This window comes from Mesorhizobium sp. ESP6-5, assembly GCF_020164695.1.
Classification (GTDB): domain Bacteria; phylum Pseudomonadota; class Alphaproteobacteria; order Rhizobiales; family Rhizobiaceae; genus Mesorhizobium; species Mesorhizobium australicum.
Genome location: NZ_JAIUGR010000022.1, coordinates 1 through 56,393 on the forward strand (window position 1 = coordinate 1; position 56,393 = coordinate 56,393).

General features: G+C 63.7%; 53 protein-coding genes (1 of these 53 running past the window's edge). 22 read left to right on the forward strand and 31 right to left on the reverse strand.

Going from position 1 to position 56,393, the window contains the following annotated elements; all coding sequences use genetic code 11:
- The 7 genes from LB524_RS29045 to LB524_RS27665 form a co-directional block, all read right to left on the reverse strand.
- Window positions 1-867: Ig-like domain-containing protein (locus LB524_RS29045; protein ID WP_318012241.1), on the reverse strand; the 867-nt coding region annotated here is incomplete at its 3' end.
- A 9-nt stretch (window positions 868-876) separates the two neighbouring features.
- Window positions 877-1,329: a hypothetical protein gene (locus tag LB524_RS27640; protein WP_224531497.1), complete on the reverse strand. Its 453-nt coding sequence runs from the start codon at window positions 1,327-1,329 to the stop codon at window positions 877-879.
- A gap of 755 nt (window positions 1,330-2,084) precedes the next feature.
- A complete protein-coding gene (guaA, locus tag LB524_RS27645; RefSeq protein WP_015316527.1) occupies window positions 2,085-3,647 on the reverse strand; it encodes a glutamine-hydrolyzing GMP synthase in 1,563 nt (520 codons plus the stop codon).
- Window positions 3,648-3,702: 55 nt separating this feature from the next.
- Complete coding sequence (locus LB524_RS27650; protein WP_224531499.1) at window positions 3,703-4,371, reverse strand: 5'-methylthioadenosine/S-adenosylhomocysteine nucleosidase; 669 nt, start codon at window positions 4,369-4,371, stop codon at window positions 3,703-3,705.
- Between the two features lie 105 nt (window positions 4,372-4,476).
- Window positions 4,477-4,935 carry a PaaI family thioesterase gene (locus LB524_RS27655; protein ID WP_015316525.1) on the reverse strand — a complete coding sequence of 153 codons (459 nt, stop codon included), beginning with the start codon at window positions 4,933-4,935 and terminating at the stop codon, window positions 4,477-4,479.
- A 93-nt stretch (window positions 4,936-5,028) separates the two neighbouring features.
- A complete protein-coding gene (locus tag LB524_RS27660) occupies window positions 5,029-5,481 on the reverse strand; it encodes a TspO/MBR family protein (protein WP_224531502.1) in 453 nt (150 codons plus the stop codon).
- Between the two features lie 72 nt (window positions 5,482-5,553).
- Complete coding sequence (locus LB524_RS27665) at window positions 5,554-6,843, reverse strand: RsmB/NOP family class I SAM-dependent RNA methyltransferase (protein WP_140660884.1); 1,290 nt, start codon at window positions 6,841-6,843, stop codon at window positions 5,554-5,556.
- Between the two features lie 316 nt (window positions 6,844-7,159).
- Here LB524_RS27665 and LB524_RS27670 point away from each other — a divergent pair, with 316 nt between their 5' ends.
- Entirely contained in the window at window positions 7,160-7,837 is a 678-nt protein-coding gene (locus LB524_RS27670; protein WP_140660883.1) for an MIP family channel protein, read from the forward strand.
- Between the two features lie 68 nt (window positions 7,838-7,905).
- On the opposite strand, the gene katG is transcribed toward LB524_RS27670, so the two are convergent.
- Window positions 7,906-10,116 carry a catalase/peroxidase HPI gene (gene katG, locus LB524_RS27675; protein WP_140660882.1) on the reverse strand — a complete coding sequence of 737 codons (2,211 nt, stop codon included), beginning with the start codon at window positions 10,114-10,116 and terminating at the stop codon, window positions 7,906-7,908.
- A gap of 178 nt (window positions 10,117-10,294) precedes the next feature.
- Between katG and LB524_RS27680 the strand changes: the two genes are divergently transcribed.
- Window positions 10,295-11,203: a hydrogen peroxide-inducible genes activator gene (locus LB524_RS27680; RefSeq protein ID WP_015316520.1), complete on the forward strand. Its 909-nt coding sequence runs from the start codon at window positions 10,295-10,297 to the stop codon at window positions 11,201-11,203.
- A 19-nt stretch (window positions 11,204-11,222) separates the two neighbouring features.
- Here LB524_RS27680 and LB524_RS27685 read toward each other — a convergent pair whose 3' ends face one another.
- The 4 genes from LB524_RS27685 to LB524_RS27700 all read right to left on the reverse strand — a co-directional run bounded on the left by LB524_RS27685 (window position 11,223) and on the right by LB524_RS27700 (window position 14,975).
- Window positions 11,223-11,975: an amino acid ABC transporter ATP-binding protein gene (locus LB524_RS27685; RefSeq protein ID WP_181171054.1), complete on the reverse strand. Its 753-nt coding sequence runs from the start codon at window positions 11,973-11,975 to the stop codon at window positions 11,223-11,225.
- A gap of 50 nt (window positions 11,976-12,025) precedes the next feature.
- Entirely contained in the window at window positions 12,026-12,967 is a 942-nt protein-coding gene (locus LB524_RS27690) for an amino acid ABC transporter permease (RefSeq protein ID WP_140614556.1), read from the reverse strand.
- Between the two features lie 56 nt (window positions 12,968-13,023).
- Entirely contained in the window at window positions 13,024-13,881 is an 858-nt protein-coding gene (locus LB524_RS27695; RefSeq protein WP_140614557.1) for an ABC transporter substrate-binding protein, read from the reverse strand.
- An 80-nt stretch (window positions 13,882-13,961) separates the two neighbouring features.
- The gene (locus tag LB524_RS27700) at window positions 13,962-14,975 is read right to left on the reverse strand and encodes an isopenicillin N synthase family dioxygenase (protein WP_140614558.1); all 1,014 of its coding nucleotides are present in this window, start codon (window positions 14,973-14,975) and stop codon (window positions 13,962-13,964) included.
- A 102-nt stretch (window positions 14,976-15,077) separates the two neighbouring features.
- Between LB524_RS27700 and LB524_RS27705 the strand changes: the two genes are divergently transcribed.
- Both LB524_RS27705 and LB524_RS27710 read left to right on the forward strand, forming a co-directional pair.
- On the forward strand, window positions 15,078-16,022 hold the full coding sequence (locus LB524_RS27705) for a nucleoside hydrolase (protein ID WP_224531506.1): 945 nt from the start codon (window positions 15,078-15,080) through the stop codon (window positions 16,020-16,022).
- A 103-nt stretch (window positions 16,023-16,125) separates the two neighbouring features.
- Window positions 16,126-16,800: a TetR/AcrR family transcriptional regulator gene (locus LB524_RS27710; protein ID WP_224531509.1), complete on the forward strand. Its 675-nt coding sequence runs from the start codon at window positions 16,126-16,128 to the stop codon at window positions 16,798-16,800.
- Between the two features lie 16 nt (window positions 16,801-16,816).
- Here LB524_RS27710 and LB524_RS27715 read toward each other — a convergent pair whose 3' ends face one another.
- Entirely contained in the window at window positions 16,817-17,458 is a 642-nt protein-coding gene (locus LB524_RS27715) for a class I SAM-dependent methyltransferase (protein WP_224531512.1), read from the reverse strand.
- A gap of 174 nt (window positions 17,459-17,632) precedes the next feature.
- Here LB524_RS27715 and LB524_RS27720 point away from each other — a divergent pair, with 174 nt between their 5' ends.
- Window positions 17,633-19,177 (forward strand): alpha/beta hydrolase, encoded by a 1,545-nt coding sequence (locus LB524_RS27720; RefSeq protein WP_224531514.1) that lies wholly within the window; start codon window positions 17,633-17,635, stop codon window positions 19,175-19,177.
- Between the two features lie 7 nt (window positions 19,178-19,184).
- On the opposite strand, the gene LB524_RS27725 is transcribed toward LB524_RS27720, so the two are convergent.
- The 4 genes from LB524_RS27725 to hisS form a co-directional block, all read right to left on the reverse strand.
- Window positions 19,185-20,957 carry an AMP-binding protein gene (locus LB524_RS27725; RefSeq protein ID WP_140876658.1) on the reverse strand — a complete coding sequence of 591 codons (1,773 nt, stop codon included), beginning with the start codon at window positions 20,955-20,957 and terminating at the stop codon, window positions 19,185-19,187.
- 92 nt (window positions 20,958-21,049) lie between these two features.
- Window positions 21,050-21,748, reverse strand: coding sequence for an ATP phosphoribosyltransferase (hisG, locus tag LB524_RS27730; protein WP_224531515.1), 699 nt, complete (start codon window positions 21,746-21,748; stop codon window positions 21,050-21,052).
- On the reverse strand, window positions 21,745-22,863 hold the full coding sequence (locus LB524_RS27735; protein ID WP_140614565.1) for an ATP phosphoribosyltransferase regulatory subunit: 1,119 nt from the start codon (window positions 22,861-22,863) through the stop codon (window positions 21,745-21,747). The genes hisG and LB524_RS27735 overlap by 4 nt, the downstream gene beginning before the upstream one ends.
- A gap of 178 nt (window positions 22,864-23,041) precedes the next feature.
- Window positions 23,042-24,547 (reverse strand): histidine--tRNA ligase, encoded by a 1,506-nt coding sequence (gene hisS, locus LB524_RS27740; protein ID WP_224531517.1) that lies wholly within the window; start codon window positions 24,545-24,547, stop codon window positions 23,042-23,044.
- A 248-nt stretch (window positions 24,548-24,795) separates the two neighbouring features.
- On the opposite strand from hisS, the gene LB524_RS27745 reads away from it, so the two are divergent.
- On the forward strand, window positions 24,796-25,047 hold the full coding sequence (locus LB524_RS27745; RefSeq protein ID WP_224531518.1) for a hypothetical protein: 252 nt from the start codon (window positions 24,796-24,798) through the stop codon (window positions 25,045-25,047).
- 11 nt (window positions 25,048-25,058) lie between these two features.
- Here LB524_RS27745 and LB524_RS27750 read toward each other — a convergent pair whose 3' ends face one another.
- A complete protein-coding gene (locus tag LB524_RS27750; protein WP_140614569.1) occupies window positions 25,059-25,697 on the reverse strand; it encodes a DNA-3-methyladenine glycosylase I in 639 nt (212 codons plus the stop codon).
- A gap of 212 nt (window positions 25,698-25,909) precedes the next feature.
- Here LB524_RS27750 and LB524_RS27755 point away from each other — a divergent pair, with 212 nt between their 5' ends.
- On the forward strand, window positions 25,910-26,656 hold the full coding sequence (locus LB524_RS27755) for a L,D-transpeptidase (RefSeq protein WP_224531520.1): 747 nt from the start codon (window positions 25,910-25,912) through the stop codon (window positions 26,654-26,656).
- A gap of 289 nt (window positions 26,657-26,945) precedes the next feature.
- Complete coding sequence (locus LB524_RS27760; protein WP_224531522.1) at window positions 26,946-27,866, forward strand: bifunctional 5,10-methylenetetrahydrofolate dehydrogenase/5,10-methenyltetrahydrofolate cyclohydrolase; 921 nt, start codon at window positions 26,946-26,948, stop codon at window positions 27,864-27,866.
- A gap of 8 nt (window positions 27,867-27,874) precedes the next feature.
- On the opposite strand, the gene glcF is transcribed toward LB524_RS27760, so the two are convergent.
- The 4 genes from glcF to LB524_RS27780 all read right to left on the reverse strand — a co-directional run bounded on the left by glcF (window position 27,875) and on the right by LB524_RS27780 (window position 33,629).
- Window positions 27,875-29,200 carry a glycolate oxidase subunit GlcF gene (gene glcF, locus LB524_RS27765; protein ID WP_224531524.1) on the reverse strand — a complete coding sequence of 442 codons (1,326 nt, stop codon included), beginning with the start codon at window positions 29,198-29,200 and terminating at the stop codon, window positions 27,875-27,877.
- Window positions 29,201-29,210: 10 nt separating this feature from the next.
- A complete protein-coding gene (locus LB524_RS27770) occupies window positions 29,211-30,416 on the reverse strand; it encodes an FAD-binding protein (RefSeq protein ID WP_224531526.1) in 1,206 nt (401 codons plus the stop codon).
- A 238-nt stretch (window positions 30,417-30,654) separates the two neighbouring features.
- Window positions 30,655-32,151, reverse strand: a complete 1,497-nt coding sequence (locus LB524_RS27775; RefSeq protein ID WP_224531528.1) for an FAD-linked oxidase C-terminal domain-containing protein — start codon at window positions 32,149-32,151, stop codon at window positions 30,655-30,657.
- Window positions 32,152-32,306: 155 nt separating this feature from the next.
- Window positions 32,307-33,629: a DUF3422 family protein gene (locus tag LB524_RS27780; protein WP_224531531.1), complete on the reverse strand. Its 1,323-nt coding sequence runs from the start codon at window positions 33,627-33,629 to the stop codon at window positions 32,307-32,309.
- A gap of 207 nt (window positions 33,630-33,836) precedes the next feature.
- Here LB524_RS27780 and LB524_RS27785 point away from each other — a divergent pair, with 207 nt between their 5' ends.
- Genes LB524_RS27785 through LB524_RS27795 form a run of 3 tightly spaced genes read left to right on the forward strand, consistent with a single transcriptional unit; the run spans window position 33,837 to window position 36,609 of the window.
- Entirely contained in the window at window positions 33,837-34,640 is an 804-nt protein-coding gene (locus tag LB524_RS27785) for an FCD domain-containing protein (protein WP_140821117.1), read from the forward strand.
- Window positions 34,641-34,665: 25 nt separating this feature from the next.
- The gene (locus tag LB524_RS27790; protein WP_224531534.1) at window positions 34,666-35,802 is read left to right on the forward strand and encodes an alpha-hydroxy acid oxidase; all 1,137 of its coding nucleotides are present in this window, start codon (window positions 34,666-34,668) and stop codon (window positions 35,800-35,802) included.
- Between the two features lie 33 nt (window positions 35,803-35,835).
- Complete coding sequence (locus tag LB524_RS27795; protein WP_140821705.1) at window positions 35,836-36,609, forward strand: metallophosphoesterase; 774 nt, start codon at window positions 35,836-35,838, stop codon at window positions 36,607-36,609.
- A gap of 66 nt (window positions 36,610-36,675) precedes the next feature.
- Here LB524_RS27795 and LB524_RS28960 read toward each other — a convergent pair whose 3' ends face one another.
- On the reverse strand, window positions 36,676-36,807 hold the full coding sequence (locus LB524_RS28960; protein ID WP_013893872.1) for a hypothetical protein: 132 nt from the start codon (window positions 36,805-36,807) through the stop codon (window positions 36,676-36,678).
- Window positions 36,808-37,096: 289 nt separating this feature from the next.
- Window positions 37,097-37,795 (reverse strand): type 1 glutamine amidotransferase, encoded by a 699-nt coding sequence (locus LB524_RS27800; RefSeq protein WP_224531564.1) that lies wholly within the window; start codon window positions 37,793-37,795, stop codon window positions 37,097-37,099.
- Window positions 37,796-37,882: 87 nt separating this feature from the next.
- On the opposite strand from LB524_RS27800, the gene LB524_RS27805 reads away from it, so the two are divergent.
- The 4 genes from LB524_RS27805 to LB524_RS27820 all read left to right on the forward strand — a co-directional run bounded on the left by LB524_RS27805 (window position 37,883) and on the right by LB524_RS27820 (window position 41,936).
- Window positions 37,883-38,530 (forward strand): hypothetical protein, encoded by a 648-nt coding sequence (locus LB524_RS27805; RefSeq protein ID WP_224531537.1) that lies wholly within the window; start codon window positions 37,883-37,885, stop codon window positions 38,528-38,530.
- 31 nt (window positions 38,531-38,561) lie between these two features.
- Window positions 38,562-39,296: a 16S rRNA (uracil(1498)-N(3))-methyltransferase gene (locus LB524_RS27810; protein ID WP_015316494.1), complete on the forward strand. Its 735-nt coding sequence runs from the start codon at window positions 38,562-38,564 to the stop codon at window positions 39,294-39,296.
- A 144-nt stretch (window positions 39,297-39,440) separates the two neighbouring features.
- Window positions 39,441-40,814, forward strand: a complete 1,374-nt coding sequence (locus tag LB524_RS27815; protein WP_140660864.1) for a glutamate--cysteine ligase — start codon at window positions 39,441-39,443, stop codon at window positions 40,812-40,814.
- 90 nt (window positions 40,815-40,904) lie between these two features.
- A complete protein-coding gene (locus LB524_RS27820; RefSeq protein ID WP_224531540.1) occupies window positions 40,905-41,936 on the forward strand; it encodes a DUF937 domain-containing protein in 1,032 nt (343 codons plus the stop codon).
- Between the two features lie 160 nt (window positions 41,937-42,096).
- Here the strand turns inward: LB524_RS27820 and LB524_RS27825 are convergent, their stop codons facing one another.
- Window positions 42,097-42,387 carry a DUF1127 domain-containing protein gene (locus LB524_RS27825; RefSeq protein WP_224531542.1) on the reverse strand — a complete coding sequence of 97 codons (291 nt, stop codon included), beginning with the start codon at window positions 42,385-42,387 and terminating at the stop codon, window positions 42,097-42,099.
- A gap of 234 nt (window positions 42,388-42,621) precedes the next feature.
- Here LB524_RS27825 and LB524_RS27830 point away from each other — a divergent pair, with 234 nt between their 5' ends.
- From LB524_RS27830 to LB524_RS27840, 3 genes are all read left to right on the forward strand, one after another.
- Window positions 42,622-43,578, forward strand: coding sequence for a LysR substrate-binding domain-containing protein (locus tag LB524_RS27830; RefSeq protein WP_140614583.1), 957 nt, complete (start codon window positions 42,622-42,624; stop codon window positions 43,576-43,578).
- Between the two features lie 72 nt (window positions 43,579-43,650).
- Window positions 43,651-45,282, forward strand: a complete 1,632-nt coding sequence (xseA, locus tag LB524_RS27835) for an exodeoxyribonuclease VII large subunit (RefSeq protein WP_224531545.1) — start codon at window positions 43,651-43,653, stop codon at window positions 45,280-45,282.
- A gap of 4 nt (window positions 45,283-45,286) precedes the next feature.
- The gene (locus tag LB524_RS27840) at window positions 45,287-46,405 is read left to right on the forward strand and encodes a P1 family peptidase (RefSeq protein ID WP_224531549.1); all 1,119 of its coding nucleotides are present in this window, start codon (window positions 45,287-45,289) and stop codon (window positions 46,403-46,405) included.
- Window positions 46,406-46,468: 63 nt separating this feature from the next.
- On the opposite strand, the gene LB524_RS27845 is transcribed toward LB524_RS27840, so the two are convergent.
- From LB524_RS27845 to LB524_RS27860, 4 genes are all read right to left on the reverse strand, one after another.
- A complete protein-coding gene (locus LB524_RS27845) occupies window positions 46,469-46,720 on the reverse strand; it encodes a DUF768 domain-containing protein (RefSeq protein WP_015316487.1) in 252 nt (83 codons plus the stop codon).
- Between the two features lie 400 nt (window positions 46,721-47,120).
- Entirely contained in the window at window positions 47,121-47,810 is a 690-nt protein-coding gene (locus LB524_RS27850) for an SDR family NAD(P)-dependent oxidoreductase (protein WP_224531552.1), read from the reverse strand.
- A gap of 284 nt (window positions 47,811-48,094) precedes the next feature.
- Window positions 48,095-49,114: an isopenicillin N synthase family dioxygenase gene (locus tag LB524_RS27855; RefSeq protein WP_140614587.1), complete on the reverse strand. Its 1,020-nt coding sequence runs from the start codon at window positions 49,112-49,114 to the stop codon at window positions 48,095-48,097.
- Window positions 49,115-49,366: 252 nt separating this feature from the next.
- A complete protein-coding gene (locus LB524_RS27860; protein WP_140821123.1) occupies window positions 49,367-50,407 on the reverse strand; it encodes an ornithine cyclodeaminase in 1,041 nt (346 codons plus the stop codon).
- 158 nt (window positions 50,408-50,565) lie between these two features.
- Between LB524_RS27860 and LB524_RS27865 the strand changes: the two genes are divergently transcribed.
- Genes LB524_RS27865 through LB524_RS27880 form a run of 4 tightly spaced genes read left to right on the forward strand, consistent with a single transcriptional unit; the run spans window position 50,566 to window position 54,264 of the window.
- On the forward strand, window positions 50,566-51,504 hold the full coding sequence (locus LB524_RS27865) for a MurR/RpiR family transcriptional regulator (protein ID WP_140715566.1): 939 nt from the start codon (window positions 50,566-50,568) through the stop codon (window positions 51,502-51,504).
- A complete protein-coding gene (locus LB524_RS27870) occupies window positions 51,501-52,148 on the forward strand; it encodes a cysteine hydrolase family protein (RefSeq protein ID WP_015316481.1) in 648 nt (215 codons plus the stop codon). The genes LB524_RS27865 and LB524_RS27870 overlap by 4 nt, the downstream gene beginning before the upstream one ends.
- Window positions 52,145-53,467 (forward strand): glutamine synthetase, encoded by a 1,323-nt coding sequence (locus LB524_RS27875; protein ID WP_015316480.1) that lies wholly within the window; start codon window positions 52,145-52,147, stop codon window positions 53,465-53,467. The genes LB524_RS27870 and LB524_RS27875 overlap by 4 nt, the downstream gene beginning before the upstream one ends.
- Window positions 53,467-54,264, forward strand: a complete 798-nt coding sequence (locus tag LB524_RS27880; protein ID WP_140614590.1) for an N-formylglutamate amidohydrolase — start codon at window positions 53,467-53,469, stop codon at window positions 54,262-54,264. Before LB524_RS27875 ends, LB524_RS27880 begins: the two co-directional genes overlap by 1 nt.
- A gap of 160 nt (window positions 54,265-54,424) precedes the next feature.
- On the opposite strand, the gene LB524_RS27885 is transcribed toward LB524_RS27880, so the two are convergent.
- Complete coding sequence (locus LB524_RS27885; RefSeq protein ID WP_224531555.1) at window positions 54,425-55,771, reverse strand: NAD(P)/FAD-dependent oxidoreductase; 1,347 nt, start codon at window positions 55,769-55,771, stop codon at window positions 54,425-54,427.
- Between the two features lie 318 nt (window positions 55,772-56,089).
- Window positions 56,090-56,393, reverse strand: part of the annotated coding region (locus LB524_RS27890) for a mannonate dehydratase (RefSeq protein WP_224531559.1) (this coding region is incomplete at its 5' end). 174 nt of the annotated region lie beyond the right edge of the window; 304 of its 478 annotated nt are in view.

Here is a 56,393-nt window from a genome sequence, read left to right on the forward strand (position 1 = left end):
GTCGTTGAGGGCGCCGTCGACGATGTCGACGGTCAGGGTCGGATTCTGGGTGTCGACGGTGACGGTGTCGGAGCCAGAACTACCGGCGTTGCCGGCGGTATCGGTGTAGCTGCCGGCCGTGACCGACACCGATCCGGTGCCGGCGAAGCCGTCTGTTGCTGTAAACTTCGCCGTATAATGCGAAGCATCAATCATCACAAAATCAGTCAGCGTGCCGTGGGTTGCCGTAACGTCGGCTAAAGTGAAGCCCGTCACCGGGCCAACGAAAGTGAATGTTACGACCGAGTTGTTGACATTATCATTTAAGGAAGAATCGACAATATTGACGAATATAGGAACACGTCCGTCGTTATCGAGAACAGTAACCTGCTCGATTGCAGAAACTTTTAGATTGATCGTGGTGAATGTAAACTCTGCCTGACCTGCTTGGCCGGTATTCGAGTTCGAGTTTGCGGCTATGAAGGCACGAAACTGGGCAATTTCAGCGTTAAACGCCGTCATGAATGACGTATTGGCCAGTTGATCATTGCTCAGATAGATAGCGAGCGTATCGATGTCGGCGGTGCCTTTCGCAGCATTGCCGTTACCACCATCATAGACGTCGTAGCCGGAAAAGGTTGTTTGTCCGACGGTTGTCCCGGTGCCGTAGACTTGGCCACCAAACTTGTATTGATTTTCCCACGCGCGATAGATGAGCGTGTCCGCTCCCGATCCGCCCAGGACAGTATCGAAGCCACTGCCTCCGTCGAGCGTATCGGCGCCTGACCCGCCATTCAGGCGATCGCTTCCCGCGCCGCCCAAAAGCACGTCATCTCCGCTACCGCCAACCAGATTGTCGTTGCCGCTTGTGCCAATGGTCGTCGCCATGCCCGTCCCCTATCTTGCCAATTGTTCTTGTCGATTAAGAAATGTCGACATTGACCTACCGCTTGCAGCGGCGTCGCTCAAAAACTGTGAACCTGTGAGGGCAAGTTCGCCTTCGCCGACAAACGGCTTGATCCCAGGCGAGAGCGCCAGACCAAATGAGTTCGCGTTCAGACCAATGACATGTGTGCCAATGCCAAACGCCCAAGCCCACGAGTCCGGCAAACACAGACTGGTGCGTGCTGAACTTTCGCAGGCAACAGCGGATTTCTTCCTATTGGTCGAGGTGGAAAACCCATCGTCGCTAGAGCAAAGTACGATTCCGACTAAATCCTTGCTCAACACATCGAGAGAAACGACGGCCAGCGGAGTGGAAACGGTCGCATCTTCGGAAAAACTGTAGGCATCATCGCCAGCTTGCGGCTTCGCAGTTCCGTCGCCGTCTGCAATTTGAGAAGACGCCATTTCAACCCCCTTTTACCCACGCACAGATGCCCCCCACATCCGTTTACCGACCGCACTGAAAGACAAACCGTTCCCCGTCAGAAACTCCTGGCCATCTATTGTCAGCGCATCATCCAAGCCACCCCAAGGTTACCGCCTTACGAACAGCCGCTCACAGACGGGTGGTGGTTCGATAAATGACGGCTGCGACGGCGTTGTCGCAGCGCTGCGTCTCCCAACCCAATTGCATCGCCTAAATCGCCGGTTTCCGATCAAGAGATTTTAGACAATGCTTATATTAGGAGATTATTAACTCTACTGGGGAGGAGGCGTCAACGTCCAACTTGGGCGAACGGTTAATATTCAACATGAAGGAGCTACAGCCACCCGGATCGGCTTGTGAGATCGAACGAGCGCTCGCCTGATATGAGCCAGCGCGCAGAATATGAGGGGCAGCGTAACGAGAGCCCGCCAGCGCACTAACGCTGGCCCTTGATCACTGCCACGGGCGAGCCGGACATCCGGAAATTTCGCGCTCCAACGCAGATCACTCCGAGGATGACAAGGCGCGAAGCAGACCTTGCCTTTGTGCACGCCGTTTTACGCCGTAGCCCCCTTCTTAAAGGTCTTTACCTCGTAAGGGACTTGGGCAGATCGGACTTGCCAGATTGGAGATGAAGAATACCAGTTCAGCGAAAGTGAGACACGGACACAAGAACAATTCTCGACGGCGAAAACCGCCGCCGAACCTACGCTATTGGCGTCGTTTGTATCCTTCACTCCCACTCGATTGTGCCAGGCGGCTTCGACGTCACGTCATACACCACGCGGTTGATGCCGCGGACTTCATTGATGATGCGGGTGGCGGCGGCGCCCAGGAAGGCCATGTCGTAGTGGTAGAAGTCAGCCGTCATGCCGTCGACGGAGGTCACGGCGCGTAGCGCGCAGACGAATTCGTAGGTGCGGCCGTCGCCCATGACGCCGACAGTCTGCACCGGCAGCAGCACGGCGAAGGCCTGCCAGATCGCGTCATAGAGGCCGGCCTTGCGGATTTCGTCGAGATAGATTGCATCGGCCTCGCGCAGGATCTCCAGCTTTTCCCGCGTGATGCCGCCCGGGCAGCGGATGGCTAGGCCGGGGCCAGGGAACGGATGGCGCCCGATGAAGCTTTCGGGCAGGCCGAGTTCCTTGCCCAGCGCCCTCACCTCGTCCTTGAACAGTTCGCGCAACGGCTCGACCAGTTGCATGTTCATGCGCTCGGGCAGGCCGCCGACATTGTGGTGGGACTTGATGGTGACCGAGGGGCCGCCGGTGAAGGAGACGCTCTCGATCACGTCGGGATAGAGCGTGCCTTGCGCCAGGAAATCGGCGCCGCCGAGCTTCTTGGCCTCGTCCTCGAACACTTCGATGAACAACCGGCCAATGGTCTTGCGCTTCTTTTCCGGGTCGGACTCGCCTTCCAGCGCAGAGATGAATTTTTCCGAGGCGTCGACCAGGATCAAAGGCAGATTGTAGTGCTGGCGGAACATAGCCACCACACCAGCGGCCTCGTCCTTGCGCATCAGGCCATGGTCGACAAGAATGCAGGTGAGCTGGTCGCCGACCGCCTCGTGGATGAGCAGCGCCGCCACCGAGGAATCCACGCCGCCCGACAGCGCGCAGATGACCTTGCCCTTGCCGACCTGCTTGCGGATCGCCTCGACCGCGTGCTCGCGATAGGCGCGCATCGTCCAGTCGCCTTCGATGCCGGCGATGTTGTGGACGAAGTTCCTGAGCAGCCTGGCACCATCCGGCGTATGCACCACCTCGGGGTGGAACATGATGCCGTACATCCTGCGTTCGACATTGCCGAAGATGGCGAAGGGCGAGCTTTCCGATTTGCCGAACACCTCGAAGCCAGGCGGCAGGGCGATGACGCGATCGCCATGACTCATCCACACCTGATGGCGCTGGCCTGTGGCCCACAGGCCCTCGAATAGCGGGCTGTCCTTCTCGATCTCGACAAAGGCGCGGCCGAATTCGCGATGGTTGGAGCTTTCGGCGACGCCACCCATCTGCACGCACATGGCCATCTGGCCATAGCAGATGCCAAGCACAGGCACGCCGGCATCGAAGACGATCTGCGGCGCGCGCGGGCTGCCGATATCGGACGTCGAAGCCGGGCCGCCGGACAGGATGACCGCTTTTGGGTTGATGCGCTTGAATGCCGCCTCGGCCGACTGGAACGGCACGATCTCGGAAAACACGCCGGCCTCGCGGATGCGGCGGGCGATGAGCTGCGTAAACTGGCTGCCGAAATCGACAATCAGGACGGTGTCGGTGTGATTGGCTGTCGTCATGGCGAGCCTTTAGAGAAAGAAACGAGTCTGCGCAATGGGTTGCGTCGCCTGACTTTCAGAGCGGTATCGCCTCGTCACGAGGTGAATCCGGCCGGAGCAAGCCCGAACCGATCGCCTGTTCGAGCCGCATGACGGCGTCGGCCAGCTTTTCATCGATGACGTGCAGATATTCGGTCCAGTCGCCGACGTGCCTGAGATCAGCCGCGCCGTCGGAAATGCCGCGCAGCCCGATGAGCGGGATGTCGAAAAGCTGACAGGCGCGCAGGCAGGCGAAGGTCTCCATATCGACCATGTCGGCGGCGATCACTTCGTACGCCGCGCCGGTAATGACGGCGCCGCCGGTCGACAGTGTCGCCTCCTTGATTTCGGGAATACGCAACGGCAACGGTACGATCACCGGCAGGTCGAGAAACGGCGTCGCGCCTTTTTCGAAGCCCAGCGGCGAGGCATCGATGTCGCGATAGCTGACGGAGACGGCCTGGTAGATTTCGGTCTGCTCCAGGGTCCGGCTACCAGCAGAGCCGAGCGATACCACCAGATCGGGCAATGCCTTGTCCGATTTCAACCAGGAGAGCTCGGCGCCCAGCCGCACGCCGGCCTCGACCGGGCCCACGCCCGTCATCAGCGGCGTGAACAATCGCTGCAGATGCGGGCCATATTCGGCCCGCGCCGCCATGACGAAGAGGACATCCTTGCCGCCAATGCGCACGACGCTGCCAGTCATGGCGATCCTCCTGCTTGCGCTACATTATGACCAACGGCCTGGCCGCTGCCGGCGGCAGCTCCGTGCCACCGGCACAATTAAATTCGCCTGCGGCGAACCGGCCACTCACCCAGCGATACCATCACGGCCTAGCACCGTCATCATCGTCCCGGTCATGGTGGCGATCAGCTTGGCCTCGCCATCGGCGGCGAAAGCATAGGCCTGGCCGTCGGCAACGATGATGGTACGGCCGGGTTTGGTCACCGAACCGCGGAACAGAAAACGCTCGCCCCGGCCCGGCGCCAGAAGGTTGACCTTGAATTCGATGGTCAGCACGCCGGAATTCTCCGGCATGAGCGAGAACGCCGCATAGCCGCAAGCCGAGTCCAGCGCCGTCGAAATGACGCCGGCATGCAGGAACCCATGCTGCTGGGTCAGCGCCGCCGAATAAGGCATCTCGATCTCGATGATGCCGGGGGTCACCAATGTCAGTTCGGCGCCGATCGTCGCCATCGCCTGCTGGCGTGCGAAGGACGCCCTGACGCGATCCTCATAGTCCGGAGCCGGTACGATCTTTGCTGCCATCGCCGTTGCCTTCACGTTTGCCGGGAAAGCTTATCGCAGAGGCATGAGCGGCAGGCAAATGCTTTTGCTGCACTGCAGCAAACCGCACGCCACCTAGTTCAGCCAAAGAAGCGAGGCGTTGAGCAAGGTGGCGAACGCCACCCACGCCGCGTAGGGCACGAAAAGCCAGCCGGTGAGCCGATCGCGGGTCCAGACGCTGGCGATAAACAGCACGATGACGGCCAGAAGAAGCACGATGATGACCAGAGCAGACCCCATCATTTTTGCGCCGAAGAAGATTGGCGACCACAGGAAATTCAGGACGAGCTGAGCGCCCCAGATCTTCATCGCGGTGCCGGCCGGGTCCTGCAACCATGTCCGCCAGCCGGCCACGGCGATCAGCACATAGAGCAGTGTCCAGGCAGGCGCGAAAATCCAGTTGGGCGGATTGAAGGAAGGCTTGGCCAGCGATGCATACCAGGCACCTGGCAAGGTGGCGAAACCGATCAGCAGGCCTCCGCCCAGCACCAGGACGAGGAACAGCAGAAGCGACAGATATCTTTGCAAGCACTCACCCTGTGGCGGCGCAACGCCGCGCGTCTGCAATTGGGGCGCTGCGGGCAGCTGTCAACGGCAGCGTCAGTACGCCCGGCGCATGGCGCAAAAATAAAATCCGTCTGTGCCGCTCAGCGCCGGCGAGAGCGAAATGCCACCCAGGGCACCGATCCGCATCGCGGCGGTATGGCCGGGAAAACGGCTGTCCCAGAGCTGGCGATGATCGACCGGGGCAAAGCCGCCGTGCCGCTCGCGAAACGCGGCGATTTGTTCACCGTTCTCCTCGTCGAACACGGAGCAGGTTACGTAGACCAGCAGGCCACCGGGTTTGACGTAGGTTCTGGCGGCATCGAGGATCGTCGCCTGCTCGCCCTTGCGGGCATCAAGCTGTCTCTGCGTCAGCCGCCATTTGGCGTCGGGACGCCGCCGCCAGGTGCCGCTGCCGGTGCAGGGCGCGTCGACCAGCACGATGTCCATGTGGCCGGTCAGCGGGGCAAGCTCGGCCGGCTTGGTGGCGACCTGCACATTGCGGTTTTCCGAGCGGCGAATGCGGTCGAAGATTGGCGCCAGCCGCGCCTTTTCGGCATCGTGAGCGAAGATTTGACCGTGGTTGTCCATCGCCGCCGACAAAGCCAGCGTCTTGCCGCCTGCGCCGGCGCAGAAATCGAGCACCTGCATGCCAGCCGTCGCGCCGGCAAGCGCCGCCGCAATTTGCGACCCCTCGTCCTGGACCTCGAACCAGCCTTTCTGAAAGGCCGGCTCGGCTTGCACGTTCGGATGCCGGCCGTCACCGTCGATCGGCGGGATGCGGATGCCGTAGGGTGCGATCCGTGCGGCACTGGCACCGGTCTGCGCGAGTTCGGCCAACACCTTGGCGCGATCGGCCTGCAGCGTGTTGACCCGGATGTCGAGCGGCGGACGTGTGGCGAGCGCCGCGCCCTCCTCGACCCATGTCTCGCCGAAGGCCCGCTGGAAAAGCGGTTCGCACCAATCGGGAATGTCGGCGCGAACAGCAGGCGGCGCGTCGGCAAGCCGGCGTTCCGCGATTGCCTGGAGTTCCGTGGCGCTCAGCAGCGGCGGCGCGAATTTGTCACCTTCGAGCGCTGCGTTGAGCGACTGCGCCGTCTGGCTCCATTCGAGCAGCAGCGCCCCGAAGCCGATGGCACGCGGTGTGTCTTCGCCCAGCAACCAGCCGGCGGAGCGCTTACGGCGCAGCGCGTCGTAGACGATGTTGCCGATCGCGGCGCGATCCCCACCGCCGGCGAAGCGATGGGACAGGCCCCAATCCTTCAGCGCGTCGGCTACCGGCCGGTGACGCCGACCAATGTCCTCCAGCACTTCAATGGCCGCAGCCAGCCGTCCGCCCAGTCGCATTCGTCATTCCATCAATCGAGCACATTATCCGGTCTGCTCTTAGAGCCTTTCACGTCCGGATTGAACCCCGCCCGGCTTCGCCGCGAGGGCAAGCTGGCGGTGGTCGGCGAAACTTGTCCGACCGGTAAATCTTCACGGCGGTTAGCAGCAGGCAGACTAGTAGATACAAGATTTCTAATGTTCTTAACTGGCGGCCGGAAGGACGGCGTGTGGCACTACAGCTCTGCTTTCCAAGTTTTTCGGTTGGGAATACTCTTGCCGTCATGATTCGCGGCGCGGAAAACGTGGACCGGCGGATCTTCACGAGGAGAGGGCAATGAAGACTTATCTGGCGGAAGTTCTAGGTACATTTCTGTTGGTGTTCATCGGTACGGCGTCCGTGGTGACGGGCGGCTTCGGCGGCGCGCTGCCGCTTGGCCAGGAAGGCATCGGTCTGGCATTCGGCATCGGCCTCATCGCGGCGGCCTATGCGATCGGCCCGATTTCGGGCGCGCATCTCAATCCGGCGGTGACGCTCGGCGTATTCCTTGCCGGCCGGCTGCCGGCCAAGGACGTCATCCCCTATTGGATCGCGCAGGTCATCGGCGCCATCATCGCCTCGCTGGCGTTGTGGATCATCGTTTCCGGCCAGACCGGCGGCCATACCGGCGGCTTCGGTGCCAATGGCTGGGACGAGACGAAATGGGGCATGAGCTCGGCGTTCCTGTGGGAGCTGATCGGCACCTTCACCTTCGTCACGGTGATCCTTGGCGTTACCGCTGAAAAGCACTCGACGGCGTTTGCCGGCCTGGTCATCGGCCTGACGCTAGCGGGCATTCACTTCGCGATGATCCCGGTCACCGGTACCTCGGTCAATCCAGCGCGCTCGATCGGCCCGGCGCTGTTTACCGGCGGCGCCGCACTCAGCCAGCTCTGGTTGTTCATCGTCGCACCGCTGATCGGCGGCGCCATTGCCGGCGTCGTCGCTAAGGCGCGTGTCTTCGAGAAGGATTGATTCCAGAGCCTGAATGCAAGAGGCGCGGGCCGTGGCCCGCGCCTCTTGCGTAGGTCCTCAAGCTCGGGTCAGGCCGCGATGTCAAAGCGGTCGGCGTTCATCACCTTGGTCCATGCCGCAACGAAATCCCGGGCGAATTTCTGCCCGGCGTCCGCCGATCCGTAGACCTCGGCCAATGCCCGCAGTTGCGCATGCGAACCGAAGATCAGGTCGGCACGGGTGCCGGTCCACCTGACTGCCTTGGTTTTGCGGTCGCGCGCTTCGTACACTTCTTCCGAACCCGGAACAGAACCTGCAGCCGGATCCCAGACCGTGCTCATGCTGAGCAGGTTGACGAAAAAGTCGTTGGTCAGCGTACCCGGCCTATCGGTGAACACGCCGTGCTTCGAGTGCCCGGTGTTGGCGCCAAGCACGCGGAGGCCGCCGACAAGCACCGTCAGTTCCGGCGCCGTCAGGCCCAGCAACTGCGCGCGGTCGACCAGCATGGCCTCAACCGACATGGGCTGCTTGCCCCTGACATAGTTGCGGAAGCCGTCGACTTTCGGCTCGAGCGCGGCAAAGGAGTGGACATCCGTCTGCTCCTGCGATGCATCCATGCGGCCGGGCGTGAACGGCACGTTCACGTCGTTGCCGCCATCCTTCGCGGCCTTCTCGACCGCGGCGACACCGCCGAGCACGATCAGGTCGGCCAGCGAGACCTTCTTGTCGCCGGTCTGCGCGGTGTTGAACTCCGTCTGGATGCCTTCGAGCCTGGCAACCACCTTCGACAGTTCGGCCGGCTGGTTGACTTCCCAGTCCTTCTGCGGCACCAACCGGATGCGTGCGCCATTGGCGCCGCCGCGCTTGTCGGAGTTGCGGAAGGTCGAAGCCGAGGCCCAGGCCGTCGAGACCAGTTCGGAAACCGACAGGCCGGAGGCCAGGATCTTGGCCTTCAGCGATGCGATGTCCTGCTCGCTGACCAGTTCATGGTCGAGCGCCGGGATCGGGTCCTGCCAGATCAGCTCTTCCTTGGGCACCAACGGGCCGAGATAGCGCACCGCCGGACCCATGTCGCGGTGGGTCAGCTTGAACCAGGCGCGGGCGAAGGCATCGGCGAACTGATCCGGATGTTCATGGAAACGCCGCGAGACCTTCTCATAGGCCGGGTCGGCCCGCAGCGCGAGGTCGGTGGTCAGCATGGCCGGCGCGTGATGCTTCGAGGGGTTGTGCGCATCCGGCACCGTGCCGGCACCGGCGCCACCCTTCGGTGTCCACTGATGGGCGCCCGCCGGGCTCTTCGTCAGCTCCCATTCGAAATTGAACAGATTGTCGAAGAAGTTGTTGCTCCACTTGGTCGGCGTCGTGGTCCAGGTGACTTCGAGACCCGAGGTGATGGCGTCGCCGGCAATGCCTGACGCATGTTTGCTCGACCAGCCGAGGCCCTGCGCCTCGATGCCGGCACCTTCCGGCTCAGCGCCCACCAGCGAGGCATCGCCGGCGCCATGGGTCTTGCCGAAGGTGTGACCGCCGGCGATCAGCGCCACGGTTTCCTCATCGTTCATCGCCATGCGCGCGAAGGTTTCCCGGATATCACGGGCCGAGGCCAGCGGATCGGGCTTGCCGTTCGGCCCTTCCGGATTGACGTAGATCAGGCCCATCTGCACGGCGCCGAGATGGCCGCGAAGCTCACGATCGCCCGAGTAGCGCTCGTCGCCCAGCCACTTGGTTTCCGAACCCCAGTCCACGTCCTGCTCGGGCTCCCAGACGTCGGCGCGGCCGCCGGCGAAGCCGAAGGTCTTGAAGCCCATCGATTCCAGCGCGACGTTGCCGGTGAGGATCAACAGGTCGGCCCAGGAAATCTTGCGGCCGTATTTCTGCTTGACCGGCCAGAGCAGGCGGCGCGCCTTGTCGAGATTGGCGTTGTCAGGCCAGCTGTTGAGCGGCGCGAAACGCTGCTGGCCGGCTCCGGCACCGCCGCGGCCATCACCGATGCGGTAGGTGCCGGCGCTGTGCCAGGCCATGCGGATGAACAGCGGCCCGTAATGGCCGAAGTCGGCGGGCCACCAATCCTGCGAATCCGTCATCACTTGGTGCAGGTCCTTGATGACCGCATCGAGATCGAGGCTGGCGAATTCCTTGGCATAGTCGAAGTCCTCGCCCATCGGGTCCGACAGGTTCGACTGCTGATGGAGAACGCCAAGGTCAAGCTGGTTCGGCCACCAGTCACGGTTGGTCCGGCCGGCGGATCCATGCGCGACAGGGCATTTGCCCGCGCTGCTGTCGTCGGTTTTCGCGTCCATCTCTCACTCCAATTTGCCGAGGTTTGATTTGCCGAGGTTGATTTTTTGCCGAGATTTTGGGGGCGGCCAGCGGCCCGCGCCAATCTGGAACCATTCCAGCCTAGGCCAGACCGTCGATAAAAACAAATTGTCTTTCCTGTTTATTTCGATAGGATTTTCTTATGATGGCCTTGACCGCATGATCGGACTGACAGTTCGCCAGATGCATTATTTCGACGCGCTGGCGCAGACGCTGCATTTCGGGCGTGCGGCGAAACTTGCCGGTGTCAGCCAGCCGGCGCTGTCCTCGCAGATCGCCGAAATGGAGCAACGGCTGAACTGCCGGCTGTTCGAACGCGGCGGCAAGTCGGTGCGCATGACGGACGAGGCGATCGCCCTGTTGCCGCGTATCGAGCGCATCCTGGCTGATATACGTGACGTGGAAACGACGGCCCGGCGCGGCCGCACGGCCATGGAGGGACGCTTCCGGCTGGGCATCATCCCGACTGTCGCGCCCTATCTTCTGCCGCGCGCCTTGCCCGAACTGAAGAAGCATTTCCCGGCCTTGCTGCTCGAATTGCGCGAGGCGGTCACCACCTCCCTGGTCGAAGACACCGCATCGCGAAAACTCGACGCCTTCATCGCGGCACTTCCGCTCGACCATCCAGGACTGATCACCGAGGCGCTCTTTCCCGACCGGTTCTTCCTGGCCGTGCCGTCGGACGATCCGGCCTTTGCCTCGCCGCCGGTTCCACCCGAGAGCCCGGCGCTGGAAAGACTGATGCTGCTGGAAGAAGGCCATTGCCTGCGCGAACAGGCGCTGGCCGTCTGCGGCAATGTGCGGCCGGTGGCGATGGCAAGCTATGGCGCGACCAGCCTGACCACGCTCCTGCAGATGGTGGCGCACGGGCTCGGCGTCACGCTCATCCCCGAAATGGCGACCGGCCCCGCCGGCACCATCCCCGACCTCAAGATCGTGCCGTTCCAGGAACCGATGCCGCAGCGCATGATCTGCCTGGCCTGGCGACGCAACAATGCGCGGCACGGGGAATGCGTCGAGCTAGCCAAGATTATACGGGGGCTAGGCCCGGCGCTGTTGGCGGCCTGAGAGGTGGCCCTAACGCTCGTTACAGCACCCGCGACAGGAACTCGCGGGTGCGCGGCGACACCGGGTTGGCGATCATCTCGCGCGGTGCGCCGCGTTCGACGATCACGCCGCCGTCCATGAACACGAGCTGGTCGCCGATCTCGCGGGCAAAGCCGACCTCGTGGGTGACGACGACCATCGTCATGCCGCTCTCGGCAAGGTCGCGCATGACCTGCAGGACTTCGCCGACCAGTTCCGGATCCAGCGCCGAGGTCGGCTCGTCGAAGAGCAGCACCTTGGGCTTCATCGCGAGGGCGCGCGCGATCGCGACACGCTGCTGCTGGCCCCCGGACAGTTCGCGGGGATAGCGGTCTACCTTATCGGCCAGGCCGACACGCCGCAGCAGCATCTCCGCCTCGGTCTTTGCCTGGTCGACTGGAATGCGCCGCACCTGCGTCGGCGCCTCGATCAGGTTCTCCATCACCGTCATGTGCGAGAACAGGTTGAACGACTGGAACAGCATGCCGATCTCGGCGCGGCGCCGGCACAGAAGATCGTCCTTCACCTCATAGAGCTTCTCGCCCTGGAGGTCGTAGCCGACGAACTGGCTGTCGACGAGCAGGATGCCGCCGCTGAGTTTTTCCAAATGGTTGATGCAACGCAGGAACGTGCTCTTGCCCGATCCCGACGGGCCGATGATACAGGCGACCGATCCCTCCGGTACATCGAGATCGACGCCTTTGAGAACTTCAAGCTGGCCATAGGTTTTGCGCACGCCGCGCGCGAACACCATGGAATCGGCAGGCACCCCGAAGCGGGTACGATTTTCGAACTTCACATCACTCATCGGGCAACGCCGCGCAGGCTGATCAAGTTGCGCAAGGTGCGCACCGTCAGGGGGTCGCGTCTGACATCGCTGCGGCCGAAATGGCGCTCCAGGAAATGCTGCCCCACCGACATGATGCTGACCACCGCGAGATACCAGAAGGCGACCACGATCAGCAGCGGAATGGTCTCGAAGGTGCGCGCATAGATGCTCTGCGCGGTATAGAACAGGTCGTCGACGGCGATGAACGTCACCAGCGACGTCATCTTCAGGAGGTTGATCGCCTCATTGCCGGTCGGCGGCAGCACGAAGCGCATGGCCTGCGGCAAGGTGATGCGCTTCAGGATCATGCGGTAGGGCATGCCGAGCGCGCTCGCCGCCTCCGACTGGCCAGACGGCACCGACTTGATGCCCGCCCGGATGATCTCGGCCATGTAGCCGGCCTCGCACAGCGAAAGCGCCACCACGGCGGAGAAGAACGGCGTCATGAAATCATTGGTGCGCACGGAAAACAGCGTGCCTATGAACGGCAAAGTCAGCGAGATTTCGCGCACCAGCAGCGACAGGTTGAACCAGAAGATCAGCTGGATCAGGGCTGGGACACCCCGGAAGAACCAGACATAGACGCCGGAAAAGGCGCGCAGCACCGGGCTCGGCGACACCCGCATGATGGCGATGACGGTGCCGACGACGATCGCCAGCACCATGATGATGACGGTGAGCATCAGCGTGTTGCCGAGGCCTCGCATGATCGAGGGATGGAACAGGTATCCGGCTGCCGTGCCCCAGGCAAAGGCCGGGTTGCTGGCGAAAGCACGAATGATGAGGAAGGCCAGCAGCAGGGCGAACGCCGTACCGACCCAGATGCCATAACGGCGCTGCGGCACGACGGTCAGTCGTGACACAGCGGCGGAAACGCTTGGCTCGACGCCGATGTCGGTCGGGAGGGCAACGCCCATCGGATGTCTCCAGCTTGCGGGCCGGCGCCTGATGTTCATCAGGCGCCGGATGGTCTCTATTCGGCGCGAAGCGCGTCCATGGTGCCGACGAAGTAGGGTTCCTTGATCGCATAGGCGCCCATGCCGTACTTCTCCAGGATAGCCTTGTACGTGCCGTTCTTGAACAGTTCGGCAAGTGCCGCCACCATCATGTCGGCGGTCTGCTTGTCGTCCTTGGCGATCGCCATGCCGAGCGGCGCGACCTCGTAAAGCGTCGGCAGGACCACCAACTGGCCCTTGCTCGTCACCTCGAAATAGCTCGATGCGGTGGCATCGTCCATACGCGCGTCGACGCGGTCCGAAAGCACGGCCTGGACGATATCGGTGGAGGAGTTGAACACCGATTTCTCGATAGCCTTTTGGCCCTTGTCGGTGCATTCCTTACCGAGCTTGTCGACCAGGAAATCCGAGGCGCTGCCGGCCGAGACGCCGATGCGCTTGCCACAGAGCGGCATGTCGCCGCTGAAGCTCGCCTTCTTGTCAGGCGATGTCGAGACGGCGAGCCCTGCCTTCAGGAACATGATGAAATCGACCTGCTTCAGGCGCTCCGGCGTGGCCGAGAAGGTCTCCCAGGCGATCTTGAAGCGGCCCGCCGCAAGACCCGGGATCATCGACGGGAACGGCGTGCGCTGGATATCGAGCTTGGCGTCGACGAGCTTGGCCACCTCGCCGGCGAGTTCGACGATGATGCCGGTCTGCTTGCCGTCGGCGTCGAGATATTCGAACGGCGCGAAGTCCAGAGTGTTGGCGACGGCGAGCGTTCCGCTCTCTTTCACCTCAGCCGATTTCGGCACGTCGGCGGCTTTGGAAACCCCGCCCCAGACGGTGGTGGAGAGCGCCAGTGCAAGGCTGGTCATTCGCAGATATCTGTTCATTGCTGTTCCCCTTTTCTTGTCCTTGTTTGCAGTCTTTCCGGCAGAGCCCGGGCCAGTGGCCGGCACGGGCTCGGTGTCCCTTACGAAGCGGCTGTCTCGGCCGCCTTCTTCTTTCGATAGTGATAATTCTTGTCGATGCGCTCCATCAGGTAATCGCCATAGAGCACTGGCTCGTATTTCGGCTGTGTGCCGGCCGGCACACAGACCGAAAGTGCGGCAATCGTCTCGTCCATGGAGGGGTCGAAGAAGAAGGGCTGCGAATAGCGCTCGCGTCCGGAGCGGTTGATGACGCGGTGCGGCGTCGAGACGAACTGGTCGTTCGACCAGCGCGCCAGGATGTCGCCGACATTCATGACGAAGGAATCCGGAACGGGCGGCGCGGGGACCCAGTCGCCCGCCTTGTTCTTGACCTCGAGGCCGCCGACATTGTCCTGGGCGAGCAGCGTGATGAAGCCGTAGTCGGTGTGCGGCGCCGAACCGAAAAGCCCCTCTTCCTGGGGCTGCGTCGGATAGTGCAGCAGCCGCAGGAAAGTCGTCGGCTGCTCGAAATAGCGGTCGAGACTGTCGGAGGGCAGCCCGAGCGAAAGCGCGATGGCGCGCACCATCTTGCGGGCGAGCGTGCCCATCTCCTGGACATAGCGCTCGATGGTCTCCCTGAAGCCGGCAAGGGCGGCCTCGTCAGGCCACTGGTTGGGGCCTTGCAGCGGCTTGCCGGCCAAGGCCCGGGGGTCGTCGGCGCCGACCTCGTGCATGAAGAAGATCGATTCGCTCTGGTTCGGCTTGCTGACGGCCGCCACGGACGAGGTCACGATGGTCGAGCCGGCAAAGGGCAAGTAGCCGCGGAAATTCTTGTCGATCTTCAGCTTCGCCTTCTCCTCCTCGGGCAAGGCGAAGAAACGCTTGGAGGCCTCGCGGACCGCTTCGACATCGGTGCGCGGAATGGGGTGGCCGGTGACATAGAGGAAGCCGATCGTCTCGAGATAGCGGCGCAGCGTCGCTGCCGTTTCCCTGATCGCGCCTTCGTCGTCGCCATAGAGCGGCGAAACGTCGAGGATCGGAATTTCGGAAAAATCGCCGCGCTCTTGTGCATCCATTTCGAACACCCTGTCTTGAACATAAGATACAGTACTGTATTTCTACACATCCGAACGGCCTCATCAATAGGCTTTCGATCGCAAAAGGAAGGACGCGGCATCATGGCACCACGCAAGATCATCATCGATACCGATCCGGGCCAGGACGACGCCTTCGCCATCCTCTTCGCACTGGGGTCGCCTGATGAACTCGACGTGGTCGGCATCACCACGGTCGGCGGCAACGTGCCGCTTGCCCTGACCTCGAAGAATGCGCTGAAAGTCGTCGAACTCGCCGGGCGGCCCGATGTGCCCGTTTATGCCGGCTGCCCGGCGCCGATGGTGCGCAAGCTGATCACCGCCGAATATGTCCACGGGGAAACCGGCCTCGACGGCGCCGAGCTTGCCGAACCGGTGACGCCGCTGCGGGGCGAACACGCGGTGAACTACATGGTGCGCACCATCATGGACGCGCCGGAAGGCGAATTGACCGTTTGCACGCTCGGGCCAATGACGAATCTGGCCATGGCCATGACCATGGAGCCGAGGATCGTGCCCCGTCTGCGCGAAGTGGTGCTGATGGGCGGCGGCTTCTTCCAGGGTGGCAACGCGACGCCGGCGGCTGAGTTCAACATCTTCGTCGACCCGCATGCCGCGCACAAGGTGTTCGACAGCGGCGCGCCGGTGACCATGGCGGGCATCGATTGCACCTACACGGCGCTGATGACGCCTGAGTGGCTCGACCGCCTGCGCGCAAGCGGCAGCCGCGCGGCGATCGAGGCCGCGAACCTGGCCGACTTCTACCGCCAGTATGGCACCCACAAATTCGAGACGCCGGCACGCCCCATCCACGACGCCTGCGTCACCGGTTATCTCCTGGCACCGCAAATCTATGAACAGCGCCAGTGCGCGGTGACGGTCGACATTGTCTCGCCTGAGACAATCGGCATGACCGTCGTCGACTGGTGGCACGTCACCGGCCGGCGCAAGAACTGCAACGTCCTGCGGCGCATCGATCCCGCGCCGTTCTTCGAACTCATGCTGGAGCGGATCAGCGCATTGCCCTGAGTTGCGCCTTCCGCGATAGATGGACACTTGATGAGTCGCGAAGCGCATCGGAGCCGGCGAACGGTTTTGCGGGCGTTGCGTGTGCGATGAAGGTCTTGATCGGATGAAATCGGACAGCGCCCCGGCCAAAGGCAGGAGACCAGCCAAAGCCGCGGGACCCGGGAAGACGGCGCGGCAGACGCTGAGTCGCGAGGCCTGGATCGCAGCGGCGCGCAAGGTGCTGGAGAAGCACGGCATTGGCGAGGTCAAGATCGACCGCCTCGCCAAGCAATTCAAGGTGACGCGCGGCAGCTTCTATTTCCATTTCACCAGCCTGGCCGATCTTCGCGACGGCCTGCTGCAAGAATGGCGAGATATCAATTGCGAGCCCTTCTGGGCTATGCGCGAGATGCAGAATATAGACGGCCTGCAGTTCTTCACCGACATCGTGCATGTTTGGGTCGACGAGGCGCCGTTTAGTCCCCTGCTCGACCTCGCCGTGCGCGACTGGTCACGAACGTCGAAAAAGCTGGCGCAGGAGGTCAAGGATATCGATGACCTGCGCATCGAACTCCTGACCCGCTCCTTCCGCGCCATGGGTTATCCCGAGGACGAAAGCCTGGTCAGGGCCCGCATCACCTATTTCCACCAGATCGGGCAATATGCGCTGTCCTTCAAGGAGGACCCGGCGGTGCGCCGCAGCTACCAGCCACTGTTCGGCGAGGTGCTGCTGGGGCCGCTGGTGCAGGAGCCGGGTTCGGCGCCACGGCCGGCGGAAATACGGCGCGGGCGGCGTTAGCGGACGACAAACCCCGTCAACCCGTTAGGGGTATCGCGATGCCGGCATGGTGACTTCCCAACTGCCAGAAGGGTAGCTGGAACCGCTCGCGCTGCGCTTCGACGATATGGAAGCCCCCCGCGCGGATCAGGTGCAATGGATCGCGATTGAGGTGGCAGCCGCCGGCGAGCTGGCCCCATATCAGGTTCAGACGCTCCTGCCACCGGCGGCAATGCGGCCCTTCGGCCTGGCCGTGCTCGATGAAGATCAGCCGGCCCGTGGACTTGAGGATGCGCCGGATCTCGGTCAGCGCCGCCTCGGGGTCCGGAATGGTGCAGAAGGCATAGGTGACGACCACCGTATCGGCGAAGCTGTCGGCCAAGGGCAGCCTTTCACCGCTGGCCCTGATGCAGTCGACATCAAATGGCACGGAACGGCTCTTCGGTTCGGCCAGGCCCAGCATCGTGCCGTCGGGATCGACGCCGACCAGCCGCTTCACCCTGGCGGCGTCGTAATGGGGAAGGTTCAGACCGGAGCCGAAGCCGACTTCGACGACGACGCCCCCTGCCCGCGGGATCAGGCGCCTTCGCATGTCCGTGAAAGCGTTGGCCGAACAGCCGGCGTGGACGAGGTAGGGAGCAATGCAGCGCGCGTACCAGGAGAGACAGGATTGGCACATGTCTCAGCCTCCTTGCCGTGTGTTGGCGGCACCGACAGGGCGGGTGAGAGTATTGACCAGTGACATTTCTCGCTCCAAGGGAGTCCCGTGATCGGGCCCGATCGGCCCGACGTCGTGGGAATGGATAGAAGGCCGGCGTCCCCTCAACGTCCCTGCATGGCCGTGGTCGGATCGATGGAGCGATTGGAATTCCGATTTCTGGGTTTTCCGGAGTTCCGCTTGAACGGCCGGCGGGTGGAACTCGCCCTGCGCAAGGCGGCAGCCCTCCTCATCTATCTCGCCGAGGCCAGCGGGCCGGTGGCGCGCGAGGTCGCCGCCACGCTGTTGTGGCCAGAAGCCGACGAGCAGGCCGCACGCGCCCGCCTTCGGCGCACGCTGTACAAAATCCGCATCGCGTTCGGCAACGAGATCATCGCCGCCACAGGCGTCTCGCTAAGCCTGCACCCGGCGTTGTCCGCCGAGATCGACACCAGGATTTTCGAGCAGGCCTGCAATTCCGGCGCTCTCGACAAGGCAGCCGAGATCTACAAAGACGACTATCTCGCCGGCTTCTTGCTGCCGGACTGTCCGCAATTCGAGGAATGGGTCTTCTTTCGGCGAGAGACGTTGCGTGGCCGGCTGGTGCAGGCGCTGGAGCGGCTCGTCGACGCCAAGATCGCCTACAGCCAGCCTCGTGGCGCGGTCGTTCACGCGACACGGCTGGTGGCACTCGACCCCTTGAGCGAAAGCGCGCACCGACATCTGATCCGTGCCCATCTGGCGGCCGGGGACAGGGCGGCGGCCGAGCGGCAGATCGACACGTGCATCCGGCTCTTGCGGGACGAACTCGGTGTAGCGCCGGACCCCGCCACGCTTGCCATGCTGAGCCAGCCAACTCAGGACGCCGCCCTGGACGTGCCCAGGACGCGCTATGTCGCGGTGGGCGGCATCCACATCGCGTACCAGATCTTTGGCAGCGGCCCGACGGACATCGTGCTTGTTCCCGGCTTCATTTCACATGTCGAGCGTATCTGGGAAGACCCGGGTTGCCGCGCCTGGCTGACCGCGGTTTCGCGCCTAGGTCGCCTGATCCTCTTCGACCGGCGCGGCATGGGACTTTCCGACCGAGTCGGTGCCCGCCCCACGGTCGAGGCGACGGCGCAGGATATTCTGGCGGTCATGAACGCGGCCGGCAGCCGCCGGGCCTTGCTGGTCGGCGCATCGGAGGGTGGGCCGGGCTGTATCCGTTTTGCGGTCCAGCATCCCGATCGGCTGACGGGCCTTGTCTTGTGGGGCTCGCTCGCCAAAGGCAGCCGTGCACCTGACTATCCCCACGCCTTGACCATCGCGCAGTATGATCTGTGGAAGCAACGGCTGCTGGCGGGCTGGGGTGGCGCGGCGGAAATCGACACCTTCGCACCGAGCCTCGCTGGCGACCGCCAGGCGAGGACCTGGTGGGCCGGATTGCTCAGGGCAGCCTCCAGCCCGGGTGCGGTCGCCGGGCTGCTCGACGCGTTGCGGGACACCGATGTCCGTCACCTCCTGGCAAACGTCTCCGCCCCGACGATGATCCTACACCGTTCCGGCGACCGCGCCGTGCGCATCGAGGCGGGGCGGTTCCTAGCGACCAAGATTCCAGGCGCGCGGTTTATGGAGGTCGATGGCGACGACCACTGGTTCTGGGTCGGCGACCAGCAGGCGCTGCTCGACGGTATCGGCGCGCTTGTGCGACACGGCTGATCCGGCCTCACGCCGTCTTCTGCGCCACCAGCCCGAGTTCCTCGGCCATCGCCTGACGCATCAGGAATTTCTGCGGTTTGCCGGTCACCGTCATCGGCAATTCCGTGCGGAAGCGAATATGGCGCGGCACCTTGTAGTGGGCGATCTGGCCCGCGCAGAACGCCTTGATCTCCTGCTCGGTGGCGACCTGGCCGGGTTTGAGCACGATCCAGGCGCACAGCTCCTCGCCATATTTGGCGTCCGGGATGCCGAAGACCTGCACTTCCCGCACCTTGGGATGGCGGTAGAGGAATTCCTCGACCTCTCTGGGATAGACGTTCTCACCGCCGCGAATGACCATGTCCTTGACGCGGCCGACAATGTTGCAATAGCCCTCGGCGTCGATGGTGGCGAGGTCGCCGGTGTGCATCCAGCCATCGCTATCGATCGCCTCGCGAGTCTTTTCGTCGTCGTCCCAATAGCCCTTCATCACCGAATAGCCGCGCGTACAAAGCTCGCCCGGCGCGCCGACCGCAACGGTGGCGCCGTCGACGGCGATCGCCTTGACCTCGACATGCGGGTGGATGCGCCCGACAGTCGAGACACGCTTTTCCAACGGATCGTCGGTGCTGCTCTGGAACGAGACCGGACTGGTCTCGGTCATGCCGTAGGCGATGGTCACTTCAGCCATGTGCATGAGCGAGACCACCTTCTTCATCACCTCGATCGGGCAGGGCGAACCGGCCATGATGCCGGTGCGCAGGCTGGAGAGATCGAAGGTCGGGAAATCCGGATGATCGAGCATGCCGACGAACATGGTCGGCACGCCGTAGAGGCCGGTGCAGCGCTCCCGCGCGATCGCCTTCAGCGTCAGGCCCGGATCGAACCCCTCGCACGGGAAAACCATGGTCGCGCCCTTCGACACACAACCCATGGTGCCCATCGACATGCCGAAGCAGTGATAGAGCGGCACCGGGATGCAGAGCCGATCGTCGACGGTGAGCTTGATAGCCGAGGTGACGAAATTGCCGTTGTTGACGATGTTGAGATGGGTGAGCGTCGCGCCCTTGGGTGCGCCCGTCGTGCCTGAGGTGAACTGGATGTTGATCGCATCGCCAGGCTTCAGCCCTTCCGAGATGCGGTCGAGGCTATCATGCTCGTCGCGACCGGCCATGGCCAGCACGTCGCCGAAATTGAACATGCCTGGCGAGTTCTCCTCGCCCATACGGATGACGATCCTGAGCGCCGGCAATTTCGCAGCCTTCAGCTTGCCGGGTGTCGCCGTCGCGATCTCCGGCGCCAGAGTCTCGATCATGCCGAGATAGTCCGATGTCTTGAAGCTCGCCGCCGTCACCAGTGCCTTGCAGCCAACCTTGTTCAGGGCATATTCCAGCTCGGTCAGCCGGTAGGCCGGATTGATGTTGACTAGGATCAGGCCGATGCGGGCGGTGGCGAATTGCGTCACCAGCCATTCCCAGCGGTTGGGCGACCAGATGCCGACCCGGTCGCCCTTCCGGAGGCCGAGCGCCAGAAAGCCGGCGGCCAGTGCATCCACCGTGTCCGACAGTTCGCTCCACGTGAAGCGCTTGTCCTGGCCGACGAACACGGCGGCATCGAGCGTGCCGTATTTGCCGACGGTGTCGGAGAACAGCGCGGGAATGGTCTTGTCGAGCAGCGGCACTTTGCGGTCGCCCGAGACATGCGCCCTGCCATCGACCGGTGCAATAAAGACGCTGCCGGCGCGCGCGCCGCGTCCGCGCAGATTGGTGGCATTCTTCAGCTCGTCGAGATTGACCGGCATCGCTGTCTCCTCCCAAGACTGGCCGAACCTATCAGCCTGCCGGGACGCTGGAAATCCCGTCGATGGTACTGGAGCCCCTTCCCTGGAGGTCGCTATGCGACCGCTGCCGCCATTTTCGCGACGATGTCGCGCAAAACGGCGTCGTCGGCCGCTGCACGTGTCTTCCTCGACGCGACCAGACAGGCCTGCGACTTCAGCACGACGCCGTCGGCCAGCACCTTGAGATGGTTGGCGCGCAGCGTCGAGCCCGTGCTGGTGATGTCGACGATGACGTCGGCGAGGCCGGCCGCCGGCGCGCCCTCGGTGGCGCCGAGGCTCTCGACGATGCGATAGACCTGAATGCCGTGCTTTTGGGAGAAGAACTGCTGCGTCAGCCGCCAATATTTGGTGGCAATCCGCAGCCTGCGGCCATGGCGCTGGCGGAAATCGGCGGCGACATCGTCGAGATCGGCCATGGTGTCGACATCGAGCCAGATCTCGGGCACCGCGACCACCACATCGGCATGGCCGAAGCCGAGGCGGGCGACGATCTCGGCCCGCACTTCCCAGTCAGCGAGATTTTCCCGCACCAGGTCCTCGCCGGTGATGCCGAGATCGACCGCGCCTTGGCCTATTTCGCCCGATATTTCGGAAGCCGACAGGAAGAGCACTTCGACATTGTCCAGGCCCTCGACGCGGGCATGATACTTACGCTCGTCGCCGGGCAGGCTGACGGCGAGGCCGGCCTTGGCCAACACCTCCAGCGCCTGCTCCTTGAGCCTACCCTTCGAGGGAACGGCGAGCGTGATCATGATGCCGCCCCCCGCAGCGCCTCGATGCGGTCGAGCCACACCGAAAAGCCGACGCCGGGGATCGCGGTCTTGGCACCGAGCAGCGTCAGCAACCGGTCGTAGCGCCCGCCACCGGCCAAGGCGCGCTCGCCGTCGGCGGCCGCGATTTCGAAGACGACACCGGTGTAGTAGTCGAGCGGACGGCCGAAAGCGGCGTCGTAGCGGATTTTTTCGGAGGGCAAGCCATGCGCCTCGATCGCCTTGGCGCGGGCCGAGAATTTTTCCAGCGCCGCACCCAGCGAAAGTCCGGCGCCGGCCGCGAAGGTTTCCAATGCCTGGGCCGCGCCATCGAGCGGCACGTCGATCGCCAGAAAATCTTTCAGCGCCGCGAAAGCCTCGTTCGACAGCCGCACGCTGCGCAACTCGGCTTTCTCGATCAGCCGCCGCGCGATATCCGACGGCGCGCGCCCGGCCGATGCTGACAAGCCGGCTTCCTCCATGCCGCCGGCAATATGCTGGGAAAGACGGTCCAGATCGCCATCGAGGACAAGCGCCGCGACCGGCCCGGAGATCTGGCTGTTGCGCTGTGGGTTGGCGAGGTCGGCGAGTGCTGCCTCCAGCATCGGCGCCGAGCCGAAGGCGCGCGCCAGCCGCATGCGCCAGCCGCGCGGCAGGCCGAGCGCCGCCAGCACCGCCTCGAAAATCGCCTGGTCACCAAGCGTGACGGCCAGCGACTGCCTGGGCAGCACCAGCGACAGCAATGCGTGTGCATCGGCCACTGAACGAGCATCGGCTTCGGCCGTGTCGCGGTCGCCGAGATCCTCGATGCCGGCCTGGAAGAACTCATTGCCGCCCTCGCGGCGCTGGCGAAACACTTCGCCCAGATAGGAATAGCGGCGCGGCGTGCCGGCCTGGCTGGCTATGTGGTCGAGGCAGACGGGAATGGTGAATTCGGGCCGCAGGCAGAGCGCCTGCCCGGTCTCGCTTTCGGTCAGGAAAATGCGACGGCGCAAATCCTCACCGGCCATATCGAGGAAGGGATCGGCCGGCTGCAGCACCGCGACTTCCACCGCATGCGTGTTGCGCGCGGCGAAGAGGGTGGTGATGTCGGTGGCGATCGCGGGGCGGGAGGTCATAGACAGGTTGGGCGCGAGGCCCCCCCCTCCGGCCTGCCGGCCATCTCCCCCGCAAGGGGGGAGATCGGCAGCTTCGGGCTCGGCGCGTTTTTCCCAACATCGGAGATTGGCGAAAACCTACGCGACATCCCATCTCCCCCTTTTCGGGGGAGATGGCCGGCAGGCCAGAGGGGGGTGCTCAAGCGCCACCCTTGGCGCGATCAGCGGCCTGCGCCGCCAAAATCTTCTTCACCTCGGCGACCAGTTCGCTTTCCGCCACGGTCACCTGGGCCGGCCGCGCCGCACGCCATTCGGCGTTGTCGGTGATCTCCGCCGACATACGCGCGCCTTCGATCAGGTCCTTGATCTGCAATTCGCCCTTGGCCCGCTCGTCGCCGCCCTGGATGACGGCGATGGGGCAATCGCGCCGGTCGGCATATTTGAGCTGCGCCTTCATGCCGGCGCCGCCGAGATACATTTCGGAGCGAATGCCGGCGGCGCGCAATTCCGAGACCATCTTCTGATAGCGGCCGAGGCTTTCAGTATCCTTGTCCATGACCAGCACGACGACCGGCGCGATCACTTCCGATACGTCCAGCTTGCCGAGGTTCTTCAGCGCCGTCATCAGTCGCGAGACGCCGATGGAAAAACCGGTCGCCGGCACCGGTTCGCCACGGAAGCGCGAGACCAGACCGTCATAGCGGCCGCCGCCGCCGACCGAGCCGAAGCGCACGATCTGGCCGTCTTCATTGGGGATTTCGGCCAGGAGTTCGGCCTCGAAGACGGGGCCGGTGTAGTATTCGAGGCCGCGCACGACGGAACGATCCATGGCGATACGGTCCTCGGCATATCCGGCAGCCCGGACCAACGATTCGATGGTCGCAAGTTCGCCAACGCCCTCCTGGTAGACCGCGTTCCCGCTGACGCTGGCATCCAAACCCGCCTGCACATTTCGCGCTGTCGCCATAAGAACAGCCTCGGCTTGCGTTTCATTCAGCCCGGCGCCCTTGGCGAAGTCACCCTCGCCTTCCTTGCCGCCGTCCCAGCGCCCCGGGCCAAGCAGAAGCCGGACACCGTCCGGACCGAGCTTGTCGAGCTTGTCGATGGCGCGCAGCACCGTCAGCCGGCGGCCGGCATTTTCCTCGCCGCCAAGGCCGATCGCTTCCAGCACACCGTCCAGCACCTTGCGGTTGTTGACGCGGATGACGTAGTCGCCGCGCTTGATACCGAGCGCTTCCATGACGTCGGCCATCATCATCGCCATCTCGGCGTCCGCCGCGACGCCCGGCGTGCCGATCGTGTCGGCGTCGAACTGCATGAACTGGCGAAAGCGGCCGGGCCCGGGCTTTTCGTTGCGGAACACCCAGCCGGAACGGTAGCTGCGATAGGGTTTTGGCAGGCGTTCGAAATTCTCGGCGACGAAGCGCGCGGTCGGCGCGGTCAGGTCGTAGCGCAGCGACAGCCACTGGTCGTCGTCGTCCTGGAAAGAGAACACGCCTTCGTTCGGCCGGTCCTGGTCGGGCAGGAATTTGCCCAACGCATCGGTATATTCGATCAGCGGCTGGTCGGCCGGTTCGAAGCCATAGAGCTCATAGACCGAGCGGATCGTCGCCATCATCTTCTCGACGGCGCGGATATCCTCGGCGCCGCGGTCGGCAAACCCGCGCGGCAGCCGCGCTTTCGTCTTTTCCGATTTGTCGGCCATAATCTGGGCACCCGATGTTCATGACTTCGTGACGCGGCAAATCTAGCGCGTTCACAGCGCGCGTTCCTAACCGATGAAGCCGGGAGCGGCAAGGGTTGGCGCCCGGCAGCGCACCCGACGAGATCAGGAAGAATCGAAACCCCCTGAAACAAAAACACGCCGGAAATGAAACAATGCCGCCACGGGCGCGGCATCGTGCCGACACAATCGCGGCCGATATAGCGCACCGAAACGAAGAGGTTCGGGACATGACCAGCGCAACGGAATTTGAGGCCAACAGCGAGGCCGGCGAAGTGCCGACGCGCCTGCGCCCGGCGGGCACCCATGCACCGCAAATGGTTGGCCGGGCTGCCAGGCCGTTCGATGTGCCGGTAGGCACCAGCAAGGATCCTTCCCTGCGCGACGCGTTGGTGACCGGTCTGCTGGTGATCTATCCGACGGTCGCCACGGTGGCCGCAATCGTCGCCGGGCTGTTCCTGGCCAGCGCCAACGGCACCTGAGCTGCCCGCGGCTATTTCGGCCGCTGGAAAGCCTTCCGCTGCTTCTCGACCTCCTTACGGCACACGCAGCCTTCGAGATGGTCGTTGACCAGGCCCATGGCCTGCATGAAGGCGTACACGGTGGTCGGGCCGACGAAAGTCCAGCCGCGCTTTTTCAGGTCCTTCGAAATCCGAACGGAAACCGCGGTGGTCGGGTTGGCGCGCAGATGGGCGAGGTCGACGATCTCCGGCCGCTCCTCCTTGCCGGGTTCGAACTTCCAGAACCAGGCGGCCAGCGAGCCGAACTCATCCACCATCTCGCGGGCGCGTTTGGCGTTGTTGATGGTCGAGACGATCTTGCCGCGATGGCGGATGATGCCGGCGTTGCCGAGCAGGCGCTCGACATCCCGTTCGTTGAAGGCGGCGACCTTGTCGAAGTCGAAGCCAGCGAAGGCTTCGCGAAAATTCTCCCGCTTGCGCAAAATGGTCAGCCAGGACAGGCCCGACTGAAACCCTTCCAAGCAGATCTTCTCGAACAGCCTGCGGTCATCGGCCACCGGCCGGCCCCATTCATGGTCATGGTAATGCAGATAATCGGGCAGATTGCCGTGCCAGAAGCAGCGCACGACACCATCAGGACCGGCAAGCAGGCCGGTGTTTTCATTGCTCATCCCAAGAAATCCATCCGTTAACGCGCTTGCGCGCTGTCTTTACCGTGGCTTTACCAGATTCCTGAACCGGGCGGTAACCACACCAAAGAGTTTACCGGCAGAACCGCATTTTACGCATTCCGATTCATGTTTCGGTTGCTGCTCGCCGCCAATGATCGCGCAAGCCGGGAGCGTTCTTGCCTGGCATATTAGACGATCAAGGTGCGTTCCCGATGAAGAGAGTTCTGTTTCCCTTGCTCGGCGCCGTGGCTGTGTTTGCCGCCGGCGCCACACCCTCAATCGCCAACGACCGCTATGCCGACAGACCGCCGGTGATGGTGAGCCCCGACCTTTCCGCGCCCTGGGTGCTGCAGCTCGGCCATGCGCCCGGAATCGTGCGGCAGAACCGACAGGCCGTGCAGCAGCAGCCGCGCCAGCGCACCGCGCAGCCGGCACAGCCCGACAGCGTACAGACGGCCGCCGTGCAGGCGCCTGCCAAACGCATGGTCATGCGCCGGCAGATCAACCCCGTCTACCTGCCGCAGGAAGTTGCCTATGACGGCGCCCAGAAGCCGGGCACCATCGTCATCGATACCACGCAGAATTTTCTCTATCTGGTTGAGAAGAACGGCAAGGCGCGGCGCTACGGCGTCGGCACCGGCAAACCCGGCTTCGAATGGTCGGGCACCCACAAGATCACCAACAAGCGAGTCTGGCCGGACTGGCGTCCACCGGCCGAGATGATCAAGCGCGAAGCGGCCAAGGGCCGATACCTGCCGACCTATCTGGCCGGCGGCATGGAAAACCCGCTCGGCGCGCGCGCTCTCTATCTCGGCACGACCGAGTACCGCATCCATGGCACCAACCAGCCCTGGACGATCGGCGGCGCGGTATCATCGGGCTGCATCCGGATGCGCAACGAGGACGTGGTCGACCTTTATGAGCGGGTCAATGTCGGAACCACCGTCGAGGTGATATAGTGGCAGCGAATCAGCCGGTTAAGCAGTGCTGAGCAGGTTTTGGCGCGCTGTTGCCCTTAAGTCATAGCGCACTTTTGGAAGACGTGCTTAGACTGGCAACGAGTTAACGGGGGACGGGCCGTGTGGGGATACGGCCAGTCACGAGAGGGCAGCACGGGTAACCGGGCTGCCCTTTTCGTTTCACGGTGCGACAGGTCGCCCCGGAGGCACGGTGTTTCGTTTTCAGGGCTGATTTCCGGGCCGTGTTCTGCTATTGCAGTGCACAATTTCCCCACCAAAGGTTCGAACCATGTCCGTGTCCGACGACAGCCGCTATCTCAGGGGCGGCCCGGTTGCCCAGCGCATCATCGCCGCCGTGCGCGAGGACGCGACCATTGCCAAGGCCGAGGGCTTTCCGCCCAAGCTGATCTCGATCACCGTCGGCGATACCGACGCCGTCGACGTCTATGTGCGCAACCAGCGTGCCAAGGCTCAACTCGCCGGCATCGATTTCGAGGAACGGCGCTTTCCCGCCACGATCACCTCAGGTGAACTCGAAGCAGCCATCCATGGGCTGAATGCCGATCCGCGTGTCACCGGCATCATCATCCAGCGGCCGGTGCCGACGCATATCCCGATCAAGATGCTGCAGGCGGCCGTGCATCCGCTGAAGGACGTCGAGGGCATGCATCCGGCCTCGATCGGCAACATCGTGTACAACCAGCTTGATCTCGCACCTTGCACGGCGGCCGCCTCGGTCGAACTGCTCAAGGAAACCGGCCTCGACCTCAAGGGGCTGGAAGTAGTCATCGTCGGCCATTCGGAAATCGTCGGCAAGCCGATCGCCTTCCTGCTGATGAGCGAAGGCGCGACGGTGACGGTCTGCCATCATATGACACGGTCGGTCGCTGCCCATGCGCGGCGCGCCGATGCGCTGTTCGTCGCTGTTGGCAAGCCGCGGCTGATCAAGGCCGACATGGTCAAGCCGGGTGCCGCCGTCATCGACATCGGCATCAATTCGGAGGTCGGACCGGACGGCACGAGCCGCATCGTCGGCGACGTCGACACCGACAGCGTCAAGGAAGTCGCCTCGTGGATCACGCCGGTGCCGGGAGGCGTCGGTCCGCTGACGGTGGCGATCCTGCTGCGCAATACCATGGTCGCGCTCAGCCGCCAGCGCGCGCTCTACGAGGCGACCTACGGCACGGCCGACAGGCTTGCGGCTGAATAGCGCCCGGCCTACTCCGCCGCGACGAGGCTCTCATCCAGGATGCCATCCGGCCTCGGCCCGCCATAGGCCCAGTCGAGCAGTTTGATCGTGTGCACCACCGGCATGCTGGCGGCGGATGCGATCTGCGTGATGCAACCGATATTGCCGGTGGCGACGATCGAGGCGCCCGTCGCCTCGATGTTTTTCACCTTACGATCGCGCAGCCTGGCCGAAATCTCGGGCTGCAGGATGTTGTAGGTGCCGGCCGAGCCGCAGCAGAGATGGCCCTCGCGCGGCTCGCGCACAATGAAACCGGCCTTGGCGAGCAGCTCCTTCGGCTGCCGGGTGATCTTCTGGCCGTGCTGCATCGAGCAGGCCGAGTGATACGCAACGACAGTGCCGGGCTTGCGCACCGGTTCAGGGAGCTTGAGACTTGCCAGATATTCGGTGATGTCCTTGGCCAGCGCCGACACGCGCGCGGCCTTGTCGGCATAGGCCGGATCGAGCCGCAGCATGAAGCCGTAGTCCTTGATCGTCGTGCCGCAACCCGATGCGGTGATGACAATGGCGTCGAGCCCGCCCTGCTCGATGGAGCGTGTCCAAGCATCGATATTTTGCCTGGCCGAGGCAAGGGCGGCTTCTTCCCGCCCCATGTGATGAACCAGGGCGCCGCAGCAGCCCTCGCCCGGTGGCACCACGACCTCGACACCGAGCCGCGTCAGCAGCGAGATGGTGGTGTCGTTGATGGCGGGGTCAAGCACCGATTGCGCGCAGCCGGTCAGGATGGCGACACGGCCCTTTTTTGCCCCCTGACCGGCATGGATACCCGGTAAAGCCATCGGCGAGGCCGCCGGGATCGATGCAGGCGCGAGCTTGAGCATCGCGGCGAGCGGCTTCAGTGCAGGAATCTTCTCGAACAGGCCAATGAAAGGCTTGCCCAGCCTCGCAAGCTTGAGCGCGGCGCGGAAGCGTTGGGGATAGGGCAGCACGAAAGCCAGCATGGCACGGGTCAGCCGGTCGAGCAGCGGCCGCTTGTAGGTTTCCTGGATATGGGCACGAGCATGGTCGACCAGATGCATGTAATTAACGCCTGATGGACAGGTGGTCATGCAGGCCAGGCAGGAGAGGCAGCGGTCGATATGGGTGACGATTTCCTTGTCGGCGGGGCGGCCGTTTTCCAGCATGTCCTTGATCAGGTAGATGCGCCCGCGCGGCGAATCGAGCTCGTTGCCAAGCGTTACATAAGTCGGGCAGGTGGCGGTGCAGAAACCGCAATGCACGCATTTGCGCAGGATCTTTTCGGACTCGGCGACATCAGGGTCGGCAAGCTGGGCGGGCGAAAAATTGGTCTGCATCTCTGATGTCCTAGGCCATGCGGCCGGGATTGAGGATGTTCTTCGGGTCGAATTCCTGTTTCAGGCGCTGACTCAGCGCGGCAAGCGCCGGCGCCTGTGGCTCGAACACCGGTAGCGCGGCGCGATGGGCGGGGGCAGCGCGCACCAGCGTCGCGTGGCCGCCGCCATGTTTCCGCAACAGCCCACGAAGCAGGGTGGCTTCGGGATCGCCCTCCTCCATGCGCAGCCACACCAGCCCGCCCTGCCAGTCGTAGAAGGCACTGACGGCGGCCTGCATGCGTAGGGCCAGAACCATCTGGTGCCCCTGAGCGGGCGTCATCGAGACCCGCCAGACCGGCTTTTCGCTGCCGTCAACGAAGGGCCTGATATCGCGCACGTCGCGCCAGATTGCCTTGGAGGTCTCACCGGAAATCTCCTCCAGCGGCCCGGCGTTGCCGAGCAGGGTGTTCAGCGCGGTGATGCGATAGGCAACCGACGGGCCAAAGCCCTCGACGCGCAGCAGCGTGGCGGCTTCACTGCCGAGCGTCCCGCCGGCAACGCGGGCGGCGATGCGCTCCGGCAGATGGGAAGCGCTCGAAACTTCCGCGCTGGAACCAAGGGCCAAGGCCATGGCGGCGCAGGCTGCATCATCGAGCAGGCCACGGACAGCGAGCGTGACTTCGGTCTCGGCCGCAGGCAGCACCTTGAAGGTGACGTCGGTAAAGACGGCCAGCGTGCCCCAGCTGTTGGCCATCAGCTTCGACATATCGTAGCCGGTGACGTTCTTGACCACGCGGCCGCCCGACTTGAAAGCTTCCCCCCGGCCGGAGACGACGTTGATGCCCAGGATATGATCGCGCGCGGCACCCGCCTTCAGCCGGCGCGGACCGGACAGGTTGGCGCCGAGCACGCCGCCGATGGTGCCTTTGCCCGGCTCGCCGCCGTGCAGCGGGCCGTAGTCCATCGGCTCGAAGGCGAGTTGCTGGCCGTTTTCAGCCAGCAGCCTTTCGATCTCGGCCAGCGGCGTGCCTGACTTGGCCGACAGCACCAGTTCTGCGGGTTCATAGAGGGTCACGCCCGAGAGTTTCGACAGGTCGAGCGTGTGCTCGGTCTGCAACGGATGGCCGATGGCGCGCTTGGAGCCATGGCCGAGAATTTCGAGCGATGCTTCTTCTGCCGTCGCCCAGGCAACCGTGGAGAGGACTTCGGCTGAAGTGGTGGGGGTGAAGGCGGTCATGCACGCGTGCCCTTCCTCTGCCCCGCAAAGCGGGCGAGAAGTGATAGGTCGCGTTTCTTCACACCCCCCTCTGTCCTGCCGGACATCTCCCCCGCAAGGGGGGAGATCAGATGCCGCATCGGATTTCGCCAACATCCAATGTCTGTTGAACGGCGAGATGCCGGAACTGCTAATCTCCCCCCTTGCGGGGGAGATGTCCGGCAGGACAGAGGGGGGTGTTCAAGCGCCAACATGTCCCTCAAAACCTCGGAATATCGGGAAACGCCACCTGCCCGCGATGCACATGCATGCGCCCCAGTTCGGCGCAGCGGCGCAGTTGCGGGAACACCTTTCCGGGATTGAGCAGATGGTTGGGATCGAAGGCGCACTTGACGCGCATTTGCTGGTCGAGGTCGACCTGGTTGAACATTTCCGGCATCAGGTCGCGCTTCTCGACCCCGACGCCATGTTCGCCGGTGAGCACGCCACCAACCTTGACGCAAAGCCTCAGAATATCAGCGCCAAAGCTTTCGGCCTTGTCGAGTTCACCAGGCACGTTGGCGTCATAAAGGATCAGGGGATGCAGATTGCCGTCGCCGGCGTGGAAGACGTTGGCGACGCCGAGGCCGTATTTTTGCGACAGCTCGCGCATGCCGGCCAGCACGCGCGGCAGCTCCTTGCGTGGGATCGTGCCGTCCATGCAGTAGTAATCGGGCGAGATGCGGCCAACGGCGGGGAAGGCCGCCTTGCGCCCGGCCCAAAAACTCAGCCGCTCCTGCTCGGACTGCGAGATGCGGCAGGTGGTCGAGCCGTTGCGAATGGCGATTGCCTCGACCGCCGTAATGAGATGGTCGACCTCGACGCCCGGCCCGTCGAGTTCGACGATCAGCAGCGCCTCGACGTCAAGGGGATAACCGGCACGGACGAAATCTTCCGACGCATGGATCGCCGGCCGGTCCATCATTTCCATGCCGCCCGGAATGATGCCGGCGCCGATGATGTCGGCCACGCATTGGCCGCCCTGCTCGCTGGTCGGAAAGCCGATCAGCAGCGCCCGCGCCGTCTCCGGCTTCTTCAGGATGCGCACGGTGACCTCGGTGACGACGCCGAGCAGCCCTTCCGAACCGGTCATGACGCCGAGCAGGTCATAGCCTTCCGCATCGAGGTGGCCGCCGCCGAGCCGCACCACCTCGCCATTCATCAGCACCATCTCGATGCCAAGCACATTGTTGGCGGTGAGGCCGTATTTCAGGCAGTGCACGCCGCCGGAATTCTCCGCCACGTTGCCGCCGATCGAGCAGGCGATCTGGGAGGATGGATCGGGAGCATAATAAAACTCCTCCTGCTCGACGGCGGACGTGATGCCGAGATTGGTGACGCCGGGCTGGGCGACGACGATGCGGTTGGGAAAATCGATCTCAAGGATCCGGTTGAACCGGCTCATGACCAGCAGCACCGCGTCTTCCAGCGGCAGCGCGCCGCCCGACAGCGAGGTGCCGGAGCCGCGCGGCACGACGCGGATGTTGCGGTCGTTGCAGTATTTCAGCAGACGGGAAACCTGCGCCACCGTCTCGGGCAGGACCACGACCAGCGGCACTTGCCGGTAGGCGGTCAGGCCATCACTCTCGAAGGCCCGCATTTCATTGGCCGCGTCGACCACGCCCTCGCCCGGCACGATGATGCGCATGTCGGCGACGATTTCGCTGCGCCGGCGCAGCGTCTCGGCGTCTGGCTTGGGCATGGCAAGGCCAGACATCGGCGCTTCCTCCACTCAACTGGTAAAAATGATTTACCAGCTAGCGACATTTGTTGCAAACCTTGCTTTGATGTCATCCGGGGCGGGTGCATGCAAGGCTTCCGCAGCGGCAATCTGCCGCTGCACATCCATCGCGCTTCGAAGCTTGGCGCGGTCTATTCGGCCGGATGCTTCGCCGGCTCGGAATGCATCTGTCGCACCCTGCGCACGCCCCACCAGACCAGCAGGATGGCGATCGGCACCGATGCGGCGGTAACGACCTCCGGCGCGAAGGCGTGGCCAAAGACCGACGCGCCCTTGGCGACATAGCCTATGAGGCCCACCACATAGTAGGAGACGGCGGCGACCGAGAGCCCTTCGACGGTCTGCTGCAGGCGCAGTTGCAGCCGGGCGCGGTTGTTCATCGAGGCGAGCAGGTCGCGGTTCTGCTTCTCGACCTCGACATCGACCCAGGTGCGCAACAGCGTAGTGGCACGGGTCAGCTTTCGCGACAGGTTGGCCTGGCGCTCCTCGACCGAGCGGCAGGTGCGCATGGCTGGCGCCATGCGGCGCAGCAGAAAGCCCGACCAGGTGTCGTAGCCCAGCACTGGCTCCTCATCCAGTGCCTCGAGCCTTTCAGTGACGATGCCGTCATAAGCGCGACTGGCGCCGAAGCGGTAAAGGCTGGAAGCGGCATCAGCCTCCAGTTCGGCGGCAAGCTCCGTCAGGTCGGCGAGCAGCGTCTGGCTGTCGCGGGTCTCGGCAACTTTCATTTCCAGGGTCGTCTGTGCCAAGCGATCCTCGATGCGGCGGGCGCGGCTGGACAAGGTGAGCGCCAGCGGCAAGCCGAGCATGGCAAGCGTGCGGTAGGTCTCGATGTCGATCAGCCGCTGCGACAGCGCGCCGGTGCTGGCCGGGGTCAGACCACGATCAAGCACCAGCATGCGGGTCATGCCATCGCCGTCCTGGCGGAAGTCGGTGACAATAGCCGCGCTGCCGCGCTCGACGAGCGAGTGACAGAGGCTGGTCGGGTCGAAGCCGGCGATCAGCCTCTCGTTCGCCTGCGTCCACTTGCGGATCTCGAGCCGGATGCCCGAGATGACGGTTCCCGGCGGCGAAAAGCCATTGCCGAACGGCGAATCCTCTTGCCCCCGGCCATTCTCGGCCAGCGGTCCTTCCCAGAGATAGGTCGAGAACTCCGTATGCCGCTCCCAGCGCAGCGTGCCCTTGCCCCATTTCATGGCGTGGTGGCGGGCATGACGCTCGGGGGCGGCGATGCCGGGGCGGCGCGACAGTTCCGAAAGCACGGCATGGTCGACCGCGGAGCCTCCTTCGGTCATGAAGGAGAGCTGGACGAGGACGCGCGGCTTCTCGACGAGTGGATGCGGACGGGCATGAACCTCGCCGAGCGCGCCGGGCCGGCCTTCATGCGCCGGAAAGCCCATGACGCTGCCTTGGCTGCGCGACTGGAATTCAAGATTGGACGTCTCGTCCGACACGTCTGGTCCCCCTGGTTTCGACCCTTCGTGCAATGGTGCCGTCTTGCGGCAATCGACAAGGGACGTAAACAGCAAAGTTTAGCGCGAGGCGACGTGCCAGCGCGATGCGAAAATCGACCGAACCAGGCGAATTGGATAAATAATTTGACCAGTTGGCGACAGACGCTTTAATCTGCGCGACATTCATTCCGTCCCCAGGCGCTTCCTTTGAGCGATATTTTCTCCAGGATCGAGCATTCGCGCACCGCCGACGAAGTCGTGCAGCAGATCGAAAGCCTCATCCTCGAAGGCGTGCTGCGCACTGGCGACCGGCTGCCGGGCGAGCGCGAACTGGCGCGTCAGTTCGATGTGTCGCGGCCCATCCTGCGCGATGCGCTGAAGGCGCTCGAAGGACGTGGGTTGCTGACGACCAAGGCCGGCGGCGGCACGCATGTCGCCGACATTATCGGCCAGTTGTTTACCAAGCCGGTGGCGGACCTGATCTCGACGCATCGCAAGGCGGTGACGGACTATCTGGAGTATCGCCGCGAGGTCGAGGGCATAGCCGCCGAATACGCGGCACGGCGCGCCACACCCGACGACCTCGCCCTGCTCGACCGCATCATGGCGCGCATGGATGAGGCGCATCGCACCGGCGACTTCGACGACGAGGCGGAAATCGACGTTGAATTCCACCATGCGATCTGCGAATGCGCGCACAACATCCTGCTCTTGCACACGCTGCGCTCCTGCTACCGCCTCTTATCGGAAGGCGTGTTCCAGAACCGGCTGCTGGTGTTCACCGTGCCGGGCGCGCGAGAGGCGCTGCTGGCGCAGCACCGGGCGATCCACACCGCGGTCAGGGCTGGCGATCCGGCCGCCGCCCGCCAGGCGGCGATGGACCACATGACCTATGTCGAGCGCTCGATGGCGGAAGCCGAGCGCAGCGGCGACTGGCAACGCGTGTCGCGGCTGAGGCTAAGGCAGCGCTCGGAAACCGGCGGCAGCGAACCAGCGCGCAGCCGCTCCTAGTTAATTCGATCAAGCAGGGACCATCATGAGCGACATTCTCACCATCGCAGACCTCAAGGATCTCGCGCGCCGGCGCGTGCCCAAGATGTTCTTCGACTATGCCGACTCCGGCGCCTGGACCGAGAGCACCTACCGGGCAAACGAGGAAGACTTCCAGAAGATCAAGTTCCGCCAGCGCGTGCTGGTCGACATGAGCAACCGCTCGCTGGAATCGACCATGATCGGCCAGAAAGTGTCGATGCCGGTGGCGCTTGCGCCGACAGGCCTGACCGGCATGCAGCACGCCGACGGCGAGATGCTGGCAGCGCAGGCGGCTGAGGAATTCGGCGTGCCGTTCACGCTTTCGACGATGAGCATCTGCTCGATCGAGGATGTCGCGTCGGTGACGAAGAAACCGTTCTGGTTCCAGCTCTATGTGCTGCGCGACAAGGATTTCGTCCTCAATTTGATCGACCGGGCGAAGACGGCGAAGTGCTCGGCGCTGGTGCTGACGCTCGACCTGCAGGTCCTCGGCCAGCGCCACAAGGACGTCCGCAATGGGCTTTCGGCGCCGCCCAAGATGACGCTCGCCAACATCGCCAACATCGCTGTGCGGCCTGGCTGGTGGATGGGCATGGCTGGCACGAAGCGCCGTACCTTCCGTAACATCGTCGGCCATGCCAAGGGCGTCGGCGATGTGGCTTCGTTGTCGTCATGGACGACCGAACAGTTCGATCCGCACCTGTCGTGGAAGGACGTCGCCTGGATCAAGGAGCGCTGGGGCGGCAAACTGATCCTCAAGGGCATCCTCGACAAGGAGGACGCGCTGATGGCAGCCAACACCGGCGCCGATGCCATCATCGTTTCCAATCATGGCGGCCGCCAACTCGACGGCGCATCGTCCTCCATCATGGCGCTGGAAGAGATCGCGGATGCGGTCGGCGACAGAATAGAAGTGCATATGGACGGCGGCATCCGCTCCGGCCAGGATGTGTTGAAAGCACTCTGCCTGGGCGCCAAGGGCACTTATATCGGCCGGCCGTTTCTTTACGGCCTGGGCGCGCTCGGCAAGGAAGGGGTTACCAAGGCGTTGGAAATCATCCGTAAGGAGATGGACATCACGCTGGCGCTGTGCGGAAAGCGTCTGGTCACCGACATGGGCAAGGACCAACTCCGGCGCTAGGCCATGACATCTGACCACGGAGATACCAGAACCTTGGCGGAACCCGGCATCCATTTCCTCGACGCACGCGGGCCGGACGGCGTGCGTCTCTACGCGATCGGCGACGTGCATGGCCGGCTCGACCTGCTGGCCGCCATGCACGGACAGATCGAGGCCGAGATCGCCAGGGACCTGGTCGCGGACTGGCGCATCATCCATCTTGGCGACTATGTCGATCGAGGGCCCGACTCCAAGGGCGTCATCGACTTCCTGATCGAAGCGCGCGAACGCGATCAGCGAAACATGATGCTGGCCGGCAACCACGACCTCGGCTTTCTCGACTTTCTCGAGACACCCGACCCCGAAGGGCTCTTCCTCCGTTTTGGCGGCATCCAGACCGCGCAATCCTATGGGGTGACGATCAACAACGGCAGCGGCATTTGGTTCGGCAAGGCCGAGTCAGCCATGCGCAAGGGCCACCAAGCCTTGCTCGCAGCCGTGCCGCAAAGCCATATCGACTTCCTGCGGTCGCTGCCGTTCTCGGTGACGTCAGGCGACTTCTTCTTCTGCCATGCCGGCATAAGGCCAGGCATTGCGCTGGAGAAACAGAATATCCAGGACCTGATCTGGATCCGTGACGTCTTCCACGATCACACCGGTCTCCTCCCGAAGATCGTGGTGCATGGCCACACGCCGGTCCCCGAGGCGGAAGTGATGGCCAACCGCGTCAATGTCGACACGCTTGCCTGGCAGTCAGGCAAGCTTACCGCGCTCGTCGTGGACGGCGCGGACAAACGCATCCTGGAAATGTCGATAAAGGAACCTTGAGGCCCCGGCGCCCAAGGGCGCGAGGATACTGGCGCGAGGGATACTCGCGCGAGCGATGCCTGGGCTTTAGCGCAGGGAGGCGGTGACGCCGTAGCCGTCGACCGCATTGTGGTTGTTGGCGGCATCGGCGGCATAGATGCCAAGGCCGCAAAGCACGATGGCGGACAGCATGGCAAAGGACAGAAGAGCTGCTTTCACGGACGTCATCTCTTGTTGAGCTTTCTGCATCTGTGCACGAGGCGGTTACCAATGCGTTGAAACGGAAAAATCGCTTCAAAGTTTCGACGATTTCGCGCTTCTAGGCGTGTTCTGTATCGATGGTGTGTCGCACGGGTCACACAAAAGGTTCATCCCGGTTGCACAGCCGATATAGCGCGCGCCTTCTAGGATAGCGGGCGGACACAAGCCAAGGATGAAAGGGTTTTCCCCAGACGGATTCCGGCCCACGTGCCAATTATGTCACGCGGTAGGACGCGGAAGCGAATGCTCAGATCGTCGCCACCCAGGCGCGGGCGATGGCGAGGCCGGCAGCATCGGCATCAGGGCCGTTGCGGGCCATTTCGTCCTCGAGCTCGCCGGCCCAGTCGGGATGGCGCGCGGCAATGGTCGGCGCGAAGGAGGAACTCCAGTTCTTCACCAGCGGACGGTCGGCCTCGAAATGGAACTGGAAGCCGTAGACGGCACGGCCGACGCGAAACGCCTGGTTTTCGGCGACATCGTTGCCGGCGAGCCGCACGGCGTCGTCCGGCAGCTCGAATGTATCGTCGTGCCACTGGAAGATCGGGAATGTTTCCGGCAGTGCAGACAGCACCGGGTCGGCCTTGGCATCCGGGGTCAATGACACGCCGCGCCAGCCGAATTCATTGGCGCCGCCAATGCGGTTCTCGCCGCCAAAGGCGCGGGCGACGAGTTGACCCCCGAGACAGATGCCGAGCACCGCGCGGTCCTTGCCGGCAAAATCGCGGGTCAGTTCCAGCAGCGCCGGGAAATAGGGATAGTCTTCGTCGTCCAGTGCATTCTGGCCACCGCCGAGCACCACCACGGCATCATGGCCGGTTGCGTCCCGTGGCAGCGCATCACCCTTGTAGGCAAGGCGCACATCGAGATCGGCACCCGCTTCCGCGAGCGCCGCGCCAACCTGGCCAAGGCCGGTATTGTCGAAGTTCTGGACGACCAGCACCCGCATGGCAAACCCTGCTGACATGAAAACGAGGAAACCAGCGATATCATGCCGCCAGTATCGCAGCCAAGATGCGTATCCCAGGAGAAAACCATGCCACTGCAGAACCGGGTCGATCCGTTCGGCGCCATTCATGCCGTGCCGGAGCGCGGCCTGTTCACCGGCAATCGCGGCATCATCCACGACCCCGCGACAAAGACGCTCCTGAAAAAGCGCTGGGCGCTTCAGGCCTGGATCATCTGCGTGTGCCAATTCCGCAATGTGCGGCGCGAGCCGATGGGCCGCAACCGGGCCGATGGCAAGGCCGGCTGGACCGAACTGTTCTTCCTCGACGAGGTGACGGCGCTCGCCGCCGGGCATCGTCCCTGCTTCTTTTGCCAGCGCGAACGAGCCAGGGATTTTGTCAGCCGCTTCGGCCAAGCCTTCGTCATTGCCGAGCCGCGTGCGCCGCAGGTGGACAAACGGCTGCACAAGGAGCGGTTGGCGTCGGGTGGCAAACGGCCTGCCGTCGCGATGGACGCGCTTGCCCGCCTGCCCGACGGCGCGATGATCGCAACCGGCGGCAGCACCTACGCCTTGTGCCACGGCAAGGCGCTGCCATGGTCTTTTGCCGGATACGGCCCGCCTACCAGCCTGGATCGGTTCGAGGACGAGACGCTGGTGCTGCTGACCCCGGAAACGACGGTTGCTATCCTGCGTCACGGCTTTCAGCCTGTGTGGCATCCTTCCGCCAAGGCTTGACGCCGGCGGCCGCCTCGCCCATTCCTCGGCCATGCGCGCCAACTACAAGATGCAACGTCTGTTCGTGCCCGACGACCTCGGACTGGACATCGAGGTCGAACCCGGCCAGCAGCAGAGCCATTATCTCCTGCATGTGCTGCGGCTCGCCGAAGGCGCCGAGATCCTTGTCTTCAATGGCCGCGACGGCGAGTGGTCGGCCGCGATATCAGCGAAATCGAAGCGCTCGGTGCGGCTGAAAGTGCTGGCGCTGCAAAGGCCGCAGCCGCCTTTGCCTGACCTGGTCTATTGCTTCGCACCGCTGAAGCAGGGCCGGCTGGATTATCTCGTGCAGAAGGCGGTCGAGATGGGCGCCGGCGTCCTGCAGCCGGTCATCACCCAGCACACGCAGGTGGCCAAGCCGTCGCTCGATCGCCTGCGCGCCAATGTCGTCGAGGCTGCCGAACAATGCGGCATCCTGGCGGTGCCGGAAGTGCGCGACGCGGAAAAATTCGAGCGCCTGCTGACCGGCTGGGACAAGGAACGCCGGTTGATCTTCTGCGACGAGGACGCCTCGACCAACAACCCACTGCCAGCATTGCAGACGGTGAAGGAGAAGAAGCTCGCCCTGCTGGTCGGGCCCGAGGGCGGCTTTTCCGACGAGGAGCGCAAGATGCTGCGCGCGCTCCCCTTCGTGACCGCCATTCCGCTCGGGCCGCGTATCCTGCGTGCCGACACGGCGGCCGTGGCAGCGCTTGCGGTGATGCAGGCAACAATCGGCGACTGGTAGTGCTCTGTCTCTTGCAAGAGGTGCTTGCTGGGCGTGGCCTTCAATTCCTCTTGACCTGTGGCTCAGGATTTTTCGCTTGATCGGCTACTGACATTTCGTCCATTTAGCGCCGGCGGTGGTCCAACCGCCTTTGAGGGCTTGAGAATGGCGCGCGACACAACCGATTTCCGGCCCATCGAAGGCATAGACGAGCTTGTCGAGCACCTGGCCGAAGGCAACAAGCCGCGCGAAAAATGGCGCATCGGCACCGAGCACGAGAAATTCCCGTTCTATGTCGATGGCAACGCACCGGTGCCCTATGGTGGTGAACGCGGCATCCGCGCCATCCTTGAAGGCATGCAGAACAAGCTTGGCTGGGATCCGATCATGGATGACGGCCGCATCATCGGCTTGGTCGAACCGACGGGCCAGGGGGCAATTTCGCTCGAGCCCGGCGGCCAGTTCGAGCTTTCCGGCGCGCCGCTGGAGACGATCCACCAGACCTGCCGTGAGGGCAACGCCCATCTGGCGCAGGTGCGCGAGATCGCCGAGCCGATGGGCATCCGCTTCCTCGGCCTCGGCGGCAGCCCGAAATGGTCGTTGGCCGAGACACCGAAAATGCCGAAGTCGCGCTATGAGATCATGACGCGCTACATGCCCAAGGTCGGCACCAAGGGCCTCGACATGATGTACCGCACCTGCACGATCCAGGTGAACCTCGACTTCGAGAGCGAGGCCGACATGCGCCGCAAGATGCAGGTGTCGCTGAAGCTGCAGCCGCTGTCGACCGCACTGTTCGCCAACTCGCCCTTCACCGACAGCCGGCCGAACGGGCTGCAGAGCTGGCGCGGCGACATCTGGCGCGACACCGACAACCAGCGCTCGGGCCTGCTCGAATTCTGCTTCTCGCCCGATTTCGGTTTCGCCGACTATGTCGAATGGGCACTCGACGTGCCGATGTATTTCGTCATTCGCGATGGCCGTTATCACGACATGACGCATATCACCTTCCGCCAGTTCATGGCCGGGGCCGCGCGCAATGAAGTGCCGGACGGGCTGCCGACGATGGGCGACTGGGCGAACCATCTGTCGACGCTGTTCCCGGACGTGCGGCTCAAGCGTTTCCTTGAAATGCGCGGCGCCGATGGCGGTCCCTGGCGGCGCATCTGCGCGCTGCCGGCCTTCTGGGTCGGGCTGCTCTACGACGAGGTGGCACTCGACGCGGCCGAGGCGTTGACGTCGAGCTGGACCTACAAGGAAGTCCTGGCCATGCGCAACGCCGTGCCGGAGCTCGGCATTGCCGCGCCCTTCCGCAACACGACGTTGCGCGAGGTCGCCCGCGACGTCATGGCCATTTCGCGCACGGGGTTGAAGAACCGCGGCAAGAAGAACCGTGACGGCTACGACGAAACCTCGTTCCTCAACACGCTCGACGAGGTCGTGGCGCGCGGCACCACCAGTGCAGAGGAGATGCTGTCGGCCTACCACACGCGCTGGGGCGGCTCGATCGAGCCGGTGTTCATGGAGTATGCCTATTAAACGCGAGCCATGGCGGGTGGCAAAAGTAACTTCAATCGGGCGCTGAAACGAATTAGGCTCTCTTTCGAGGATTTCCCGGAGGAGAAGCCGATGCCTACCTTGTTCGACATGCTGGCGCAGGCCCAGAACGGCAACGGCATGCAGGCGCTTGCCCAGCAATACGGGCTTTCGCTGCAGCAGACGCAGGCGGCGGTCGCCGCACTGCTGCCAGCCTTTTCACAAGGGTTGCAACGCAACACCGCCGATCCCTATGGGCTCGGCGCCTTCATGACGGCGATGGCAAGCGGCCAGCACGCCAAATATTTCGAGGACGCCACGCGCGCCTTCTCGCCGCAAGGCGTCGACGAGGGCAACGGCATTCTGGGACATCTGTTCGGTTCGAAAGACCTGTCGCGCGCCGTGGCCAGCCAGGCCGCGCAGGCGAGCGGCGTCAGCCAACAGATCTTGCAGCAGATGCTGCCTGCTATCGCCTCGATGGTAATGGGCGGACTGTTCAAGCAGACGACAAACCAGATGCAGGCAGCGGCTGGTCTTGGCGGCGGCGGCAACAATCCACTGGGCGAGATCATCGAGCAGATGATGCGGCAAGGCGGCATGCAGGCGCCAGCGCCGCAACAGCGCCAGGCGCCACCGCCTCAGAACCCCATGGACAACCCGCTCGGCAAGGTCTTGCAGGACATGTTCGGTGGCGGCTCACCGCAGCCGCAAAGCCAGCCGCAGCCGGCACCCAATCCCTATGGCGACAATCCGCTCGGCAAGGTGCTGCAGGACATTTTCGGTGGCGGCGCGCCGCAGCAACCACAAAACCGGCCCCAGTCCCAGCAGACACAGAGCCCCTACGGCGACAACCCGCTGGGGAAAATCTTCGAGGAGATGCTGCGGCAAGGTGGAGGCGGCGGCCTCGGGATGCCCGGCGGGCAGCCGGCGCCGCAACCTGAAGCGCCGCAACCGCAGCGGCGCCAGGCACCACAGCCCCAAGCCAATCCGAGCGGACGGCCAAGGAACCCGTTCGACGACATTTTCGGCAAGATGTTCCAGACCGGCGCCCAGCAGCGCGACGAATACCAGAAGGGCGTGGAAACGATCTTCGACCAGTTCAAGCGGGACATGGACCGGCGGTAGCCGCCCGGCCTTCGGTAAACCTTAAAGGAAAAGCCCGGTCCTTGGGAGGACCGGGCAGCGTGCAGGCAGGCCGGCGGGGAACCGGCAGGGAGTGGGGAGCCTGCAGAACCTTGGTCGCGCTGAACCGTGAAAGGGTTCAACGCAACCGAAGCTGAACCAATCAGGCCACCTTGCGAGCGATTTCCTCGATCGTTTCCACGCGATCGCTGGCGATCTCACGCAGGATTGCCGTCGGGTCACGGCCAAACGGCACGTCGATTGCGACATGCAGGTCGGCGCGCGTGAGGCCGATATCGGCGAGTTCTGCGTTCGACATCTCGCCAAGGCGGTAGAAGGCGCGGCGGTTTTTCCAGGCGCGGTAGGCGTTGGAGAGAATGTTGGCCACGCGCGTCGCAACGGCCGGACGCGAGGTGATGCGCGAGGTCTCGGTGGCGAAATCGATCGTGGTCATGTCGGTCTCCTTCAGACTCGAACGGACGAAACCCGACGATCGGCGCTGGCGACAGCGACCGTTCCGGTCTCAATACAATTCTAGAGATGCATGTCGTCGTCCCAAAACCGGTGTCCACTTTTGGGCGACATGCATGGGCTTTCATTTGGACAATGCCAATTTGCCATCGACCGATTGATTAATCCAACGAATGTTTCTAATCTTTAATATCAACAGCAGTGATGGATTGGACCGATGAAAGCGCCGCTCGATCTCGATCAATTGCAGACCTTCATCTCGATTGCCGATACCGGCAGCTTCACCCGCGCTGCGGAAGAAGTGCACCGCACCCAGTCGGCGGTGTCGATGCAGATGCGCCGGCTGGAGGAGCGGATCGGCAAGCCGCTGTTCGAGAAGGAGGGGCGCTCGAACAGGCTGACGGAGGAAGGCGACAAACTGCTCTCCTACGCAAGGCGATTGCTCTATCTCAACCGCGAAACGCTCGCAGCCTTCGATGACCAGAGGCTCGAAGGCACGATCCGCATCGGCACGCCTGACGATTATGCGGACCGTTTCCTGCCCGAGATCATGGCACGGTTCACGCGCTCCAATCCGCGCGTCGAACTGACCGTCATCTGCGAACCGACGCCGGGGCTGGTCGAGCACATCAAGCGCGGCAATCTCGACCTAGCGCTGGTGACGCACAATGATGTGCGCGGCCAGTCGGAGGTGGTGCGGCGTGAACCGCTGCTCTGGGTCTCCTCGGCCAACCATGCGACACATGAACAGGAGACGCTGCCGATGGCCTTCGGCCGGCCGAACTGCATCTGGAGGCGCGCCGCGGTCGACGTGTTGGACCAGCAGAACCGCGACTACCGCATCCTGTTCACCAGTTTCTCAGCGACCGTGATCACCGCCGCCGTGCTGTCGGGGCTGGCGATCTCGGTGCTGCCGGAATGCGCGCTCAGGCCCGGCATGCGGGTGCTGGGCGAGGCCGACGGCTTCGGCGCCCTGCCCGACTGCCGCATCGGCATCATGCGCGGCCAGACCTCGCGGCCGGAGATCGTCGATGCGCTTGCCCGCCACATCTCGGAAAGCCTGGACAACATCTCCGTGCCGCTCGGCGAGGAGACGGGGACGTTCGATTTCGCGGCCCTCGCCTTTGCCAAGATGAAGCGAAGCAAGCCGAACCAGATCCTGCCGGGCTGGTAAAAAGCGGGTCATGACTATCGGGCCTGACACGGCCGCCTTGACGTCGGCGTCCAACCGGCCCCCAATCGACCGATGAGCGAAGCAGCATCCGAATCACGCACCAACGCCACCGAATACACGGTGAGCGAAATATCAGGCGCGCTGAAGCGCACGGTCGAGGACGTCTTCGGCAATGTGCGGGTGCGCGGCGAAATCTCAGGTTATCGTGGGCCGCATTCCTCCGGCCATGCTTATTTCGCGCTCAAGGACGACCGTGCGCGGCTCGACGCCGTGGTCTGGAAAGGCACGATGAGCCGGCTGAAATTTCGTCCCGAGGAAGGGATGGAGGTGATCGCCACCGGCAAGCTCACCACCTATCCCGGCAAGTCCAATTACCAGATCGTCATCGACAATCTCGAGCCGGCCGGCGCCGGGGCGCTGATGGCGCTGCTGGAGGAACGCAAACGCCGGCTGCAGGCGGAGGGGCTTTTCGATGCGGTGCGCAAACGCCGGCTGCCGTTCATGCCACGCGTCATCGGCGTGGTCACCTCGCCGACCGGCTCGGTCATCCGCGACATCATCCATCGCATCAAGGACCGCTTTCCACTGCATGTGCTGGTCTGGCCCGTGCGGGTTCAAGGTGACACGGCGAGTGCGGAAGTGACCAATGCCGTCACCGGTTTCAACGCGCTGGCATGGGACAGCCCCATTCAGCGCCCCGATCTGCTGATCGTGGCGCGCGGCGGCGGCAGCCTGGAAGATCTGTGGGGCTTCAACGACGAGGCACTCGCCCGCGCGGTCGCTGCCTCGGGCATTCCGGTGATTTCGGCTGTCGGCCACGAAACCGACTGGACGCTGATCGACCTTGTCGCGGATGTGCGGGCGCCGACACCGACGGGCGCGGCCGAAATCGCCGTGCCAGTGAAGGCTGACCTCGAAGCGACGCTGGCCAGCCTCGGCGCGCGGCTCAAGGCCGCCGTCTTGCGCAATTTCGAACGCAAGCGGCAGGCAGCCCGTGCGGCGGCGCGTGCGCTGCCCTCGCCCGATCAATTGCTGGCGCTGCCGCGCCGGCGCCTGGACGAGGCGACATCTAGGCTCGGTCGTGGCCTGATGGTTTCCACCGAGCGCAAGCGGGCGCGATTCTTCGCTGTAAAATTGACGCCGGCAATGCTGTCGCAGCGGATTGCCGAAGCGCGGCGCACCAACGACCGTAGCCTTTTGCGGGCGCAAGGGGCGCTGCGCACTCTGGCCAGAAGCCGGCGCGCGGAGCTCAATCGTGCCGCGGATCAGTTGCCAAAATGCGCCAAGGCATCGCTGCAGCGGCACAGGCAGCAATTGGCTTTGCTGCAGGGCCGCATCACGATCGAGCCGGCAGCCCGGCGCCAACGTGTGCAGAGGGATCTTCTGACGGCTTTGACGAGACGCGGCGGCCAGGCAATGCTGCTCAGGCTGGAGCGGTTGCGCGGCCGCATCGTCCAGGCCGACCGGCTGATGGCGACGCTTTCGCACAAGGCCGTCCTGGCGCGCGGCTTCGCGCTGGTGAAGGATGCCGACGGCGCGGTCATCAAGCAGGCCGCCGGGGTGGCGTCGGGGATGGCGCTGTCGCTGGAGTTCGCCGATGGCACGGCGGATGCGGTGGCAACCAGTGGCGCGGCGCGGCCAAAGCCCGTGGCCAGACCGGCGGCAAAGGCAAAGGAACCCGGCAATCAGGGATCCTTGTTCTAAGAGCATGATCGACAATCCGCACCATCTGGCAACGCCGTCCGGCAAGCCGCGCGCGCGAAGCTTCGCTATCGGCTTCGACGGAACGCCCGGGCCGTTCAACGCGATCACCGACGTGCCCGGCGTCGCTGTAGGCTATGCGACGCTGATATCGGGCGATGGTCCGCTTATCGTCGGCAAGGGGCCGGTGCGCACCGGCGTGACCGCAATCCTGCCGAGGCCGCGCGCCGAATTGGCCACCCCGGTCTTCGCCGGCATTTTCAGCCAGAACGGCAATGGCGAGATGACCGGCTCGCACATCATCGAGGAAACCGGCGCCTTCAACTTCCCGATCACCATCACCAACATGCATTCCTGCGGTGTTTCGCGTGACGGCACGCTGCGCTGGATGAACCGGGTGCTGCCGGCCGCGATCGACAGCGCCTGGGGGCTGCCGGTGGCGGCGGAGACTTATGACGGATTTCTCAACGACATCAACGGCCACCATCTAACGTCGGAGCACGTCGCCGAAGCCCTTGACGGCGCCGCCGGCGGACCGGTCGAGGAAGGCAGCGTCGGCGGCGGCACCGGCATGATCACCTTCGGCTTCAAGGCAGGGTCCGGCACGGCCTCGCGCATCGTCGCATGGCAGGGGCGCACCTACACGGTCGGCGCCTTCGTGCAGTCGAATTTCGGCAAGCGGCATAATTTCACCATTCGCGGCCTGCGCGCCGGGCCCGAACTCACCGAACCGGCGATCCGCGAAGCCACGTCGCGCGCGGAAAAGGGCTCAATCATCGCCGTCATCGCGACCGACGCGCCTTTCCTGCCGCATCAGATGAAGCGATTGGCGCGCCGTGTGCCGCTCGGCGTCGCCTTGACGGGCGGCTTCGGCTATCACAGTTCGGGCGATATCTTCCTCGCCTTCTCGACGGCCAATCCCGCCGCGGCGCTGGGGCTGTCCGGCCGCATCGCCAGCGCCGATTTCATCCCCGATACAGACATCGACCCGTTCTTCGATGCGGTGATTCAGACGGTGGAGGAATCCATCCTCAACGCTCTTATCGCCAATGACGACATGACCGGGCGCGACGGCAATTTCGTGCCGGCGCTGCCAAAGGCCTGGCTGGAAGAAAAGTTTGGCTGAGAGGAATGGCTGAGACGAAAACGCGGCCGAAGCCCGCGCGTTTCGAACAGGTTTGACCCGCAGTTATTCCGCGGCTTTGCTTGAGGCCTGCTGGTTTTCGTCGGCCTCGGCCGCTTCCTCGAGCCGGGAAGCGATCAATTCCTGGATGTCGCCGACTTCCTCCTGGATGTCCTCCAGCGGTATGCCGACCTCGGCCGCCTTGGCGGCGCATTCGCGGGCCAACGTCTCGGCCTGCTTCTCGATCCTGGCGTGGGACTGGCAATGGACCTTTTCGCCGATCCATCCCCGCAAGAACTCGATCGCGTGTTCACTCATACTGCTGTTCCCTGGCGGCAAAGCCGGTTGGTAATCATAAGCGTCGGCATCCCGCGAAGGATGCATGTTCCCATTCGAGCCGAGTCGCGGCCAGCCGGCAAGCCGAAGCCGTCCAGGGTCCACAGAGCCGAAGGAAATCGAGGGGTGAAGAACATTTTCTGATTCTGAAGGACTGTACCGTTGGCGGGGTCTTCCCGCTCCGAGCAATTGCTTCTACCTTTTACGGCTTCCAGTCCGTTTCTTAATCTCACTGGCTGTCACTACAGCCGCCTATGACGTTGCGCTTCAAGGCGTGAGCCCGCGAAGCCGCCGCTATATAGTGACATCCACATCCGATGTCGACTCTCCTCAAGGCCCGTGCAGACGAGCCATGCAAAAGTCGCATAGATCGCTGATCCAGTCAGAAATTTTCAACCCACGGCCTGAGTTCCATTTCCCAGGTCCAGGCGCTGCGGTGCTGGCGGTGGATGGCGAGATAGGCCTCTGCGATCGCATCCGGAGACAGCCGGCGATCCTGCGGCCCGGGCTCCTGTCCGGAAGCGGCCGAAGCAATGGCGCCGTCGATGATGAAATGCGCAACGTGGATGTTCTTGGGCGCCAGTTCGCGGGCCATGGATTGCGCCAGCCCGCGCAATCCGAATTTGGGCATCGCAAAGCCGGCGGAGCCGGCGAACCCCTTCACACTTGCTGTCGCTCCGGTGAAGAGGATCGACCCCGCCCCTTGAGCGATCAGCCGGCGGGCCGCCTGTTGAGCTACCAGGAACCCGCCATAGGCCCCGACCAGCAAAGCCTGTCGGACAGCCTCGGGATCGAGTTCGGCTACTGGACCGCGAGCGCGGCCGCCGGCGTTGAAAATCACGAGGGAAAGTGGTCCAGCCTTGTCCGCGATATCGAACAGATGCTCGACCGATGCTGGATCCGAGACATCCGTCGCCACGGCTTGCGCGCCGGTTTGCGCTTGCAAGGCATCGAGCTTCTCGATGTTTCGGGCGGCCAGGACGACATGGAACCCTTCCCTGGCGAGAAGACGCGCGAGCGAGGCGCTCAATCCGGAGCCCGCCCCGGCAATCACGGCGACGTTGGATGTCATGAGATCCTCTCCTCTTCCAGTGATTGCAACCGCCGGCGGATGTTGAACTCTGCCGGATCGGCTCCGCACCGGCAACACGCAAGGCGGAAAGAAAAATGGCCGGGCGCCAAACGGCCCGGCCAAAAAAGAAGGTCATAACCTTCAGAGGGGAACACCGCTCGGTGAAATGGGAGGAAAACACCGAACGGTTTTTCCTTTTTGAGCCGATTCCCCGACGAATACGACGAATGATTTTCTAAGAATCGGTCGGGATGGCAAAAATCCCGTTCTTTCTCGTCCAAGACTCAGCCGGCCCGGCTTTCCGGCTCGAGCAGATCCACATAGTGGCGCCGAGCGACGTCGGGATGCGAGCGCAGCCGGCTTTTCAGCACATTGGTTCCGACATCGCGAAACAGCGGATTGTCCGGATCGCTGGCCGGCCCGCGCGCCTGCGCCGCCAGATCCTCGGAAAGGCTAAGCAGCGGTATCGTCGCATCGAGCCTGGCGCTGAAGAAGAACGGCACCGAAATGCGTTCAATGCCGGCCGCCGGCGTCACGACACGATGCACGGTCGCCCGCAAATAGCCGTTTGAGGCCAGTTCGAGCAATTCGCCGATGTTGACGACGAGCGTACCGGGAATGGGGTCCACATCCACCCAGCTTCCGTCATAGTCGACCTGCAGCCCCTTATTGTCATCCTGAAGCAACAACGTCAGGAAACCGCCATCCTTGTGCGCGCCGACACCCTGGTCATCGCCGGTCGCCTCTCGGCCGGGATAGCGCACGATTTTCATGCGGTGGTTTGGCTGCTCGCGGTAGATCGGGTCGAAAGCGTCCTCGGGTTGATCGAGCGACAGCGCGAAGGCTTTCAACAGCCTGATGGCCACTGCTGTTGCCTTGGCCTGCCATGCCAGCAGGGCGGGTTTGAGTTCCGGCAACGCAGCGGGCCACTGGTTCGGCCCCTGCAGCCGCGTCCAGGCGGGAATTCCTGGCCCTTGCGCTATGGGCTGACGCTCGACGCCGATGTCGAGCTGTTCGCGCCAATCGGCCTTGCCCTTGGTCAGCTCGCCGCCGGCGCGGGTATAGCCACGGAACTGCGAGGATTTGACCATTTCGATCGCGAGCTTGTCGGCCTCGGCCAAGGCAAAGAAGCGGCGCGACGCGGTGAGCACTTCACTGATTTCCGCCCACGAAATGCCATGTCCGGCCAGGTAGAAAAAGCCGATGTCGCGCGACGCGGAACGCAGATCCGCCAGAAATGTCCGGCATTCCGACGCGCCTTGTTCAAAGCGGCTCAAGTCGAGCACGGGTACTATTCTGGGCATATCAGGCTCCTTCCCGGCTTTGTGCGGATGTTACCGTCCGCAAACCGGGACTGTTGGACAGGCGTGCACTTTTCGGCGGTCACACCCGCCAAGAATGCCTGCAAGTGTCATCGACTCCAGATTGCCAAGAAAGAAACGATCGGCCCTTCAAGCCCGCCGCGATGAACAATTTTTGCGCGCGCGCCGGCAAGCTGACAATGACCGCGATCATTCCGGCGGATACGGACCGCCAGCAGGCGCGCGACCTCCACGCTATTGGGCTGCCCTGAGCAGCATGCCGAACAGGTCGCGTGGCTCGTCGGGGTCGGCGAGCATATCGAGCTCCTGGTACAGGCCGGTCGACCTCAGTTGATCCCTGACATAGCGCAACGCCGAAAAGTCCTCGATAGCGAAACCGACCGAATCGAACAGCGTGATCTGGCCGGCGTCGCGCCGGCCCTCAACGGCGCCGGTGACCACCTGCCACAGCTCAGTCACCCGATGATCCGGCGCGAGCTGCTGGATCTCGCCTTCGATGCGGGTCTGCGGCGGGTATTCGACGAAAATGTCGGAGCGCAGCAGGATGTCGCGGTGCAGTTCGGTCTTGCCGGGGCAGTCGCCGCCAACGGCGTTGATATGTACGCCCGAGCCGATCATGTTGTCGGTCAGGATGGTGGCGTACTGCTTGTCGGCGGTGACGGTGGTGATGATGTCCGCACCCTCAACCGCTTCCTGCGCGCTCGTGCAGGCCGTCATGTCGAAGCCGAGGCCGGCGAGATTGCGAATGCATTTCTGTGTTGCCGAACGGTCGATATCGTAAAGCCGCAGCCTGTCGACGCCGAGCAGTGCCTTGAAGGCCAGCGCCTGGAACTCAGCCTGGGCGCCGTTGCCTATCAGCGCCATGCAGCGGGACTCGGCCGGCGCCAAGTGCTTCGCGGCAAGGGCCGACATGGCCGCCGTGCGCAGTGCGGTCAGAATGGTCATCTCGGACAGCAACACGGGATAGCCGTTGTGGACGTCGGCCAGCATGCCGAAGGCAGTCACGGTCTGGCGGCCCTCGCGCATGTTCTTGGGATGACCATTGACATATTTGAAACCATAGACCTCGCCGTCGCTGGTCGGCATCAACTCGATAACGCCCTCGGCGCTGTGCGAAGCGACGCGCGGGGTCTTGTCGAACAGCTCCCAGCGGCGGAAGTCGTCCTCGATATAGCCGGCGAGCTCAACCAGGAACCGCTCGACGCCGATCCTGAGCACGAGCTTCATCATATTGTCGACGCTGACGAACGGCACGATGTTGAGATTGGGTATCATTTGTTCCTTGCCGGTACACCAGTCAGCCCTGGCGATGCGGGTTGTAAACCTTCATCATCGTCGGCAGTCTCGGAAAGTATGTCAATACCTCTTCATTATTGACCATAATTAAAATATCTGAAATAGACTCGACACAGCATATATTTCAGGGGAGGCCTATGGCGATACGCGATGTTCTGATGCGCGGGGATCTGGCGCTGACGCCGTCGGAAGAGAAGATCGTCAGGCTGCTGCTGACGGACTATCCGACCTCGGGCCTCGGTACCGCATCGTCGCTTGCGCGACGCGCCGGCGTCAGCGATCCCACCGTTGTCCGGCTGGTCGTCAAGCTCGGCTATGAAGGGTTCCCGGACTTTCAGGCAAAGCTGCTCGCCGAGGTCGAGGCCAGGCTGCATTCGCCGCTGTTGATGATGGAGACCAAGCGGCAAAGCGGTTCCAGCGACAGCGCGGTGCTTGCCTATCTCGATTCCGTTACCACGGCCCTGCAGAAAGCCACCGCGGCGACACCGGTCCAGACCTACGAGCGTGCCGCCCGCCTTTTGATGGAGGCCAAGGGCGAAATCTTGCTGGTCGGCGGCCGGTTCAGCCGCCACATCGCCGGGATGCTGGCTGGATATCTCGTGCAGTTCCGCACCGGGGTCCGCGATCTCGGCGTGCTCTCTCCGCAGTCGTTCGACACGCTGGCCGACCTCGGTCGTCGCGACGTGCTCGTCGTCTTCGACTATCGCCGCTACCAGTTCGACGTGATGGCCTATGCGCGCCAAGCCGCCGCGCTCGATGTACGCATTCTTCTGTTCACCGACCAATGGCTGTCGCCGATATCGGACCTTGCCGAAGTCACGATCGTCAGCCCGCTCGAAGTCGCCTCGCCCTATGACACGCTGGCGCCGGCGATCGCACAGATGGAGGCGCTGACGGCCCAGATCGTTTCGACGCTGGGCGACGACGCTCGGGCTCGCATCGAGAGGATCGAGAAAGTGCGGCACGCCAATGCGGTGACGCTCGACAGCGATGCGGAAGGGAGCGGCATGCGCAAGACATCAGGACCGCGCAAGATACCTGGACCCAAAGCAGCAAAGCAGGACGAGAAGGCATGACCCAAGCCCTACCCAAGCGAGACGAAGCTTTTCGTACCGGCGAGACAGCGCTGCTGCTGGTCGACATGCAACGCATCTGGCTGGAGCCGGGTGCCGATCCTTCGCATCCAGAACGCGGACCCGATCATTATTTCTACCGGCAGACATGCTCGCAGACGATCCCCAACCAGGAGCGCCTGCTGGCGGCGGCGAGGGCCAATGGCGTCGAAGTGCTGCACACCATCATCCAGAGCCTGACCGAAGACGGCCGCGACCGCTCGCTTGACCACAAGCTGACGCCGATCCATGTTGCGCCCAGCCTCCCCGAAGGCCTGCCAGTGCCATCGCTGGGGCCGGTCGGCGACGAGATCATGCTGCCGAAAACCTCGTCGGGCATCTTCAACTCGACCAATGTCGACTACCTGCTGAAAAACCTTGGCATCCGCTATCTCGTCGTGGTCGGCGTGCTGACCGACCAGTGCGTCGACATGACAGTGCGCGACGGCGCCGACCGCGGCTATCTCGTCACCTGCGTATCGGATGCCTGCGCCACCATTACCCAGGAGCGCCACGACATCGCGCTGAAGGCCTTTGGCGGCTATTGCTGGGTCACGGACACCGACACCGTCGTCGACCGCTTCAACGCTCTGGGAAAAAAGGCATGACATCTGCCGTCGAGCCTCTCGTCGCCGTCGTCACCACGGATCTCTCCGCCATTACGCGGGGCCGCTTCGTGGTCGAAAGTAGATTGCAAAAGACCGCCGCGACAGGGGTCGGCTGGCTGCAGGCCAATCTGTCGATGACGCCGTTCAATTCGATCGTCGATCCCAATCCCTGGGGTTCGTCCGGTGACCTTCGGCTGATCCCGGATCTCAAGGCGCGCTTCCGCACCGAGCGGACGGGATCGGCGACGCCCTTCGACATGGTGGCCGGCGACATCGTCGAGCTCGATGGCAGCCCGTGGCTTGGCTGCACGCGGACCATGCTCCGGGATGCGCTGGCGGAATTGAAGGCGGCCACCGGCCTTTCCGTTATCGCCGCCTTCGAGCACGAATTCAACATTGCCGGCGGCAGCTTCGCGCCGGCACATTCGATGTCCTTTGCCGCCCTGCGCCGCACCGACCCGTTCGCCCCCAATCTGATGGCGGCACTCGAAGAGGCAGGTGTCGGCCCCGAAGTGGTCATCGCCGAATTCGGCAGTGAGCAATTCGAAGTGACGCACGAGCCGGCCGATGCGCTCACGGCAGCAGATCGCGCCGTCGCGATCCGCGAAATCACGCGCGAAGTGGCACGCAATGCCGGCTGGCGCGCGAGCTTCGCGCCCAAGGTCGCCCCGGATGCCGTCGGCAACGGCGTGCACATCCATTTCAGCTTCGTCGACGAAGCCGGCAAGCCGGCAACTTACGATCCGGCGCGTCCCGGCGGCCTGTCCGCCAAGGCTGGCGCCTTCTGCGCCGGCGTGCTGCGCCATCTGCCCGCCATGACCGCCATGACCGCGTCGAGCGTGTCGTCCTTCTATCGCCTTAAGCCGCACAGTTGGAGTTCGTCCTACACCTGGCTCGCCGACCGCGACCGCGAGGCGTCGCTCCGCATCTGTCCGACGGTGACGATCGGCGGACGCGATCCGGCACGGCAGTATAATGTCGAGTATCGGGCGGCCGACGCAACCGGCAATCCCTATCTGTCGCTGGCGGCGATCATCCGCGCCGGGCTGGAGGGGCTGAAGGCGGACTTGCCATCACCGCCGCTGGTCACTGGCGACCCGACGCTGATGAGCGAGACGGAACGGGCGGAACTCGGTCTGGTGCGGCTTCCCGAGACCTTGCCGGCGGCACTGGATGCGCTCCTGGCCGACAAGACCGTTACGGGATGGTTCGCCCCGATCTTCATCGAGACCTTCGTCGGGTTGAAGCAGCATGAAGCCGAGCGCCTGGCAGGCCTTGATCCAGCTGCCATCTGCGATCTCTACCGGACGCTTTATTGATGACTGCGCAGGCCGAAAAAAGCTCGCGCCCCCAAGAAGATTGGCCCGAAGCCGTCGAGGTGCTCAACGAGCATGGCCGTTGCGAGATCGTGCTGCTGTGCGAGCATGCGTCCAACCATATGCCGGCGGAGTACCGCCGGCTCGGGCTCGATGCCAGCCATCTGCAGCGCCACATCGCTTGGGACATCGGCGCTGCGGAGGTCACGCGCCTGTTATCGGCCCGGCTCGATGCTGCGGCCTTTCTCAGCGGCTATTCCCGACTGCTGATCGATCTCAACCGGCCACTGGGCAGCACGGGCAGCATTCCGGTGCTGTCGGAAGACACTGACATTCCCGGCAATGCCGGCGTCGACAGAACGGAACGAGACCGGCGCGCGGAAATCATGTTTTCGCCGTTCCATGAGCGTGTGGCCGCGCACCTCGATCGCCGTGTGGCCGAGGGCCGGCCGACGCGGATCGTGACGATCCATTCCTTCACGCCGGTGTTCCTGGGTGTCGCCAGGCCTTGGCATGCGGGTGTGCTGCATGGTCATGCAGCCGATCTCGCCGCGGCGATCCTTTCGGGCCTGCGCACCGACGCGGCACTCGATGTCGCGGCCAACGTACCCTATGTGATCAGCCGCGATGCCGACTACGCCGTACCCATCCATGGCGATGATCGCGGCATCCCCGCCGTCCTTGTCGAGATCAGGCAGGACTTGTTGTCGACACGGTCCGGTATCGAGGAATGGGCGGACCGGCTGGCGGCGGCGCTGCCCGCGCACCAGACGGAGGCCTCTCAGCCGGTGCGGACGTGACGCCGCGACCATTACGCAGGTCGGCAAGCCGCGCTTCTCGCCATCAGCGCGGCGCTCGCGTGATGGGGATGGTCCGATCCGAATGTACAACTTCCCGAAAGCTCACAATCAGGTCGCCCGACCTGACCTGCCGCCCCAACCGGCGTCAGGGCAATTTCGCCTAAAGCGATGGTCCCATCCGGATAGGGCTGCCGTCGCTGAACCGGGATTGACGGAACCTGTGAAGGTTGTGCCCAGTCTCGTTGCCCTGGATCAAGTCGGACAGGACGCGGCCCATGCCAGGCCCTATGCCGAAGCCATGGCCGCTCATCCCGGTGGCGATGACGAGGCCATCGACCGTCACGGCGCGATCGACCACAGGCACGACATCCGGCATCGCATCTATCATGCCGGCCCAGCTTGCCCTGAGCGGCACCGCCTCGAATTGCGGAAAAAGCGCCTTGAACCCATGATCGATGGCGCGAAGGGCCCTGGGTTCCGGGGCAGGATTGAGAACGCGCATGCGTTCGAACGGGCTTTCCTTGTCGGCATCCCATTTGCGCGGGGTGGACCAGCTGTCCGGATATGCACGCGGCGCCGCCGGCAGGTAGCGCGTGCCGAAAGGATTTGCCTTCAGGGCAGGCAGGTATTTCGGTGCGTGACGCAATGCATCCGGCCCGACATAGAGCAGGTGGCTGCCTCCCGCCGCGAGCGTGTACCCGCCGTCCTTTCTACGCCGGAAGGCGATGCGTTCGTCCGCGGCAGCGCCGGCATGGATTTCTGGCATAGGCGCGGTCGCCGCGACGGTCGTGCGGACACTGAGCTGCGGGATCGAGACGCCATGCGCGCGCAGGAACAGCGACGTCCAGGCGCCGCTGGCGACAAGCACGTTCGAGGTGGCGATGCGGCCTCGTTCGGTCCAGACACCGCTGATGCGCCCTGCTGAGATGTCGAGCATGCGTGCCGCACAGTTCTCGATGATTGTGACACCCTGGCGAGCGGCCAGGCGGGCAAGCGCCGGCACGGCGACCCAAGGCTCGGCACGCATGTCCGACGGCGTGGTCATGGCGCCCTTGAAGGGGCGCGACATGGCCGGGATCAGCTTGGCGGTCTCGCCCTGGTCGAGGAGGCGCGTGTCGACGCCATGGGCCTCGGCGATCTTCAGGAACTTGGCGAAACCGGCCATCTCCTTGTCGGTCCGCGCAAGATAGGTCACGCCCGTCTGCGTCAAGCCTATGTCCTCGCCGCACTCCTCGGCCAGTTGGCGCCAGAGACGCTGCGCTTCGATGACGATGGGCAATTCGTCCGCGTCGCGGCCCTGCTGGCGAATCCAGCCCCAGTTGCGCGAGGACTGCTCCGCAGCGATGCGTCCCTTCTCCAGCAAGGTCACCGGTATGTTGCGACGGGCCAGGAACAAGGCCGCGGTCACGCCGATGATGCCACCGCCGACAATGACCACATCCGACGTCTTCGGCAGCGGCGCCTGGAACTGGATCGGACTGGCTTCGGTAACAGGGAAGATCGTCAAAGGACTGTCCTTTTTCATAAGCGTGCCCCACGCCGATGGCTGGTCCCAGTGGCGCGAAAGTCGCCCGCTTTCATCGGACACTGGCCAAGCATGAAGTGCGACGACGAGCACTACACGACCGGCCTCGAAAATTTGCGTGCCAGCTCGATGAAATTGTTGACCACCCGTCGAGGCCGCTTCTCGTCGCAGGGCAGCCCTGGCTTCATCGATAATCGGGTGGCTAGGGCACGCGGATGCCGGACGAAGCAAAGCGCTCGCTCAGACCTGTCGCGACATTCCGGCGGAAGATCGCAAACGTTAGCTTGCCGCCCGATGGCTTCAGGCCAGCCCGAACCGCTCCACCGCACGCATGATGCCGCGCAGCTCCGCCAGGCCTTTCAGCCGGCCGATGAGCGAATAGCCGGGGTTGATCTTCTTCTTGCCGATGTCGTCGGCAAGCAGATGGCCATGATCGGGCCGCATCGGAATTTGCCAGTCGGCTCGGCCTTCTCCGCGACGGCGCTTCTCTTCCTGCATCAAAGCGAGGATGACATGCGCCATGTCGGTGCCGCCCTCGAGATGCTCGGCCTCGTAGAACGAACCGTCCTCCTCGATGGTGATGTTGCGCAGATGGACGAAATGG

What these genes read in the sequence shown, in the direction of transcription:
- LB524_RS27805 (WP_224531537.1), top strand. Translation starts at nt 37,883, where the DNA reads ATGCCACTGCAGAACCGGGTCGATCCGTTCGGCGCCATTCATGCCGTG.
- LB524_RS27860 (WP_140821123.1), bottom strand. Translation starts at nt 50,407, where the DNA reads ATGATACCCAATCTCAACATCGTGCCGTTCGTCAGCGTCGACAATATG.
- LB524_RS27840 (WP_224531549.1), top strand. Translation starts at nt 45,287, where the DNA reads ATGATCGACAATCCGCACCATCTGGCAACGCCGTCCGGCAAGCCGCGC.
- LB524_RS27650 (WP_224531499.1), bottom strand. Translation starts at nt 4,371, where the DNA reads ATGACTGGCAGCGTCGTGCGCATTGGCGGCAAGGATGTCCTCTTCGTC.
- LB524_RS27810 (WP_015316494.1), top strand. Translation starts at nt 38,562, where the DNA reads ATGCGCGCCAACTACAAGATGCAACGTCTGTTCGTGCCCGACGACCTC.
- LB524_RS27665 (WP_140660884.1), bottom strand. Translation starts at nt 6,843, where the DNA reads ATGCGACTGGGCGGACGGCTGGCTGCGGCCATTGAAGTGCTGGAGGAC.
- LB524_RS27700 (WP_140614558.1), bottom strand. Translation starts at nt 14,975, where the DNA reads ATGGATGCACAAGAGCGCGGCGATTTTTCCGAAATTCCGATCCTCGAC.
- LB524_RS27855 (WP_140614587.1), bottom strand. Translation starts at nt 49,114, where the DNA reads ATGCCCAGAATAGTACCCGTGCTCGACTTGAGCCGCTTTGAACAAGGC.
- LB524_RS27790 (WP_224531534.1), top strand. Translation starts at nt 34,666, where the DNA reads ATGAGCGACATTCTCACCATCGCAGACCTCAAGGATCTCGCGCGCCGG.
- LB524_RS27695 (WP_140614557.1), bottom strand. Translation starts at nt 13,881, where the DNA reads ATGAACAGATATCTGCGAATGACCAGCCTTGCACTGGCGCTCTCCACC.
- LB524_RS27760 (WP_224531522.1), top strand. Translation starts at nt 26,946, where the DNA reads ATGTCCGTGTCCGACGACAGCCGCTATCTCAGGGGCGGCCCGGTTGCC.
- LB524_RS27875 (WP_015316480.1), top strand. Translation starts at nt 52,145, where the DNA reads ATGACATCTGCCGTCGAGCCTCTCGTCGCCGTCGTCACCACGGATCTC.
- LB524_RS27880 (WP_140614590.1), top strand. Translation starts at nt 53,467, where the DNA reads ATGACTGCGCAGGCCGAAAAAAGCTCGCGCCCCCAAGAAGATTGGCCC.
- LB524_RS27870 (WP_015316481.1), top strand. Translation starts at nt 51,501, where the DNA reads ATGACCCAAGCCCTACCCAAGCGAGACGAAGCTTTTCGTACCGGCGAG.
- LB524_RS27755 (WP_224531520.1), top strand. Translation starts at nt 25,910, where the DNA reads ATGAAGAGAGTTCTGTTTCCCTTGCTCGGCGCCGTGGCTGTGTTTGCC.
- LB524_RS27770 (WP_224531526.1), bottom strand. Translation starts at nt 30,416, where the DNA reads ATGACCGCCTTCACCCCCACCACTTCAGCCGAAGTCCTCTCCACGGTT.
- LB524_RS27705 (WP_224531506.1), top strand. Translation starts at nt 15,078, where the DNA reads ATGGCACCACGCAAGATCATCATCGATACCGATCCGGGCCAGGACGAC.
- LB524_RS27750 (WP_140614569.1), bottom strand. Translation starts at nt 25,697, where the DNA reads ATGAGCAATGAAAACACCGGCCTGCTTGCCGGTCCTGATGGTGTCGTG.
- LB524_RS27815 (WP_140660864.1), top strand. Translation starts at nt 39,441, where the DNA reads ATGGCGCGCGACACAACCGATTTCCGGCCCATCGAAGGCATAGACGAG.
- LB524_RS27680 (WP_015316520.1), top strand. Translation starts at nt 10,295, where the DNA reads ATGATCGGACTGACAGTTCGCCAGATGCATTATTTCGACGCGCTGGCG.
- LB524_RS27745 (WP_224531518.1), top strand. Translation starts at nt 24,796, where the DNA reads ATGACCAGCGCAACGGAATTTGAGGCCAACAGCGAGGCCGGCGAAGTG.
- LB524_RS27825 (WP_224531542.1), bottom strand. Translation starts at nt 42,387, where the DNA reads ATGACCACGATCGATTTCGCCACCGAGACCTCGCGCATCACCTCGCGT.
- glcF (WP_224531524.1), bottom strand. Translation starts at nt 29,200, where the DNA reads ATGCAGACCAATTTTTCGCCCGCCCAGCTTGCCGACCCTGATGTCGCC.
- xseA (WP_224531545.1), top strand. Translation starts at nt 43,651, where the DNA reads ATGAGCGAAGCAGCATCCGAATCACGCACCAACGCCACCGAATACACG.
- LB524_RS27830 (WP_140614583.1), top strand. Translation starts at nt 42,622, where the DNA reads ATGAAAGCGCCGCTCGATCTCGATCAATTGCAGACCTTCATCTCGATT.
- LB524_RS27690 (WP_140614556.1), bottom strand. Translation starts at nt 12,967, where the DNA reads ATGGGCGTTGCCCTCCCGACCGACATCGGCGTCGAGCCAAGCGTTTCC.
- LB524_RS27710 (WP_224531509.1), top strand. Translation starts at nt 16,126, where the DNA reads ATGAAATCGGACAGCGCCCCGGCCAAAGGCAGGAGACCAGCCAAAGCC.
- LB524_RS27775 (WP_224531528.1), bottom strand. Translation starts at nt 32,151, where the DNA reads ATGTCTGGCCTTGCCATGCCCAAGCCAGACGCCGAGACGCTGCGCCGG.
- guaA (WP_015316527.1), bottom strand. Translation starts at nt 3,647, where the DNA reads ATGACGACAGCCAATCACACCGACACCGTCCTGATTGTCGATTTCGGC.
- LB524_RS27670 (WP_140660883.1), top strand. Translation starts at nt 7,160, where the DNA reads ATGAAGACTTATCTGGCGGAAGTTCTAGGTACATTTCTGTTGGTGTTC.
- LB524_RS27735 (WP_140614565.1), bottom strand. Translation starts at nt 22,863, where the DNA reads ATGACCTCCCGCCCCGCGATCGCCACCGACATCACCACCCTCTTCGCC.
- LB524_RS27685 (WP_181171054.1), bottom strand. Translation starts at nt 11,975, where the DNA reads ATGGTGTTCGCGCGCGGCGTGCGCAAAACCTATGGCCAGCTTGAAGTT.
- LB524_RS27715 (WP_224531512.1), bottom strand. Translation starts at nt 17,458, where the DNA reads ATGTGCCAATCCTGTCTCTCCTGGTACGCGCGCTGCATTGCTCCCTAC.
- LB524_RS27800 (WP_224531564.1), bottom strand. Translation starts at nt 37,795, where the DNA reads ATGCGGGTGCTGGTCGTCCAGAACTTCGACAATACCGGCCTTGGCCAG.
- katG (WP_140660882.1), bottom strand. Translation starts at nt 10,116, where the DNA reads ATGGACGCGAAAACCGACGACAGCAGCGCGGGCAAATGCCCTGTCGCG.
- LB524_RS27720 (WP_224531514.1), top strand. Translation starts at nt 17,633, where the DNA reads ATGGAGCGATTGGAATTCCGATTTCTGGGTTTTCCGGAGTTCCGCTTG.
- LB524_RS27640 (WP_224531497.1), bottom strand. Translation starts at nt 1,329, where the DNA reads ATGGCGTCTTCTCAAATTGCAGACGGCGACGGAACTGCGAAGCCGCAA.
- hisS (WP_224531517.1), bottom strand. Translation starts at nt 24,547, where the DNA reads ATGGCCGACAAATCGGAAAAGACGAAAGCGCGGCTGCCGCGCGGGTTT.
- LB524_RS27655 (WP_015316525.1), bottom strand. Translation starts at nt 4,935, where the DNA reads ATGGCAGCAAAGATCGTACCGGCTCCGGACTATGAGGATCGCGTCAGG.
- LB524_RS27865 (WP_140715566.1), top strand. Translation starts at nt 50,566, where the DNA reads ATGGCGATACGCGATGTTCTGATGCGCGGGGATCTGGCGCTGACGCCG.
- hisG (WP_224531515.1), bottom strand. Translation starts at nt 21,748, where the DNA reads ATGATCACGCTCGCCGTTCCCTCGAAGGGTAGGCTCAAGGAGCAGGCG.
- LB524_RS27820 (WP_224531540.1), top strand. Translation starts at nt 40,905, where the DNA reads ATGCCTACCTTGTTCGACATGCTGGCGCAGGCCCAGAACGGCAACGGC.
- LB524_RS27725 (WP_140876658.1), bottom strand. Translation starts at nt 20,957, where the DNA reads ATGCCGGTCAATCTCGACGAGCTGAAGAATGCCACCAATCTGCGCGGA.
- LB524_RS27850 (WP_224531552.1), bottom strand. Translation starts at nt 47,810, where the DNA reads ATGACATCCAACGTCGCCGTGATTGCCGGGGCGGGCTCCGGATTGAGC.
- LB524_RS27845 (WP_015316487.1), bottom strand. Translation starts at nt 46,720, where the DNA reads ATGAGTGAACACGCGATCGAGTTCTTGCGGGGATGGATCGGCGAAAAG.